The sequence below is a fragment of the Bacillus sp. HMSC036E02 genome (genome assembly GCF_001836235.1).
GTDB lineage: Bacteria > Bacillota > Bacilli > Bacillales > Bacillaceae_G > Bacillus_A > Bacillus_A cereus.
Genome location: NZ_KV827880.1, coordinates 76,338 through 134,008 on the forward strand (window position 1 = coordinate 76,338; position 57,671 = coordinate 134,008).

A 57,671-nucleotide genomic window follows, 5' to 3' on the forward strand; every position below is an offset into this window, starting at 1 on the left:
AATTATATCGGCGATTTTTTCAATATATCGACTTACCGACACATAACGACAAAATAAGAGCCCTCTAATCATATAGAGGGCTCTTATTTTATCTAGCTGCAGCGGCTAGAATAATCGGTGGCTTCGCTTCTTCCTTCGAGGCAAAAAGCGCCTCTACGTCTGAAGCTCCATCCCCCTCACATTCTGAGCGAGCCGCTTCCGCTTTTATTTTATCCAGTTACGTCTCCTAACCCCTTGCGTCTAAGAACATTCCCTGTCAAAAGGTAAAAAGCACCTTTTGCAAGAAAGAACCTTAGTCACCGGGTCTAAACAGTCGGCTTTACTTTTATTTCACCCAACCGAGCAGCATTTCCCGCACGAATTTGCTTGCTGCAACTGGTGTTTGATCACTATGGTCGTAGACAGGAGCTACTTCTACTAAGTCTGCTCCAACTACATTTATATTTGAATTTGCAATTGCCACGATGGAATCTAATAATTCTTTAGATGTGATACCTCCAGCTTCTAACGTTCCTGTTCCAGGAGCGTGAGCTGGGTCTAATACGTCAATGTCAATTGTGACATAAACTGGGCGTCCTGCCAGTTTCGGTAATACTTCTTTTAACGGTTCTAATACGTCAAATTTATATAAGTTCATACCTACTTCTTTTGCCCATTCGAATTCTTCCTTCATTCCAGAACGAATACCGAAAGAATATACGTTTTCCGGACCAATTAAATCGCACACCTTACGAATAGGTGTAGAGTGGGATAAAGGCTCCCCTTCATACGACTCACGTAAATCAGTATGAGCATCCATATGGATGATTGCTAAATCCGGATATTTTTTTGCCATTGCCTTAAAAATTGGCCAAGACACTAGGTGCTCACCACCGAGACCTAGTGGAAACTTATCGGCATCTAAAAGTTTTGATACATACTCTTCAATCATGTCTAAACTGCGTTGTGCGTTTCCGAATGGTAATGGGATATCACCCGCATCAAAATATTTTACCTCTTCTAGTTCACGATCTAAATACGGGCTATATTCTTCAAGACCGATTGATACTTCACGAATACGTGCAGGGCCAAAGCGAGATCCCGGACGGTAACTTACTGTCCAATCCATAGGCATCCCGTAAATAACTACCTTTGACTCTTCAAAACTTGGATGACTTTTAATAAATACTTTACCTGAATAAGCTTCATCAAAACGCATATTCTTTTCCTCCTTATGTGGAACTTAAGGTATCCCAACCTTTCATTATTTCTCAAATTTGGAGCGCATTGCTCCTCTTTCTCGATTTACCGGGTCTTCTGTTTCATAACAAGAAGACGATTTTCTTTACAGGAGTGTAAGTAGCTAGCATGTTCAAGTCTTCTGGACAAACACCTTAAATGAGCTACTCACACTTTATTTGTTCAAACGCGATTTTCTTACTTAATTAAATCGCCAACAAATTTTGGTAATGCGAACGCTGCGTTGTGTAATTCTTTTGTGTAGTATTTCGTTTCGATTTCGTGGAAACGCTCTTCACTTACTTGTAATGGATCATGTTTTTTAGATCCAATTGTGAACGTCCAAAGACCACTTGGGTAAGTTGGAATGTTCGCTGTGTATAAACGAGTAATAGGGAAGATCTCTTTTACGTCTTTAAACACAGTTGTAATTAATTCTGGTGTAAACCAAGGGTTGTCCGTTTGTGCAACGAAAATACCGTCTTCTTTTAACGCTTTAGAGATTCCAGCGTAGAAACCTTTCGTAAATAAGTTTACTGCTGGTCCTACTGGCTCAGTAGAATCTACCATAATTACGTCATATTCATTTTCGCTCTCTGCGATGTGTAGGAAGCCATCTCCTACTTTTACTTCTACACGCTCATTATCTAATGCGCCTGCAATTGATGGTAAGTATTGTTTAGAGTACTCAATTACCTTTCCATCGATTTCAACAAGAGTTGCTTTCTTTACACTTGGGTGTTTTAATACTTCACGAATAACACCGCCATCACCGCCGCCAACAACTAATACGTTTTCAGGGTTTGGATGTGTAAATAAAGGTACGTGCGCTACCATTTCATGATAAACGAACTCATCTTTTTCTGTTGTCATAACCATGCCATCTAAAATAAGCATGTTTCCGAACTCTTCCGTTTCAACCATATCTAATTTTTGGAATTCTGTTTGCTCCGTATGTAATGTGCGGTTAATACGCGCCGTAATCCCAAAATGTTTTGTTTGTTTTTCAGTGAACCATAGTTCCATCGTACAATCACGCCTTTCAATGCAAATTTATAATAGGGACATCATTAATGTCCCCTAACAAAAATAAAACAAAACATCCAAAAAGTATAGTTAAAAGTAAAAAAATAGCGAAAATATATTTTAGTCAGAGGGCTACAATATCTATGCATAAAAAAAGCCCTTTCTTAAGAAAGGGCTTTTTTCTCTACTTCTACCGGTTTTCGAATCGGAATTAAAAGCATTACGCAACCAACTAATACAACAATTCCACCGACTAAAAACGGACTTTGCGGTGAAACAGTATGACCGATGACCCCTGATAAGATTGGCGCAATTGCACCACCTAACCAACGAACGAAGTTATAAACACCTGATGTAACAGATCTTTCATAAGGTGAAATATCCATTACATAACTTGTAAATAATGCATTATTTAATCCAGATGCTAATCCTGATAGAACAATTAATACAATTTGTAACCACATAATTTTTACAAAGAATAGCGCAATTAAGAAAAGCGCAAATACGAGTAAACTTCCTTTCAACAATGTTTTCGGCTCATATTTACCTTCTAGCTTATGGGCTAAAATTGCAGAACCGTAAGCTAACGCTAATCCCCATCCGCAAAACACAAACCCTAATTGAATAGCAGATAAATGCATAATAAGTGGTGAATATGCTAACACAACGAAAAATCCGTAGTAGTATAACATTCCTGAAATCGCACCTTGCATAAACGGTTTATACTTAACTAAGTTAAGTAATTCTCCTACGCCTGCCGCTTTACGCTTCACTTTTCGCTCCGGTTCTTTTACAAAAAAGAAAACTAAAATAAATGCTAAGAAGATTAAAATACTCGTCGCAAAAAATGGGTAGCGCCAAGAATGTCCACCTAATATCCCGCCTAATAACGGTCCGCCTGCCATCCCTAAACCGATAGCTGCTTCATACAATCCTACTGCTTCATGAACTTCTTTACTTAATGCAATCAATAATGTCATCGCCGTTGCGAAGAACATCGCATTTCCTAATCCCCATCCTGCGCGGAAAAGAGATAATTGAGCAATCGTTTGCGATATACCGCATATAAACGCAAATATAGTCACGATCGCAAGACCAATCGTCATCATTCGTTTATCACCAAATCTCGATGCGAATATTCCAGCTGGTAACATCATAATTGCCATCGTTAAAATATATGCCGTAAATAACATCTCTACTTGCCAATGCGATGCACCAATTTGTTCAGCAATGCTTGGTAAAATTGGGTCGACTACCCCTATACCCGAAAAGGCAAGGAAGGTAGCCACCACTGTAATCAATCTCCCTAATTTTTGTTTGCTCTCCATTTTGATCATTCTCCTTTTGTGCTCTCTAAAAATGTCACTGCACGATGTAAGCTATCTTCAAGCTCTGCCTTTACACGCTGCATTTGCTCCATTTTCTCGTCTAACGTTTGCACTTGTTGTTCAAGCATCTCTTTAATTTCTTGAATCACTTCACGGTCACGAGGATTTTCACTACTTCTTCTTTGCTCCATTCTTTCTTTTAGCGATAAAAAATGCTGCATCTCTTGAAGCGTAATTCCTAACACTTCTTTCGCTTCCACAATTTTTTTAATTCTGGCGATATCCTCGTCTGTATACAGGCGAATGTTCCCCTCACTACGTTCAGGGGGATGAATTAAACCAATTTCCTCATAATAACGAAGTGTACGTTTTGTCAAACCAACTTGCTTTGTTACTTCATCAATTTTATACATGTTTATTCCTCCCTTCACTTGATTATTACATTTTACGTTAACGTTAACTTTTGTGCAACTGTTAGACTTTTGTAAATGTTTGTCATATTCAATTGTATTTTCCCTAAAGCAGTTTCATAATGAAAGAAAAGAGATAATAAGGAGAATTTCACATGAGTAAACCACTTATTTTCGCTCACCGCGGAGTAAAAGGAACACATCCCGAAAATACGATGATTGCCTTCCAAGAAGCAGAACGCATTGGCGCTCACGGAATTGAACTCGATGTCCACTTATCAAAAGATGGTGAACTTGTCGTAATTCACGATGAAACCGTCGATCGTACAACAAATGGCGTTGGACTTGTTTCGGAAAAAACGGTAGAGGAACTACAATCATTGGACGCTGGTAGCTATAAAGACCCTTCTTTCCATGAAGCAAAAATCCCAACGTTGCGTGAGGTTTTCATTTGGCTTTCTACAACGAACTTACAACTAAATATTGAATTAAAGACAGATGTTATTCATTACCCAAATATTGAGGAAAAAGCTGTTGCACTTGTGCGTGAATATCATCTTTCTAATCAAATTGTATTTTCATCATTTAACCATGACTCTGTTTCATTATTAGCAGAAATTGCTCCTGAAATCCCAAGAGCAATTTTATATGATACACCACTTGCTGATCCAATTGCCGAAGCAAAACATAGAGAAGCAAATGGATTACATCCAAACTTCCAGTTATTAACGAAAGAATTTGTGCAGTTAGCACAAGAGCAAGGGTATGTTTTCCGTCCGTATACAATTAATGAATACAAAGATTTACAAACTATGATTGATTATGGTGTAGATGTCATCATTACTGATTGGCCAGCACGTGCCTTTGAGCTCCTTTCTTAATGGAAGGGGCTTTTTTATTTTCGAAATTTCATTGTTTAAAATAAATGAAAACCCTCAATACTAATACAATAACGCTTGTATTAATGAGGGGCTGAAAAAAGATGGATCAAACTATGAATCCAAAACTTAAAAAATATAAACGTCTTTTCTTCACCGCAATGTTTTCTTGCGTCCTTTTCTTCGTTTTTTCTTTTTTTGTTATTATTATAGTTGCAAAAATTATGGGACCTCCTCCTGTTGCGGTCCCGCAAACAAGCGTCTTTTACGCAAATGATGACACTGTTATAGGACAAAGTAATGAAATGCAAAAACGTTACAATGTATCTCTTAATGAAATTTCACCTTATGTAAAAGAGGCGACACTATCTATTGAAGATCAACGATTCTACAAACATCATGGCTTTGATATGAAACGTATTGCTGGTGCCATTGTTGCCGATTTAAAAGCGATGGCAAAAGTCCAAGGTGCTAGTACGATTACACAACAGTATGCTCGTAACCTTTACTTAGATCATGATAAAACGTGGAAACGTAAACTATTAGAAGCAATGTACACAATTCGCCTTGAGGTGAATTATAATAAAAATCATATTTTAGAAGGATATTTAAATACAATTTATTACGGACATGGCGCTTATGGCATCGAAGCTGCATCCCGTCTATATTTCGATAAAACGGCAAAAGAGTTAACATTAGCAGAAGCTAGTATGCTCGCAGGTATCCCGAAAGGGCCAAGTGTCTATTCTCCCTTTTTGAAAGAGGATCGTGCGAAAGGACGACAAGCTCTCATATTAGATGAAATGGTAGAACAAGGATATATTACGAAGCAACAAGCAGCCTTAGCGAAGAAAGAGCCACTAACTTTTTCCTCATTAGATACGAAAAAAGTAGCAGAGGTCGCACCATATTTCCAAGATGCTGTACAAGCTTCGCTCCTTCGTGATGTTGGATTAGACGAACAAGCTTTACAACGGGGTGGCTTGCGAATTTATACAACGCTAGACCCTAAACTACAAGCTGTAGCAGAACAAGCTGTAAAAGATCACATACCTGACACAACAAACATACAAACTGCTCTCGTCTCTATGAATCCAAAGACAGGTGAAGTGGCTGCTCTTATTGGTGGAACTGATTATACTACGAGTCAATTTAACAGGGCTACACAAGCCATTCGTCAGCCTGGTTCTACATTTAAGCCATTTCTATATTATGCGGCATTAGAACGAGGATTCACGCCTGCTACGCGCTTAAAAAGCGAATATACTGTATTCACCTTAGGTGACGGCGTTTCAAAGTATAAACCGAAGAACTATAAAGATTATTATGCAGATGATTTCGTAACGATGGCACAAGCTCTCGCAGTCTCTGATAACATTTATGCTGTGAAAACGAATTTGTTTTTAGGCGATGACGCGCTTGCAAAAACAGCGAAACAATTTGGAATTAAAAGTGCATTAAAAGATGTGCCTTCTCTAGCTCTTGGTACATCACCAGTAAAACCAATTGAAATGGTTAACGCTTATAGCATGTTCGCAAATGGTGGAAAAGAAGTAAAACCTACTTTCATTCGCCGCATTATGGATCATGAAGGAAATATATTATACGATGCTCATTTAGAGAGTAAACAAGTTCTCGACAAGAGCAAAGCGTTTGTAATGGAAGAAATGATGACCGGTATGTTTAATAAGAAACTAAGCAGCTATGCTGCTGTAACTGGTCAATCGATGTTATCCAAACTATCAAGAACATATGCCGGCAAATCTGGTTCTACTGAAACGGATAGTTGGATGATCGGATTTACTCCGCAAATCGTAACTGGTGTGTGGGTCGGATATGATCAACCTAAATCTATTTCAAACGTAGCAGAACAAGGATATGCGAAGAAAATATGGACTGATACGATGGAGAAAGGGTTAGATGGACAACCAAAAAAAGAATTTAAACAACCAGGTGACGTCGTAGCGGTTAATATCAATCCAGAGAACGGTAAAATTGCTACAAAAAATTGTCCTATTTCTGTGAAAATGTATTTCGCTAAAGGTACCGAACCGACTGAATATTGTATGGATCACGTCGATGATAAAGAAGAATTTGAAAAAACGACTGAAGAAAAGAAAAAAACAAGTTGGTGGAAAAAATATCTTCCTTGGTAAAAAAAATAGCTGACGGGCATCCGTCAGCTATTTTTTATTCACTTAATAATGCACGGCGCAATTCTTCACTAGATTCGTTCCAAATCGCTTCATTATGTTCTTTCAAGAACGTACCAAGTACCTTTTTAGATGATTCATCCATATGGTCAACCATAATGTGACGCTTCAATGATTTATCCATTTTATTTACGTGCTCTGGAAGTGATTTATATCCGCGGCGAATTTCACGGTCTACTGTCATTTCACAAGCTGTTACACCTGCATAATACGCACCTGTCGCAGTTCTTTCAATCGTTACCCAAACAAGCCAAAATGGTTTTCCGTTTGGAACTTCATCTTTATTTGTTAAAAACTTAATACCTTTTTCTACTGTACTACGCGCGTGCATCGCACCAATATCAACGAATGCAGTTTTCTCTAGTACATCAACAAATACAGGTGAAATGTTTTCTAAGCTTAATGCCCCAACACCAAATCCACCATGTCCATCTGTTGAATCATTTTTCACGATATTAAAACCGATTTTTTTCTTTTTCTCTGTCATATGTAAAATCCTCCTCACTTAAAAATTATAAAAGGCCAAAAATAGGCGCAATGATGCTATCTAAAAATACAAATACATGCGGAATAACTACCTGGAAAATAGGTTGAATTGTGTAATTACTAAGCGGTGTAATAACGAGAATTAATAACGCAATTGCCCCGTATTTTTCATATTGTGTCATTTTCGCGCGAATATTTGCTGGCGCTAAATCTTCTACTACACGATACCCATCAAGTGGCGGGATCGGTAATAAGTTAAATACAAGTAAAACGATATTCAGCATAATAAAAATCTGGAAAAATTGAGCTAACGTATCTGCTACTGCAGATGGAATTGAGTATAATACACCAAATTTTAATAAGCTATACCAAATAATTAAACCAATTGCGCTTAAAATTAAGTTACTAATCGGCCCCGCAATTGAAACTAATATACCTGCAAGACGCGGTCTTTTAAAGTTATATGGGTTAACAGGAACCGGTCTTGCCCAACCGAATCCAAGAATTAATACTGCAATCAAACCTATAGGATCTAAGTGTGCCATCGGTGATAAAGTCAAACGACCTTGTCTCTTTGCTGTATCGTCTCCAAATTTATATGCTACATATGCATGTGCAAATTCATGAACTGATAATGCGATAATAATGGCCATTGCTACCAAAGGAATTTGGTGCAACGGGTATCTAAATAACTGATCCATGCTTCATCTCCTCTTCCATATGTCAAAAAAAGAAATTATTTGTTTTTTCGATTGTTCTTCCCCATAATCCGCTATAATAAGAGTGTAACTTACATAAAAGGAGCGATTGTACATGCCATACGTAACAGTGAAAATGCTAGAAGGACGCACAGAAGAACAAAAGAAAGCTCTTGCTGAGAAAGTAACAGCAGCAGTAAGCGAAACAACTGGTGCTCCTGAAGAAAACATCGTTGTTTTCATCGAAGAAATGTCTAAAAACCATTATGCAGTTGGCGGAAAACGCTTAAGCGACAAATAATTTCAAGTTTTTTCATAAGAAGCAGCCATTAGCTGCTTCTTATTTCTTTCCTTCTAACAACTCAATAATTCTCTCTTTATATTTTCCTTTTCTTCCATCTTCATAGATTAAATCATGCGGATAGAATAGCTTTTGATCCGTTCTTTTCTTACCTGTAATCGCCTCAACAATATCCGACTCACGTGAAAGCTCTCTAAGCTCTCCGTTTGGCATAAGAAGTAGGATTGGTAGACGCTCTTCTTCTTCTCCTGCACGATAAAAGTCATACGGTAAGTCTGATGTTGAATCAACTACTAAATAATACTCCGGATCAAGTCCAATCTTTTTAAATAAACTACTTAATTCCATCCAATTATCTAAACCGTGTTTATCTGTAAACTCTACATATTTAAATAGATTTCGATTCATAAAACGGCGGCATAAATCGCTTAAAATTGAATCTTCTTCTTCCTGCCATACTTGGAAGTAGTAATACATAACGTTCTCGTCTAACTTTAAATAATCCTCTACTGTTACTTCTTCTTCAAATAAAGAATAGAAATGAACAGGATGATTTTTAAATGTATAATACTTCTCGTGCAGTGATTTCGCACGGTGTAAAATCTTCGTTAAAATAACTTCTGCACTTCGCGTTACCGGGTGGAAATATACTTGCCAATACATTTGATAACGACTCATAATGTAATGCTCAACAGCATGCATACCACTATTTTTAATGACTACTTGATTCCCATACGGACGCATTACACGCAGTATACGTTCCATATCGAAGTTTCCGTACTTTACGCCTGTAAAATAAGCATCTCTTAATAAATAATCCATACGATCCGCATCAATTTGGCTCGAAATCATACTAATCGCTAATTTATTAGTAGATGTTTTTGCAATTACATCTGCTACCTTTTGTGGAAACTCCTTATCAACACGACTTAATACATCATTAATCTCCGTATCGCCTACGATAATCTTTTGCGTAAATTTCTCATGATCTAATGAAAATACTTTTTCAAACGAGTGAGAAAATGGGCCGTGACCGACATCATGAAGTAATGCCGCACATAAACATAACAATCTATCTTCAGCATTCCAATTTGGTCTGCCATCAAACACATCATCAATCATACGACGAATAATTTCGTATACACCTAACGAATGAGTAAAGCGACTATGCTCTGCACCGTGAAATGTAAAAAATGTCGTTCCAAGCTGCTTAATACGGCGCAAGCGTTGAAATTCTTTCGTTCCGATTAAATCCCAAATAACACGATCACGCACGTGCACATATTTATGTACTGGGTCTTTAAACACTTTTGTTTCGCTGAGTTTGTCGTTTAAATATACCACTTTCCGACATCCCCCTTTCTTTACTACATTCTTACTTTATATTATAAACGAAATGAGAAACAGAAAGAAATGAAAGACTGTATTAATTCCCTTTATAAAAAGAAAAAATCACCTTTACCGAAGTAAAAGTGATTTCCTTTATACATTATTTACCTAAAACGAATTCAGCAACTTCGTCTAAGATCATATCTTTCCCTAGTGGGAAGTAACCTTTGTTTAAGTCTTCATTTTTAATTGTAAATACGTGGTTATTTTTAACAGCGTTCATGTTTTTCCAAATTGATTCTTCTTGGAATTCTTTTAAGCGCTGAGAACCGTCACCAGTTGTAAATACGAATAAGTAATCTGGGTTGTAATCGATTAAAGCTTCTTTTTGTACTTGTACTAACGGTTTATCAGTTGGTGTACCTTTAACTGCTGGTAGTTTTAAATCATTAAAGATTACGCTACCGTAACCGTAATCACCATATATGCGGAAAGCATTTGGATATGCAGCCATTTTCATAAATGTTGCTTCACCAGTTTTAGCGACGATTTTGTCATGTAATTTGCTTGCTTTTTCATCATACTTTTTGAACCATTCTTTTGTTTCTTTTTCTTTACCGAAGATTTGACCTACTTCTTCGAATTTTGGACGCCATTGATCTAATGGAGTGTTTAACATAACTGTTGGTGCAATTTTAGATAATTGATCATAAATCTTTTCTTGACGATTATTTACAAGAATTAAATCTGGTTTTGCAGCAGCTACTGCTTCAATGTTAATTTTATCGCCCCAAGCAGAACCAACTGGTTTAACGTCTTTTAGTTTCTTTTCAATATGTGCATCAATTTTTTCTTGAGATGTATTAGCAGTAATAACCGGTTTCATACCGAAAATTAGTAATTCTTCCGTTGAACCACTAAGGTCAGCAATTTTCTTTGGGTTTGCAGGAATTTTAATTTCCCCTTTTGCATGTTTTACAGTGCGCTCTTCAGTCTTTGCATCTGCTTTCTTTTCTTCTTCTTTGTTAGAACAAGCTGCAAATAGTACAGAAGTCACAACTAGTACCATTGCTAATAGTGCCATTTTAAAATTCTTCATGTTCCCACTCCTTCTAGCTGTATTTATCTTATAAGTTACAATGAACTATAAGAAACAAATATAACAATTAATTAATATATATTTATTAATTGTTGTTAACAACCCATTCTAACGGGCGTTCAACTTCCCATTCATATATAAGAAGCTCAACGTCCATTAGAAGCCCCCCTCTTTACGAGGGGGTTCTACTTATGCTTTTTTACGCAATTGATTACTAATCATCGCTAAATCATATGTTAAACAAATTGGCTTACAGTTTACTGGACATGGAACGATTTGAGCTTCAATCTCAAATACGTTACGAAGTGTTTCACTTGTCATAACTTCATCTGGCGTTCCTTGTTTCATTAACTTACCTGCTTTTAATGCAATCATATGATCAGAGAAACGAGAAGCGTGGTTTAAGTCATGGATAACCATAACAATCGTTCTACCTTCTTCTTCATTTAACTTTTTCAATAAGTTTAATACTTCTAATTGATGAGCCATATCTAAGTACGTTGTTGGTTCATCCAATACAAGTAATTCTGTTCCTTGTGCAAGAGCCATTGCAATCCAAACACGTTGACGTTGACCACCTGATAGCGCTTCTGCTGGACGATTCGCAAATTCTTTCATTCCTGTCACTTCAAGTGCCCAGTTAATGTAGCGATAATCCTCTTCTTTCAACGTGCCAAACCCTTTTTGATGAGGGAATCTTCCATATGACACAAGCTCAAATACAGTAAGACCCGTTGGCACTTCTGCAGTTTGTGGTAAAATCGCCATTTTCTTTGCAATTTCTTTCGTTGGCTGTTTCTCAATTGCTTTTCCGTCAAGATAAACAGTACCTTGCTTTGCCTTCAAAATACGAGACGCCGTTTTTAATAATGTGGACTTCCCACAACCATTTGGTCCAATAATTGTTGTAATTTTCCCTTCCGGAATTTCAACTGTTAAACCATCAATAATTAAACCTTCATTATAGCCAACAGATACCGCATCCACCGCTAAAGTTGCCATACGAAAAGCCTCCCTTTATTTTGTCCTCATAAGTAAATAAATGAAATATGGTGCACCAATTACAGAAATAACAAGACCGACTGGTATTTCTGAAGTTGTTAATACACTTCTTGAAATTACGTCTGCGAATAAAAGTAAAAACGTTCCTATTAGCGCTGCTGTGGGCAACATAATTTGATGTTTACCACCAACAAGGCGCCTTGCTAAATGCGGGGCCATTAAACCAATAAAGCCAATTCCACCGGCAACAGCAACAGATGCACCTGCTAAACAAACTGCAATAAATAATAATTTACGTCTTTCTTTTTCTACGTTTACACCAAGGCCAACTGCTGTAGAATCGCCTAGGTTCATTACATTTAATATGTGTGCTTTACTTATAGCAAGCGGTAAGAAAATAACCATCCATGGAAGTACACTTAATACGAATTTCCAATCTGTACCCCATAGACTTCCCGCCAGCCAAATCGTAGCAAAACGAAAATCGTTAGATGTCATCTTCATAGAGAAAATTAAACTAACAGCTCCAAATCCAGCTGCAACGGCAATACCGACAAGTATTAATCGAGTCGATGAAACGCCGTCTTTCCATGCTAGTAAATAAATAATTACCGCTGCTAATATCGCTCCAACTAGTGCGAAGAATGGAAGAATGAATACAGATAAAAATGTACCAGTCCCTACTTTCCCGAAGAAGAAGTAGACGAATATAACAACTGTTAATCCCGCTCCAGCATTAATACCTATAATACCTGGATCAGCAAGCGGATTTCGTGATAAACCTTGCAAAATCGCACCTGACATAGCTAAAGCAGATCCGACTAGTATAGCAATTACCATACGCGGCATACGGAATTCAAATAAAATAACAGACTGATCTTCAGCCCCTAGTCCAACCAATGACTTTAATACGTCCATTGGCGGGATTTTAAAAGTTCCTGTATTTAAACTAATAAGAAATATAGAAACGATTAGTCCTACTAAAATCGTTAATATAGAAATGTTCTTTTTTGTTAAGACACTCGTCCTCACATCTTTCCTCTCCCTTCATTACGTGCTAAGTAGAGGAAGAATGGAACCCCAATTAGCGCTGTAATTGCTCCAATTGGCGTTTCAAATGGCGGGTTAATAACGCGAGATAACATATCTGCACATTCAATTAACAGCCCGCCTAAGACCGCAGAACATGGAATAACCCATCTATAGTCCGAGCCTACAAGAAAACGAGTCATATGCGGAATTACAAGACCAACAAATCCAACTGATCCTGCCATGGAAACTGCGGAACCCGTTAAAACAAGAACAAGTACTGTTCCGATAAATTTAATTAATGTCGTATTTTGACCAAGTCCAATTGCAATTTCTTCACCGAAGCTCAAAATTGTAATATATCTCGACATCATAATTGCGATAAAAAGACAAACAAGGCCAATTGGCACTAACATATTAATACTTTGCCATTTCACTCCAGCAACCCCGCCTGCATTCCACATGCTTACCTCTTGGGCAAGATTGAAATACAATGCGATTCCAGATGAAATTGCCCCTAATAAAGCACTAATAGCTGCACCTGCTAAAGCTAATTTCACAGGTGTTAATCCACCTGGTGAAGAAGACCCAATTCCATATACAATGCTTGCACCAAACGCAGCTCCAATAAAAGATGCGATAACAAACATTAAATAAGGTGAATTAGGAAAAAATGCATACATAATTGCAATTCCAAATACAGCCCCATCTGTAATCCCCATTAACGATGGTGAAGCAAGTGGATTTCGCGTCATACCTTGCATAATTGCTCCTGATACCGCTAAAAAGGCACCTGCAACTACGCCCCCTATTGCTCTAGGCATGCGAAGCTCTTGAATTACATTATGATGTGTAATAGATCCATCAAACTGAAATACAGCTTGCCATACAGTCTTTAAACTAATATCTGCAGCCCCAAAAGAAATAGAAACTGCCATGCTTAAAGCTAACAAAACTGTACCCGCTACTAAAATAATAGAAGCGATAAGCGGTCTGCTCTTAATCTCTTTAACATTCTCTTCTTGCTGTTCTATACTGCTTGCGCTCGCTTCCATCCCTCAACCATCCTAACTAACAACATATATTTATTGAAATGAAATTTATTCTCAAATAGTAATAAAAAAATTAGGTGAATTGTTATTTTCCTGATAATGATTATCAGAATCAGACACTTCTATTCTACCTATCGCTTTAAAAGACTGTCAACCATTATTTTGAAATATAAATTTATATAAATTGGAATTTTAATACAAAAGTTGTGTCTATCCTTTAGAAAACGTTCGTCCACATAAGAGTACTTTCGCAGAATAAATTATTCCTCTTATGGGCATAAAAAAGAAGAGTAATCTTTTCACTCTTCTTTTTCTTACTTATTTAACTTTGCTTCAATTTTTGCGATTAACTCATCTTCTGTTGGAGCCGCAACTGGACGGTTATTTACAAATGCGAATGATTTTTTACGACCAGGACCACAGTAAGACTGACATCCAACTTCAATCGTTGCACATGAATCTACTTTTTTTAACTTCGGAACTAACGTTTTAACGTTCGTTGCCTGACAGTCATCGCACACGCGAAACTCGTTTCCCATTATATAACACTTCCTCTATTTTAAACTTTTCTCAAGTACGTTTAAAAATAAACACTAAATGGTATTTTACCGCTCTTTGAAGCTCGTTGCAAGTTTCCCTACAAAGCCTATTCTCTACATAATGCTACATATTTTATATGCTCTCCTACAGAAGTACTCACCATTCATGGGAAAATTTTTACCTTTCATCGAAATCTACCATATTTTTAAAAGCTTTGTATAAAAGTTTATTTTTTTGCCCATTATAAAAATAGGAAGTTCATAAAAAGAAAGGGAGTTGAATCTATGAAAGTAAGACAAGATGCTTGGACAGATGAGGATGATTTATTACTTGCTGAAACGGTACTTCGTCATGTTAGAGAAGGAAGTACGCAATTAAATGCATTTGAGGAAGTAGGGGATCAGTTAAATCGTACATCTGCTGCTTGTGGTTTCCGCTGGAATGCTGTTGTTCGCTATAGCTATGAACAAGCTCTTCAACTAGCAAAAAAACATCGTAAAGATAAAATGCGTGCTGCAAGCGGTGAACAAGCGAAAAAACGTTTACTTTATACACCACCAGCTTCAGATTCGATAACTGATTATGAAGAATTAGTACAAGAAGAATCAATCGTACAATATAAAGAAGCTATTCCATATCAAGAATCTACTGCTCCTGCTGCAAGAAGCTCTATGACAATGCAAGATGTTATTTATTTTTTACAAACAGTCGGATCTTCAAATATAAAAGTGACAGCTCTTGAAAACGAGAATACGAGATTGAAACAAGAAATTAAAGCACAAATCCTTCGGAATGAGGAACTAGAAAAGAAACTAGAAAAATTAGAAAAGCAATCTCATACTGTACAAGAAGATTACGAAACACTTATGAACATTATGAACCGAGCTCGTAAATTGGCAGTCATGGATGACGAAGAACGTTCTCAAACATCTTTCCGAATGGACCGAAACGGTAATTTAGAAAAAATTGCAGAATAAAAAGGATGCATGTAATGCATCCTTTTTATTATTTCACCTATAAGCTCCCCCTTTATATGTGAGAAAACTCCATTCTTCATTTTTTGCTATAATAGAGATTGTCATTTTAAAGATAAGGGGTTAGTTATATGAGCAATTCCCGTTCCATTTTATCTCAGCCAGAGTGGCGCATTGTAGATCAATCTAGTTTGGGACCAACATTCCATGCACTTCAGTCATTCGCAATGGATGACACATTATGCACAAGCATTGGAAATGGCAAGTCAGCCGCAACAATGCGTTCTTGGGTTCATCACAATACAATTGTCCTTGGCATTCAAGATTCACGCCTTCCGCATTTAGAAGAAGGTATTTCTTTTTTAAAACAAAACAACTTCAATGTTATTGTCCGTAATTCTGGCGGGCTTGCGGTCGTGCTTGATGAAGGTGTTTTAAACGTATCACTTTTATTCCAAGAAACAGAAAAAGGTATCGATATTGACCTTGGATACGATACAATGTGGCATTTGATTAAGGAGATGTTAAAGGATTACGACGTTACTATCGAGGCAAAAGAAATTGTCGGCTCTTACTGTCCTGGTAGTTATGACTTAAGTATTCGCGATCAAAAATTCGCTGGTATTTCACAACGTCGTATTCGCGGAGGTGTCGCTGTCCAAATCTATCTCTGCGCTACCGGAAGTGGCTCTGAGCGTGCCGCACTCGTTCGTGATTTCTACAACCTAGCAATTCAAGGGGAAGAAACACGCTTTACGTACCCTGAAATTGTACCAAGTACGATGGCCTCACTCTCAGAATTACTTGGTGAAACCATTACAGTACAAGATTTAATGATGCGTCTTTTAAAAACATTGCAGCAATTCGCTCCAAAGTTAACACCATCTCAATTAACAATAGATGAGATTTCTTTATATGAGACGAATTTACAACGTATTATTGATCGTAATAATAAAGCACTTGGTTTAGAAAAATAAAGACCGTCGCTATAATAGCGACGGTCTTTATTTCAATTCATTATAGAATTAAAGTGCTTGAGCTGCTGTAATTAAAGCTAACTTGTACACTTCTTCTTCGTTACATCCACGAGATAGGTCATTTACAGGCATGTTTAAGCCTTGTAAGATTGGTCCTACTGCTTCGAAGTTACCTAAACGTTGAGCGATTTTGTAGCCGATATTACCAGCTTCTAAGCTTGGGAATACGAATACGTTAGCATCACCTTTAATTGTAGAACCTGGAGCTTTTTTCTCAGCTACAGATGGTACGAATGCAGCATCGAATTGGAATTCTCCATCTAAAGTTAACTCAGGAGCCATTTCTTTTGCAATGCGAGTTGCTTCTACAACTTTTTCTGTTTCTGGAGATTTCGCAGAACCTTTTGTAGAGAAGCTTAACATAGCAACGCGTGGATCAATGCCGAATAACTCAGCAGTTTTCGCACTTTCGATACCGATTTCAGCTAAATCTTGGCTGTTTGGTGCAATGTTAATTGCGCAATCAGCGAATACATATTTCTCTTCTTCACGTACCATGATGAATACGCCAGAAGTTTTTGTAACGCCTGGTTTTGTTTTAATAATTTGAAGTGCTGGACGAACTGTATCAGCTGTAGAGTGAGCTGCACCACTTACTAGACCGTGTGCTTTGCCCATGTATACAAGCATTGTACCGAAGTAGTTTTCGTCTTTAAGGATTTTGCGAGCGTCTTCTTCAGTTGCTTTACCTTTACGGCGTTCAACGAAAGATGCTACCATTGCATCCATTTCTTCGTATGTAGCTGGGTCGTAAATATCAACGCCTGCTAATGTTAAATTCATGCTAGCAGCTTTTGCGCTAATTTCTTCTCTATTACCAACTAAGATTGGTTTTACTAACTCTTCTTTTGCTAAACGCTCTGCAGCGCCTAAAATTCTTTCATCAGTTCCTTCAGGAAGTACGATAGAAATGCCTTTTCCTTGAACTTTTTCTTTTACTGTTGTAAATAAGTTGCTCACGAATAAACCCTCCTACATATGTTAAAAAAACTCTATCTTTAAGAATACTGCTTTTCTTCTATATTTTAAACTTATAGCTCCCAAAAAATAGATAAAATAAAAATGATTATATTTTCATAAAATTCAGCCGTTAAATTCACCTTGCTTAAACACTTAAATGTGACAATTTTATGCGCCAAGGTTTTATATAGATGATTTTAAAACTATATATGCTATAGTTAACGTGTAAAACTATCATTAACTGAGGTGAATAGAATGAGTGAAGCAACAACAACGTTAGATGGCTGGTATTGTTTACATGATTTACGTTCTATTGATTGGGCTGCATGGAAAACATTATCTAGCGACGAACGCGGACAAGCAGTGTCTGAATTTTTAAATGTCGTTGAAAAATGGAACGAAGTAGCTACTGCGAAAAAAGGTAGTCACGCAATGTATACAGTTGTTGGCCAAAAAGCTGATATTATGCTTATGATTTTACGTCCAACAATGGAAGAGTTAAATGAAATTGAGACAGAATTGAATAAAACAACTTTAGCTGAATATATGGTTCCTGCATATTCTTACGTATCTGTTGTTGAATTAAGCAACTATCTTCCAGCTGATGAGGATCCATACCAAAACCCGCAAATTTTAGCTCGCTTATATCCTGAATTGCCGAAAGCAAATCATATTTGCTTCTATCCAATGGATAAGCGTCGCCAAGGTGATGACAACTGGTACATGCTTCCTATGGAAGAGCGTAAAAAAATGATGTACAGTCATAGTAAAATTGGCCGTCAATACGCAGGTAAAGTACGCCAAGTGATTTCAGGATCTGTTGGATTCGACGATTTCGAATGGGGCGTAACATTATTCGCTGACGATGTTCTTCAATTTAAAAAACTTATATATGAAATGCGCTTCGATGAAGTAAGTGCTCGTTATGGTGAATTTGGAACATTCTTCGTTGGAAACATTTTACCAGACGAAAAAGTAGAGAAATTTTTACACATATAAATGGTGAAAAGGAACGAAATTCGTTCCTTTTTTTATTCTTCTCTATATTTATCCTCAAAAATCCCCTTTTTTCTGCACTTTTGAAGAAAAACCGACATTTTTTCAAATTTATTGTAAAATTGTAACCTTTTTATATGTAAAGATATGCTAAAATGATACGAGCTATATGCTAAATAACGATGCGAAGGTGATAATCTATATGAAAAAAATTTTGTCTATTTTACTATTGCTTGTATTGTCAATTTCTTCCTTAGGAGTAACAACATCCCATGCGGAAGAAAAAATACATATTGAGGCAGCCGCTGCACTTTTATTTGATGCAGATACAGGAAAAATACTTCACGAGCAAAATCCAGATGAATTGCTAGCTATTGCTAGTATGTCGAAATTAATTGTTGTTTACGCTGTTTTAGAAGCAATTAAAGAAGGAAAAATCACATGGGATACGAAAGTAAATATTTCTGATTACGCTTATGAAGTCTCTCGTAATAATGAATTCTCTAATGTACCGTTCGAAAAAGGACGTCAATATACTGTAAAAGAATTATATCATTCTATTGTTATATTCTCTGCAAATGGATCTAGTATCGCTTTAGCAGAACTTCTTGCAGGAAGTGAGAAAAACTTCTTAAATCTTGCAAATGAACATGCTAAAAAGCTAGGATTAAAGAAATATAAATTTGTAAACGCTACGGGCTTAAATAACGCTGACTTAAAAGGAAAACATCCTGAGGGTACTGATCCAAATGCAGAAAACTCTATGTCAGCTCGTGATATGGGTATGCTTTCAAAAGCAATGATTACAAAGTATCCAGAAATGCTAGAGGATACAAAACAAAGATTTAGAAACTTCCCAGACAATCACCCAAAACCAATTCGTATGGAAAACTGGAATTGGATGTTACCAGGAGCTGCTTTCGCTTATGAAGGTACTGATGGTTTAAAAACTGGAAGTTCTGATACAGCTGGATACGGATTTACTATTACTGCTAAACGTGGTGATGTACGTCTTATCTCGGTTATTATTAAAACAAAATCAATGGATGAACGTTTCACAGAATCTCGTGAATTAATCGAATACGGATTTAATAACTTTGAAAAACAAAAACTAAAAGTTAATAAGAACAATACAATCTCTGTAGTAAAAGGGAAAGAAGACCAAGTAACTGTTGCACCCGAAAAAGAAATAACAGTAATTGCGAAAAAGGGTAGCAAAGAACCTTATAAAATTGGGACTGAATTAGATAAATCTCTTGCTGAATATGGACATTTAGTTGCTCCTATTAAGAAAGATGCCAAAGTAGGCTCAATTACTTTAGAATCAACTGATAAATATGGTTTCTTAGACGGTAGTAAAAGTATGAAAGTTACTGCAAAAACGACAGAGGAAGTTGAAAAAGCAAATTGGTTTGTGTTAACAATGCGCTCTATTGGTGATTTCTTCTCAAACTTATGGTCTAAAGTTTTTTAATAAAAAAGCTGGCTCACGCTAGCTTTTTTTATTTTCCGCTCTCAATGTAAAACTTCGTTTGGTTGTCATATCTGAGCCCTTTTCCTCATACGTATGAACTAGTAATTGTTACACACTTCATCTAGAGATAAACCTCTTTCCAAAAGGTATTCCAAAAAGAGAGGTGACACATAATGGGAGTTATTGCTTATAACGAAGAAGATGTAAAGTTGTTAGCTAGACTGATGCGTGCTGAAGCCGAAGGAGAAGGACAACAAGGAATGTTAATGGTCGGAAACGTTGGGGTAAATCGTGTCCGCGGAAATTGTTTAGACTTTAAAAGCATTCGTAATTTACGTCAAATGGTTTATCAAAACCCCGGCGGTTTTGAAGCAACGCAAAAAGGATACTTTTATCAACGGGCACGTGAACAAGATATTGCCCTAGCGAGACGGACCATTCAAGGGCAACGTTTTTGGCCTGCTAACTTTGCCTTATGGTTCTTTAGACCTGAAGGGGCATGTCCACCAACTTGGTATAACCAACAAAACTCTGGTCGCTTTAAAAAGCACTGCTTCTTCCAGCCATCTGCTGGAGACTGCCCTAGCGTATATTAAGGAATAAAAATGAGGAGGGATTTTTGAATGGCACAGCAACAAAATCCGTACTATGGAACAGGTTTTTATCAACCATCTGGAACTTATGTACAACCGCAACAAATGACTCAACAACAGCAGCAAGCGATGCAACAACAAACAGCTCAAGCTGCGCAAGCTCAATATGCAATTTCTCAAGGCATGTTACCTCTAGAGCAATCCTATATTGAAAATATCCTTCGTTTAAACAAAGGTAAGCAAGCTACGGTTGTAATGACTTATGAACGTGGCAGTTCCCTTGGTACACAATCTTATACAGGTATTATTGAAGCAGCTGGCCGTGATCATATTGTTATTAGTGAACCGCAATCAGGAAAACGCTATTTACTACTAATGATCTACTTAGATTACGTAGAGTTTCCAGAAGAAATTACGTATTTACCTAGTCAACAAGCAACTTATACTCCAAGACCATAAAAAAAGCTGGCAAATGCCAGCTTTTGTTTTTTTATAATCCTTTTACAACTGCAGTCCCTACTAGAATCCACGCCACTATAAACGCTACACCACCAAGAGGTGTAATTGGACCAAAGAACTTAATGCCTGTCGTACTTAATGCATACAAACTACCTGAGAACATAATAATTCCAGCTACCATTAGCCAACCAGCAGTAGTTAAAAGTGATGATTGAACCTTATCCATCAATAAAGCAACTACGAATAGTCCACCTGCATGAAACATTTGATATGTAACGCCTGTTTTCCAAACTTCTAACATTTTTGCAGAAATTTTATTTTCTAAACCGTGTGCTCCAAAGGCCCCTAACGCAACAGATAGCCCCGCTGCAATACAACCTAGTAAAAAGAAAATTTTCATCTTAATTCCCCTTTTTTACCTTTATCATAAGCAATTTTTGCATATAAGCCAAACGATTTATCTTCTAAAAATCAAATAAAGAATTACCGTTTGCATCACTTTCTTTTATATATACTGGCTCCCCAGAAACAGGTGCAATTGGTTGCATAGTTGTTACTGGTTGTGATCCAATTACTTGCGATTGAATTTTCGGTTCTCTATATGTAGATGTTTCAACTTGTTCATCTAATAATAAGTCACATAAAGCACGCACAACTAATAAATGTTCTTTTGACTTTTGTCCTTCACTACTTTTTGCCTTCGCAATTTCATTCGCCATTTTATTTAAAATCTTGTCGCTAGATATTTGCATTCCTTATCACCTCGTACTTTGTAATTCTTTCTCGAATTGTCCCAATTTTTCTACTGAACCAAATACTATTATCATATCACGTTCTTTCAATTTTTCCTGCCCTGCCGGATTATGTATAATATTCCCATTTCTTGAAATCGCTAATATTGTTACATCAAACTGATTCCTTACATTACTCTCTAGTAACGATTTACCAACCAATATTGAATCTTTTCCAACTAGAATTTCTTCAATGACAAATGACTGTTCTACTCCATACAACACTGTATCAATATAATGAACGGTTAATGGATTTGCAATACCTTTTGCGATATGAATACCCGCCATACTAGATGGATTAATAACCTTATTTGCACCAGCACGCCTTAATTTCTCTTCAGTTTCTGGCTTTTCAGATCTCGCCACAATTTTAATCGTATCGTTTAACCCTCTTGCTGTTAATGTAATAAATACATTTTCGGCATCATTTGCAACAATAGCAACTAAACCAGCTGCTTTTAAAATTCCGGCATTATGTAATACTTGATCTTCCGTTGCATCTCCATGTACAAATAAAAGCTTTTCCTGCTCCAATATACTTTCATCTTTATCAACAACAACAAATGGAATATTCTTTTCTTGCAATTCATGTACAACTTGAAGCCCCACTCTACCGCAACCACATACTATAATATGATTTTTCAACTGCGCTATTTGTTTATCCATCTTCTTCCTCCGTACTGCATGAAATAAATTCCCTTCAATAATCATAGCTGCCACTACCCCAATTGCATACGTAACAATACCTACGCCAACAGGAATAATAAGAAGCGCAAATACTTTCCCCGCTTGCGTTACAGGAACGGCATCTCCGTATCCAACAGTCAATACAGTAATCATTGTCATCCAAAATGCTTGAAACAAACTAATCTCTTCAATCGTCATAAATCCTATCGTTCCTAGAATTACAACAAAAGTCATACATATAACTGCTATCCATAATTGCTTACGTGCATTCATACTGTGTTTCAACTCTTTTCTCTATCTACAATCTTTGCCAGTGGAAATAAAATACGTATATACTAGATACGGAATCTATGAAAGAGGTTGATATAATGAAGACATTTCTTTCCGCCTTACAATGGGCACTATTTATTTTAGCTGGAAGCCTTATTGTACCAATTAGTGTCGCAACTAGTTATGGTCTTAATGGCGCTGAAGCCATCGCATTTGTACAAAGAACATTATTTGTTCTAGGTTTTGCTGGTCTCTTGCAAGCTATATTTGGGCATAAACTTCCTATTCAAGAAGGTCCTGCTGGCCTTTGGTGGGGAATTTTCTCTCTTTACGCAAGTTTAGGCGTCGTACTATTTGGATCAAATAATGAGACACTTAAAGTTCTTCAATATGCTTTCTTATTAAGTGGTATTATTTGTATTATTCTTAGCGTTTTTGGACTTATTGATAAACTCGTTCGCTATTTTACACCGACAGTCATTGGAACGTATTTATTTCTTCTTGTCGCGCAGCTTAGTGGCTCCTTCTTAAAGGGAATGTTTGGCCTTGATGGAAAACATACAGAAGTACAACCTAACGTATTTATTCTTTCACTCATTGTTATTTTACTATCCTTTTTCATCATGAAGCTACCTATTATTGGACAATATTCCGTTCTTTTCAGTATCGTATGCGGCTGGATATTATTCGCATGCTTCGGATTATCTAATCCAATAACACCAGTGACAGACATAATCCGTTTTCCATCCTTATTTGTTTTCGGAATGCCTCGTGTTGAATGGAACATGGTAATTACGGTCATTTTCGTTACGCTCTTACTTCTAACAAATATGTTAGCAAGTATTCGCGTTGTACAAAAGGTTGTCTCTAAATATGAAGAAAACGCTGCATCAGATCGTTTTAAACAAGCTGGCATTATAACAGGAATCAACCAATTGCTAGGCGGCCTATTTTCAGCTATTGGGCCTGTCGCTATTTCTGGATCAGCAGGTTTTATTGCAACGACTAATATTTATAAACGTCTCCCGTTTATATTAGGGTCAAGCTTTATTATTGTCGTTAGTATATTTCCAAAGATTACTTCATTCTTTGCAGCAATCCCTGTTGCAGTTGGTTATGCCGCTATTTATCCTGTATTCGCAAGCATGATTGGCCTCGCCTTTCGAGAATACGAAACTGTCCAGGATAAAGAACGATTATTTAAAGTAGCCGGTCTTTCAATCTTTACAGGAGTCGGAGTTATGTTTGTTCCAGCAGGAGCATATTCCACACTTCCACCATTTCTAGCATCGTTTTTAAGTAATGGTCTCGTTCTTGGATCTGTAATGGCAATCTTGCTAGAAATACTATTTTCTCGTTCCACAGCAAAACAAATATCTTAAATTGGAAAACTTCCATTATTGCACTCTACCTTTAGAGTTGTTACGATAAAATCAAACTTTAATCATTGGGGTTTTATTCATCCCCAATGATTATTAACCAATATTATGAGCAACACACTCATAATAATTTATCTACTTCTTTTCAAAGAGGTTTGATGTCTTACTATTATTCCTCAATCTCTTCATGAACATGTATTTTGATTTCAATTAAAGAAAGGAATTTTCTATATGACTTATAAAATGATTGTTTTAGATTTAGATGATACTTTATTACGTGATGACCATACTATTTCACCTCGTACGAAAGAAGCGTTAATGACTGCACAAGAGCAAGGCGTAAAGGTTGTACTTGCTTCTGGACGTCCAACGTTCGGTATGCGCAATGTAGCGAAAGAACTTCGTTTAGAAGAATACGGCAGTTTCATTTTATCTTTTAATGGTGCAAAAATTATTAACTGTAAAACAAACGAAGAAATCTTTAGTAGTACACTATCTCCTGAAATCGTTCACAACCTATTTGAAATTAGTAAAACTGAAGATGTATGGATTCATACTTATATGGGCGATGATATCGTAACGGAAGAAAATAATCCTTATACTGAAATTGAGGGCGATATTACTGGTATGCCAATTGTTGTAGTAGATGACTTTAAAGCTGCAGTTAAAGAGCCCGTAGTAAAAGTATTAATGAATAAAGAAGCTGAACGCCTTGTTGAAGTTGAAAAGAAACTACAAAAACAGCTAGAAGGCCAATTAAGCGTGATGCGTTCGAAACCATTCTTCTTAGAATTTACTGAAGCTGGTGTTACAAAAGGAACGAGCTTAAACAAACTGATCCAAAAGCTTGGCATTAAGCGTGAAGAAGTTATCGCAATGGGCGATAGCTATAACGACCAAGCGATGATTGAATTTGCTGGTCTTGGCGTTGCAATGGGCAATGCACCTGATGATATTAAAGAAATTGCAAACTACGTAACAGATACAAATATGAACGATGGTGTTGCAAAAGTTGTAGAGAAATTCGTTTTAAAAACGGATGTACTTGTTTAATATTTTCATTCACAAAACCTATTTGAAGTCAAATACTTCAAATAGGTTTTTATTTAAATTCTCATGCTTTTGTGACTATATTTTGAACTTTGCACTATTCTCGTAGTGTAAACTTTCTTTTTGTATATAATGAAACAAAATAGACTATTTTATTTTGAAAAAGAATACAAATTTACTATATACAAGCATACGTTAAAGGAGGCTACTTTATGTTATCTACACCAATCGGACGATTAAGAGCAATTGGACTAGTTGAGGGTATTTCTTTCCTATTACTATTATTTGTAGCAATGCCATTGAAATATTTCGCAGGATTTGCAACAGCTGTTAAAATTACAGGCATGGCTCATGGTGTTCTATTTATTCTATTCATCTTTGCAGTAATTCAAGTAACAATCGTACACCGTAAATCAATTTTATGGGCACTTGGAGCATTTGTTTCATCAGTTATCCCATTTGGCACTTTTGTACTAGATGCAAAATTAAAGAACGAGCAACAATAATAATAAAAAGGTAGTTAACGACTGTTAACTACCTTTTCTATTTATAAATTTGGAATTTCCCAATCAATTTCTCTTTCGCCCATATTAGCTAAAATCGTATTTACTTTAGAATATGGCTTACTACCAAAGAAACCACGTCTTGCCGATAGTGGGCTTGGATGTACAGATTCGATAATATGATGATTTGGATTCGTAATTAACTTCTTCTTCGCCTGCGCATGGCGCCCCCACAATATGAAAATAACTGGCTTTTCACGTTCATTCAATAGTTCAATTACACGATCTGTGAAGTGCTCCCATCCTTTTCCCTTATGAGAATTTGCTTCGCCTTGACGAACTGTTAATACGGTATTTAGTAATAATACTCCTTGTTCCGCCCATTTTACTAAATAACCGTTATTCGGGATTTCATAACCATATTCATCTCGAAGTTCTTTATACATATTTAACAATGACGGTGGTGTTTTAACACCAGGTTGCACAGAAAAGCTTAAACCATGCGCTTGATTCGGTCCATGATATGGATCTTGTCCTAAAATAACAACCTTTGTATTTTCATAACTTGTATACTGAAGAGCGTTAAAAATATCTTCTACCTTCGGATAAACAACATGCGTGCTATATTCTTCTGTCAAAAAACTGGATAGAGTAAGATAATACTCTTTCTCGAATTCTGGTGCCAATAGTGGCTCCCAATCATTCTTTAAAACATTTTCCATACTGTCACTTCCTGTCTAATTAATTCACCATATCCTGTCTTGTAAATACTACGAACGAAATAACAAGAGAAACAACTGCCCAAACAGTTAAATTCATCAAAGAAAATCCCATCGATAAACCTTGTAATGCAGGTAATTTTCCTGATAAATAATCCGTTAATGATAAATTCACACTAAAAATATATTTGGCGCCTTCCCAAGATGTTGCGAACGAGCTTAAAATACCGCCTGCAATTAATGCAGCTAGCATAACACCCATACCAGCTGGTGTATTACGAATTAAAACAGAGACCATAAATGATATAGTTCCGACAACGATAGCAACAAACCATGCTAGTCCATACGCCATTAAGATGTATTGCCACTGCGGAATAAGATGCACAAAGTTCGTATTTAACGTTTCCTTATCAATAACAAATCCTGTTAAAACAGGTAAATTCCATCCCGAGTATCCAAATACAAGCCCTGATAATATGTAAGCAAACAAACCTACAAGAAACAGTATGAGCGAAATGAAAAATAACATCGTCACGTATTTACTAAGGAGTATTTTCCAGCGCCGAATTGGCCGCGTAAGTAACATCTTCATCGTCCCATCACTTCGTTCTCCTGAAACGATATCAATGGCGACAATCATTACGAGAAGCGGAATAAACAATGTAATTCCTTGTTCAATAAATGATCTGACAAAAGTCGGTGCACCCGGTGCCATCGGATTAATATCATGATCTAAATAATATTGTTGTTGCTCAACTCTTACCTTTAACCAATCACGCCATTCTTCTGGCAACCTAGAATTGTTCAACCGGTTCTGAGAATCAACAATTTGCTGTTGCAATGAAACCTTCCAATCGGTTGTACCGAGTCTTTTTTGTGTCGTTTCTATTTCACGATACTGCGCATACACAAAAAGCGGGATCAAGATTGCTAAAATAAGCATGACAACAAAAATACGTTTCTTACGGTAAATCTTTTCTGATTCATTTAAAACTAGATTCGCAAATTCACGCATGCTGCTCACCCCTTGTGAGTTCAATAAATAAATCTTCTAGCGTAAATACAAGCTCCTTAACGCTATGTACATCTATTTCATTTTCGACAAAGTGTTTATTCCAACTACTTATAGATGCAATATCCATGCGGCATAGTAATCGATCGCCTTCTACGCTCACTTCCCTTACTTCTTCGGCCGCTTCTAGCATATCTTTCGCCTTAGAAATTGGTGTAACAATCCATTCTACACGATCACTTGCTGTTTTAATTAATTCTTCAACCTTGGCAACTGTTATCATTTTTCCTTTATGAATAATAGCAACGCGATCACATATCATTTGCACTTCACTTAGCAAGTGACTTGAAATAAACACGCTCATATTTTCTTCTTTTACAAGCTTATGTATAAATTCCCTAAGTTCTCTAATCCCTGCTGGATCTAAACCATTCGTTGGCTCATCTAATATGAGCAATTTTGGATTCCCAAGGAGCGCCTGCGCAATTCCAAGGCGTTGTTTCATACCAAGTGAGTACGTTTTTACCTTGTCATGAATTCTTTCATCTAAATGAACCATTTCAGCAATTTCAATAATACGTTCATCTGATATATCACCTAACATACGAGCAAATTGCTTTAAATTTTCCCATCCCGTTAAATATGTATACAACTCTGGGTTTTCAACGATACTCCCAATTTGACGCATCGCTTCTCTGAAATTTTCCTTAATCGAATAACCACCGATAGAAATCTTACCTTCTGTCGCCTTAATCAATCCGACTAACATTCGAATGGTAGTCGTCTTTCCAGCACCATTTGGTCCTAAGAACCCGAACACTTCTCCTTGCTTTACATCAAAGGAAATATTCTCTACAAGAGTCTTCTTTCCAATTACCTTCTTCAAGTCTCGTACGGAAAGTATCGTCGTCATTTTACCCCTCCTTGTTCTAATTTTAATTTACTTACAACATTTTGAACTAAACGTTCTGCCATATACGTATAACCTACTTCGTTCGGATGAAAATGATCAGAGTATAATAAATCTTTCCCGCGGTTTTGGAATAAATCAAATGTCGGTGTAATATATACATTTTTATCGTTTAGCGCTAACTTCTCTAAAGATGCATTCCAGTCCACAACAATGTTTGAAGACCCTTTTAAATCTTCTACATCTTCAAAAGGATTGTATAAACCAAGCCAAAAAATCGGACTATCTGTATTTAATTTACGAATTTCTTCTATAATTTTCTTTGCTTCATTTTGAAACGTTTCTGTGTCAGGACGATACGTCTCTAAATCTATTTTCCCAAGTGATTCCCAGCCCGGGAACAAATCATTTCCACCAATCGTTAACACGATTACATCTGCTTGCTTAATTGAATATTGAGCGCCATTACTTTCAATTTGTTTTAATAAATCGGGCATTTTTGCACCACTAACTGCTAAATTTGTTAATGCAATTTTTTGCTTATAATCTTTTTGTAAATCCTCTTTCATTCGCCCAACATAGCCAATTCCTTCTTTATCACCAACGCCACGCGTTAATGAATCACCTAAACTAACGATTTGTAACGTTCCCGTTTTCTTTTTCTCTTTTGTCACTACATCGGTCTTTTTAATTAAATTTGAAGCTTTCGGATTTAATACATCATTTACACCTGAAACAAAGCCATATGCAAATAAACAGAAAGATGCAATTGTAATGAGTAGAATTACTTTTACTACTTTTGATCTCATATCAAAACCCCTTTTAGCCCTCATAGATTGTCCATAATTATACCAAACGAAATTTTGAAAAGCGATTTTCACACCTTCTCAATTACGTCGTTTCTCTATTTACTAACTCTGGTAATAACTCTATATGCTTCACATCTAATTTCTCTTCATTAATCTTTTCATATAATAATTCAAACGCTTTTACTCCAACGTTTTTACTAGAATGCGAAATCGTCGTTATACCCAATATATCTGCCACCTCTTGATCATCACACCCGATAATCGTAATATCCTCTGGAATACGAATTCCTTGTTTTTTTGCTTCTGTAACCATCCCCGCTGCAATATGGTTACAAGATACAAGGAACGCCGTCGGTTTTACTGACATATGAGCCCATTCTCTAATTACATTGCGTCCATCTTCCACTGTAAAACAACCCTCAAATTTCCAGGTCTCTAACGGTGTTACGATACTCTGTTGAAGCGAATCTTCATATGCCTTCTTTCGTCTTTGGCTATTAACACTATTACTTCTTCCAATACAATATCCAATATGTGTATGACCGGCATCTATTAAGCTTTTCATCCCAAGTGAAAATACTTTGTAGTAATCGATATGGACACTTGAAATGTATTTTGAATCTATTTCTTCACACATAACAATCGGGCCGAATTTTGTATATTCTTCAAGCTTCTCCTTACTATTTGCCCGAGAACAAATAATAACCCCATCAAGCTTTTTCATTTTTAACATATTTAAAATTTCTAGTTCTCTTTCTTCGCTATAATTCGTCTGGCAAAGCATCATATTATAATTATTCTTTGCTGTCTCTTTTGATATCCCCTCGATAATAGCGCTATAATATTGATCATTTACGTGTGGTAATAAAACGCCAATTACATTCGTTTTTCCTTTCACTAAATGAATTGCATTCACATTTTGCGTGTAATTTAATTCTTCTATAATCGCTAAAATTTCTTTTCGTTTCTGTTCATTTACGTACGGATGATTATTTAGTACACGTGAAACAGTTGAAACAGATACTCCAGCAAGTTCAGCAATCTTTCTTATATTTGTCATCTCATTTTCCCCTTCTCACAAAAATTCTCCCTTGACCTGGTAAGCTTTCCACAATATATCCTTTCCTAGCAAATACATTTAGAAAGGATATACAACTATGCTTCCATTCAAATTAGAATATATATTTTTCATTGGCGGTTTACTCATTCTTGCCATCGGTATTAATATGATGACGACAATTACTTCCTTTGGACTTAGCCCTTATGATTCCTTCTTTATTGCACTATATCAAAATTTTGGCATAAGTATTGGTTTTTGGATTTTTATGATTAACTTTGCTTTTACACTTATCGTACTCTTTTGGAATAAAAAACAAATTACAATCGGTACAATTGTAACGATGGTTCTTATTTCTCTTTTTGTTGATTGGATTGGTTCCATTACAACTATTATGGACGCTATCCGCTCTCTTCCAAAATATATAACACTTATTTGCGGAAATCTATTCGTTGGAGCTGGAATTGGTCTTTACGTCTCTACAAACCTTTGCGCAGCGCCTCAAGAAGCTTTCGTTTTAACGGTTGCTGAGAAGAAAAAATGGACGTTTAGAAGAACAGAGATTTCATTAGCCTTTTTATTTTTAACGTTAAGCTTTTTATTAGACGGACCTATCTATTTTGGAACAATCATCTTATCCTTTACAACAGGCTGGATTATCCAAGCATTTATTCAAGTTGGTACGCAGATTTTAAATAGAAAAGAGCCTATTAAGCAAGCTGCTTAATAGGCTCTTTCTGTTTTATGGTAAGGATACTACTTAGCATCCCCTTCAATTCGATAGTTCGCTTTCAAACAATCTATTTCTTCATACCCTTGCAACGTATGTAGAATATAATCATAATCAGCAAGAGACGCACGATGCGTTACAATTACAATTTCAGCCTTTCCTTTCTCTTCAAGCGGCATTTGAATAATTTTCTCAAAGCTAACTCCGCGCTCAGAGAACAATGAAGTAATTTTTGCAAATACACCAATTTCGTCTTTTACATGCAGTCTTAAAAACTTTTTCACGACAATTTCGTCTGGCTCTTTTAATACTTTTTGATATTGTGGGACTACAGCACTATTTCCTGTTACCCCTAATCTAATATTTTGCATTACAGCAACTAAATCCGAAACAACAGCTGTCGCTGTTGGTAAACTTCCTGCGCCTGGTCCATAAAACATCGTTTCCCCAACTGCTTCACCATACACATACACAGCGTTATATTCATTTTGTACTGCCGCAAGAGGATGTGTATTTGGAAGTAAAGTTGGTTCAACTGTAACCTCCAATTTTTCACCATCTCGTTTTGCAAGACCGATTAATTTAATTGTATAACCTAAGCTCTTACTATATTCAATATCTTCCTCTGTAATAGAGGTAATCCCTTTTACTTTCACGTCTCCAAGCTCTACATTTGTAGAGAAACCGAGAGTAGCTAAAATCGTCATTTTTCTTGCTGCATCTAAACCTTCTACATCTGATGTTGGATCTGCTTCTGCAAATCCAAGTTGTTGGGCTTCTTTTAACACGTCGTTATATGCTCTCCCTTCGTCTGACATTTTCGTCAAAATAAAATTTGTCGTTCCATTTACAATTCCCATTACTTTCGTAATAAGATCTGAGGAAAGTCCTTCTACGATACTGCGTAAAATTGGAATTCCCCCTGCCACACTCGCCTCATAGAATAAATCAGCCTTATTATCTTTTGCTGTCGCTAATAATTCAGCTCCATGTAATGCCATTAAGTCTTTATTTGCAGTTACAACATGCTTTCCGCTTTTTAAAGCTTGTAAAATATATGATTTTGCATCATCAATGCCACCCATCACTTCAATGACAACATCAATATTTGGATTATCTAAAATTTCATTTGCATCTTGTGTTAATAGAGTAGAAGGTACCTCTACCTCTCTCTCTTTCTCAATGTTTTGCACTAATACTTTCGTTACCTTCACTGGACAACCTACTTGGTGTATGAGTCGTTCTTGATGATCCGTAATAATACGAACCACACCACTGCCAACTGTCCCAAGACCTAATAACCCAACTTGAATTTCTTTCATAGTACTGTCCACCCCTCAAAAATTGTGTTTAGATGAAATTATATGAGTAAAAAATCTGAAAAACAATGTATTTTGAACATTCGGAAAAATGAAGGTTAATCTTTACAAGGAAAACGTTGCCACGTGTTACACAATCTTTCTTTACAATATATAAGGGGTTTCTTGATACACGTAATAATTCAACCAATTAGAAAACAATAAATTACCATGACTCCTCCACCTAACAAGCGGCTTTTCATCTGGATTATTATGTTTAAAATAGTTTTTTGGCACATCAATATTTAATCCCTTGTCACGATCTCGTTCGTATTCTTGTTTTAACGTCTCACAACTATATTCGCTATGTCCAAGGGCAAACACTTGCCTTCCTTCTGGCCCAATAACAAGGTGAACACCTGCTTCTTCAGAGTTTGCTAACAATGTTAAGTCTTTCACTCCTCTAATATCATTCTCTCGTACTTCTGTATGACGAGAATGCGGAGCAAAAAACAATTCATCAAATCCTTGTAACAATTTCACATGTTGTTCGCAAACTTCATGTTCAAATACACCGAACATTTTTTCCTTAAGGGGATACTTTGGAACACCATAATGATAGTACAAGCCAGCCTGTGCTCCCCAGCAAATATGGAGCGTAGATGTTACATTCGTTTTTGAATACTCCATAATATGTTTAAGCTCTTCCCAATAATCTACCTCTTCAAAAGCAAGGGTCTCCACTGGCGCTCCTGTAATAATGAGCCCATCAAACTTTTCATTTTCAATATCACGAAACGTTTTATAAAAGCTTGTTAAATGTTCTTGCGTTACATTACGAGATAGATGTGATTCCATATGAAGCAAATGAACATCTAATTGTAACGGTGTGTTTCCAATTAAGCGAAGTAATTGTGCCTCTGTGTCTTGCTTCGTTGGCATTAAATTTAATATAGCAATTTTCAAAGCGCGTATATCTTGTGTTTCCGCTCGCTCCTTGGTCATTACAAAAATATTTTCTTTTTGTAACACTTTGCGAGCCGGTAAATCTTTATCAATTATGATCGGCATGTGTTTTGCCCCCAACTAGAGCTGCTTCCAAATCTGCAATAATATCAGAAACATCTTCTATACCAACTGATAAACGAATTAAATCAGATGTAACACCAGCTAAACGCTGATCTTCAGCATTTAATTGTCTATGCGTCGTACTAGCAGGATGTATAACGCAAGTTCGTGCATCAGCTACGTGTGTTACAAGAGTTGCTAGTTTTACATTTGCGATAAATTCTTTTGCTGCTTCTAATCCGCCTTTAATACCGAAAGTTAAAACACCACTAGCACCTTTTTTCAAGTACTGTTGTGCCAATGAGTAATTTTCATTACTATCTAAGCCCGGATAATTCACCCATTCAATACGTTCATGATTAGCAAGCCACTTAGCAACTGCAAGAGCATTTTCACTATGACGTTCCATTCGTAAATGCAATGTTTCTAAGCCAATATTGCTAATATATGCATTGAATGGGCTCATACAATTTCCATAATCTCTTAATAGCTGAACACGTGCTTTCACAATATACGCTGCTGCACCAAAGTTTTGAACGTAACTTACACCGTGATAACTTGGATCTGGTTCAACAAGTTCAGGATACTTTCCATTTGTCCAATCAAAGTTTCCACCGTCAATTACAATACCGCCTAAGGAGCTCGCATGCCCATCGATATACTTCGTCGTAGAATGAACAATAATATTTGCCCCATGTTCAAACGCCTGGCATAAATAAGGAGTTGCTAATGTATTATCAACGATAAAAGGTACCTCTAATTCTTTAGCAGCAGCTGAAAATTCTTTAAAATTTAAAACATTCATCGCTGGATTTCCTAACGATTCTGCATAGATAAGTTTCGTCTTGTCATTAGCAAGCGCCGTAATTTCATCTGCCGTTAAATTTGGATTAAAGAACGTAACATCAATGCCCAGTTTACGCAAACTCACTCCAAATAAATTAAACGTTCCCCCGTAAACCGTTGAAGAACAAAGTAAATGATCCCCACTACTACAAATATTTAAAACTGCGAGCATAATAGCTGCTTGCCCAGAAGCCGTTGCAACAGCTCCTACACCGCCTTCTAAATCTGATAACTTCTGCTCAAATGCGGCTAGAGTAGGATTTCCAATACGTGTATAAATATATCCTTCTGCCTCTAAGTTAAATAGGGCTGCTAAATCATCTGAAGTATCGTATTTATATGTTGTACTTTGATAAAGTGGTAAAACACGTGGTTCACCATTTTTTGGCGTATAGCCACCTTGCACACATATTGTTCCTTTTCCCCATGATTCTCCCATCTCTCATTCTCCTTTCTTTTATACAAAATAAAAAACTGCCCCTTTCCTGAAAACAAGAAAGGAGCAGTTTGAAAACACGCTCTAAAGGCTCTTTCTTATCTCTCAGGATTACTACCTGCAGGATTTGGCACAATTCCGTTATACGGCTGTTGCCAAGGTTTCATCGGGCCTGTCCCTCCACCTTTTCTTGATAAGACTATGCAATTACCGTTGATTTTATAGCAATAATTTCCTAATGTCAAACAGTTTTTCTGAATGTTCTAAAATAAATGTTAACAGTTTCATATAAAGCAACAAAAGAAATATATTCTAGTCTATTTCAAAAAAGACCTTTAAAAACCTCAAATCAGTCTATAAAATTAAATAAGTAATTTAACCTATAAATTCAAATTCCCCTAAAGTTAGCCTATATGTTGAATAGGCCATCTTCTCAAAAAGATACTATATATATTCAATCCATTTTTCACTAGTATATTTCACTTTTTTACCTACAAAGATTTACATAACGGAGGTATAACATGACAAATAAAAAAGATATGCAGTACATACTTGCTCTATATGGCATTCTTCTAGGATCTATAGTAGGAGCTACAGTCTGGTTATTTTTAGTCACAATAAATATTGGAATCCACTTTATTTGGGGATACTTGCCTGAAGTTCTCTCTTTTCCCTCTTATTACACCCTTTGCGTAACAATAATTGGCGGGGTCCTTGTTGGTCTATCACAAAAACATTTCGGTACATACCCACGCCTTATGCCTGAAGTGATGGCTGAATATAAAAAAACTGGTCGAATCGAATATCGCTTTGTCCATCAGGCTACTTTAACAGCGATTATTGTTTTAATTTTCGGTGCTAGTCTTGGTCCAGAAGCCGCACTAGTTGGAATTATAGGCGGACTGTGCACATGGGTAGGGGATCGCTTTAAATTTGCCTTAAAGGGTATGAATGAGCTAACCGAGATCGGAATTGGAGCTACTTTAAGTGTCATTTTTAACGCACCATTATTCGGTTATTTAGCACCAAATGAAAATGAGGGGGAACAAATTGCTGCTTTTTCTAAAGGAAAAAAGGCGATTGTATACTTAGCTACTACTTTCGCAGGTTTTTCTGTTTATTTACTACTGAGTAAACTCGATAATCGTGGATCCTTTATTGTTGATTTCGGGGAAGGTGCACTTTCTTTCAATGAATGGATCGCATTTCTTCCACTTGCTAGTATCGGTGCTATAGTTGGTTTCTTTTATTTCAAGTTAGAATTCACATTAGAGAAGTTAATTCACCCTTTTAGGGAATACAAACTGACACTCGGAATTATCGGTGGTATTTTATTAGGAATTGCGGGAACTTTTCTTCCGTACACATTATTTTCAGGGGAACATCAATTAAAAGAATTAGTTGTTGAATGGAGCCATTTATCTTTTTGGATACTACTTCTTTCAGGGATTTTAAAGTTGTGCATTACTGCCGTTTGTTTGAACACAGGGTGGCGAGGTGGACATATCTTCCCAATTATATTTTCCGGGTCAAGTATCGGATACGCTGTAGCATCTATTCTTCCTATAGATCCAGTAGCATCTGTTGCCATCGTAACGACAGCAATTTCAAGCTATGCGTTACGAAAGCCAATAGCTATAACATTACTATTACTTATGTTTTTCCCGCTTAATTTACTATTGCCCATGCTTGGTGCAGCTGCTATCGGGAATGCCTTTCCGCTCCCAAAACATAACGAAAATAAAAATTAATAAAAATAGGCAGTGGGGATGAAAGCTCCACTGCCTATTTTTTTATTACACATGCTGCTTTAATAACGCTTCTAACTCCTCAAAATTATGCACTTCATATGTCGGTATAATCCCACTATCATTTAATTTCCTTTCTGGATTAAACCAACAGGTATCAATTCCCGCTACATATCCACCTTTCATATCAGCGCTTAATGAATCCCCAATAATCAGCCCTGCTTCAGGTGCAAAGTTAGGAATCCGTTCAAAAACATAATCAAAATACTCTTTCATCGGTTTTTGAAAACCTGTATCTTCCGAAACAAAAACATCTTTAAATAATGAATGTAAACCTGCATTACGCAAACGTTTATCTTGCGTCTTAGAAACACCATTTGTCACTATATACAATTCATACTCTCCTTGAATTTGATTTATAAATTCAAACGCACCTTGCATGAGTTGATTTCCTTCTTCTAAGTAGTTACGATAATTATTTTCCAATAATATTCCATCTACTTCTTCTCCATACTCTTTAAACAACAGAGAAAATCTTGTATTTACAACTTCATTGCGTGATAGTTCTCCTTTTTCAAAAGCATCCCAAAGACCTTTATTTATTTTTTTATAACGAGCCTCTATCTCGTCTGTTAAAGGGATTCCCTTCTCTTCAAAAAGCACCCGTAAAGCCACTTTTTCAGCCTTTTGGAAATCTAGTAATGTATCATCTACATCAAATAACAATGTTTTATATTTTTTCATAAATTCATCACACTCTCTTTTCTACAAAAACAAATTTACATAAATCGTATCATTCCTTCTTGTAAAGATAATAGGAGATATCTCATACTATACATAGGGGTGAAAATATGAAAATCAGCAAAAATGAGGAAGAAATTTATCAATACATGCGAATCCATCAATTCCATACCCTATTTTCATTTCATGTCTTGCCATATGTAGAGCTGCATTCTTTTCAAACGAAAGAGATGATATGTAGCGAAGGAAATGCTCTCCCTTATCTCTATTACTTAATTTCTGGGAAAGCAAAAATATATATGAGTCATAAAAACGGGAAGGTTTCATTAATTAATTTTATTCAAGCACCATCTTTTATCGGGGAATTAGGATTAATAGGAGTAGAAAATATTACTAAGTCCGTTGAAGTACTAGAAGATTGTGTGTGTTTGGCACTTCCTCTTAAAGATTGTCAGCAACTTTTATTACAAGATGCAACGTTTTTACAGCACTTATGTAAATTTATTGGAGAAAAGACAATTACTCGCACTGAAAATCACGCAAAAAACTATAGTTATCCTTTTGAAAATCGATTAGCTGCTTTTATTTTATTAACAGAGCAAAATAATTGTTATATAGAAAAGCATACCGAGGCCTCGGAATATTTAAATGTCAGCTACCGTCATCTTTTATATATATTAAATCAGTTTTGCCAACAAAATTATTTAAGAAAAGAAGGCCGAACATATTATATACAAGATCGAAATACATTAGAAAAACTTGCTGATGAACTAAAAATATAAAAAAACAGCATTAACGTTTACATGTTAATGCTGTTTTTTCGAGTGACGATTATACTTTTAATTAAAATTTACTTGCTACTTTAGCTGCTTCTTCAAGACCTGCAGCAATGATTTCTTCTGCTTTATCTGGGAATTGGTTATGCCCTTCAATAACTACTGTTTCCATGTTTGTTGCGCCGAAGAAGCCCATCATACTTGCTACATATTTAACAGCCATTTCTACCTCAGCTGCTGGACCTTCTGAATATACGCCGCCTCTTGCATTTAATAATGCAATCTTCTTATCTCCGATTAGGCCAACTGGACCCTCTGGCGTATATTTGAACGTTTTACCAGCACGGTTTAAATAATCAATATATGTGTGCAATACTGCTGGAATCGTTAAGTTCCATAATGGGAAGCCGAAAACAACTTTATCAGCTTCTAGGAATTGATTTAAATACTTATCAGCAACTGCTACTGCTTTTGCCTCTTCTTCTGTTAAATCAAATCCTTTACCTACCTTGAATGTACCATTAATCATATCTACGCCTACATATGGTAATTCTTCTTTATATAAATCAAGTTCTACTACTGTATCATTTGGGTGTGCTTCTTTATAGTTTGCTAAAAATGCCTCATATAATTTTACACTAACTGCTTGTTCCGCTGGACGGTTATTTGCTTTAACGAATAAAACTGTTGCCATTATTTATTCCTCCTAGTACTCACTCTTATGTTGTTATATGCTTTCAAAAAAGGTATCCCTTGTAATTGTTGTTTTGTTGCTTACAAACATATTTTATCTTTATATAATGACAATTTCGTCCTCACATAGACGTATTTTTCCATAAAAAAAGTCCACCTTCTAAAGGCGAACTTGGTCTTACGACTTTCGTCTTATACAATTCCATTTTTCACTGCATATAATGCCGCTTGCGTACGATCAGATAAATTCAACTTACTCAAAATGCTACTTACATGCGCCTTAACTGTCTTTTCTGTAATAACTAAAACAGATGCAATTTCCTTATTGCTCATCCCTTTTGCTAATAGCTGCAATACTTCATTTTCTCTCGCTGTTAGCACATCCACTTGAATAGAAGGTTCTTCTTCCTTTTCTTCTACAGGTAATGTTTGAGAGAGAAGAGCATTTGCTATATCCGGATGTAATTGAATATTACCTTTATATGCGCTTCGAATAGCCTCAACAAGCTGATCTGGTTCTACATCTTTTAAAATATACCCACTTGCTCCAGCCCTTAATGCAGGTAACACATGCGCCTGATCAGAAAAGCTAGTTAATACAATTACTTTCACATTTGGATACTCTTTTTTAATATATGCCGTCGCCTCAACACCATCCATTTCAGGCATGTATAAATCCATTAATATAACATCGGGAGTTGTTTCTCCTACTTTCACTAACGCTTCTTTCCCATTATTCGCTTCTCCAACTAACTCTAAATCTTCCTGTGTACTTAAGAAAAATGCTAATCCTTTTAAAACGACTGTATGATCATCAACTAACAATACTTTTATTTTCACAAACTTCCCTCATTTTCACATCATAATGGTACGTTTACTTTTACGCTCGTTCGTTTATTACTACTTACAATTTTAATTGTTCCACCAACTAATTCTACTCTTTCACGCATCGTAGTCATACCTAGTGATTTCTTTTCTTTTATATTCTTTTCCACAAATCCCTTTCCTTGATCAACTATTTCTAATGATACATTTTTCTCATTCACTGTAAAATAAATCGTCGCTTCTTTTACACCTGCATGCTTACTTACATTGTTCAGTGCTTCTTGGCCTATGCGCCACAAAGCTTCTTCTACTACACGAGGTAAATCACGAACACCCGTAACTTGCTCCCTAATTTTCAGTCCCAAATTTTCACCGTACTGCTTTAGAGCTGGCAATAATCCTTTTTCTAATCCCGCCGGACGAAGCTGCCAAATTAATGTCCTCATTTCTTTCAAAGCTCCTTGCGCAAGTTCACGCATCTCATGCAAAGATTGATCTACCTTTTCATTTTTACCTTTTAAAACTGCCTCGGCGCCTTTTGTCATGAAGGTTAATGAAAATAATTTTTGCGAAACAGAATCATGTAAATCTCTTGCTAACCGATTTCTTTCTTCCATTCGTACAAGTTCACGGCGCTGCTCGTTTAACCTCAAATTCTCTATTATTAACGAAACATGGTTCGATAATGCTTGAATTACGTCTATTGTATTAGCATCAAACTCTCCATTATTCAAGCTAACACATAAAACACCAAATATATGGTTTTGAATATGTATTGGTGTAGCAATAACAGCTCGATTTAGATGTACATTATGTCCTATTTGATGTTTTATTAGAACTGGTTCATCTTGTTCTAACGCCCTCTTGGCCGCCTCTTTTACATCCTCTTGTAACTCTTCCTGAACGTAAGACGCTCGCAGAGATAATTCTTTTTCCTCCCTAATAAAAAGCGCTACTTGATTCCATTGAAATACTTCACCTACGTGATTTACCACTTTTTCAGGTAGTACATTAAACTTATGAATCGTTTTTAAATCTTGAATGAAACGCTCTAATTTCACATAATAATGTGCTCTTCTCTTTTCATTTTCATATAATTTTGTTCGCTTTAAAGCCGTACCAATTTGGAAAGCAACCGATTGGAGTAATACTAATTCTTCTTCTGAAAAATGTGTTTTACCCGGACTTGCAACATTTAACACCCCAAATTTTTCTCCCCCAGCTTTTAAAGGAACCGTAGCATGATGAAGAATGCCCTCCGTATCTCCCCAATTATATTCAATTGCATTATTAATTCTTTTACATTCAATAATATTAACGGCTCTCTCTAATTTTCCATCTACAAAACCTCGTAAACACCAACATTCACCTTCGCACATCGGGCGTTTATTTTCATATGTCAGTGCCTCTGGTAATTGATAGTCAATTAACTTCGTATACTTCCCATTTTCATCCGCAAGAAAAATCCATCCTGTCGTTAAACCTGTTACACTTAGTAATTTCTCTAGGACAGCTTGCAATACATGATATGTATCATTTGATGTATTTAATGTTTCTGCAATTTCCTTTAATATAACTAATTCATTTGTACGATTATCTCGAAACATACTCAGTCTCCTGCATACAAGATTTTAAATAGCTCTTAAAATAAATCATCTACTTTTCACTTTGTACTTATTCGTAACATTGATATAATGGTGAGAACATAGTTTTCATTATATCACTCGAGGGGGCTTTCATAATGACATTAAATAAAGCACTTACTATCGCTGGTTCTGACACAAGTGGCGGTGCTGGTATACAAGCAGATTTAAAAACATTCCAAGAACTGGGCGTATACGGAATGACATCTCTTACAACAATCGTAACGATGGATCCACATAACGGTTGGGCACATAACGTATTTCCAATCCCAGCTTCTACATTAAAACCACAATTAGAAACAACAATTGAAGGTGTTGGCGTAGACGCTTTAAAAACAGGTATGCTTGGATCAGTAGAAATTATTGAAATGGTTGCAGAAACAATCGAAAAGCACAATTTCAATAATGTAGTAGTTGACCCTGTTATGGTATGTAAAGGTGCTGATGAAGCATTACATCCTGAAACGAATGACTGCTTACGTGACGTTCTTGTTCCAAAGGCATTAGTTGTAACACCAAACTTATTTGAAGCTTACCAATTAAGTGGCGTAAAGATTAATTCTCTTGAAGACATGAAAGAAGCAGCGAAAAAGATCCATGCTTTAGGTGCGAAATACGTCCTAATTAAAGGCGGTAGCAAACTTGGTACGGAAACTGCAATCGACGTCCTATATGATGGAGAAACATTCGACCTTCTAGAATCAGAAAAAATTGATACGACAAATACACACGGCGCAGGTTGCACATATTCTGCTGCAATTACAGCAGAACTTGCAAAAGGAAAACCTGTGAAAGAAGCAGTAAAAACTGCTAAAGAATTCATCACAGCTGCTATTCGTTACTCATTCAAAATTAACGAATACGTAGGTCCAACTCACCATGGTGCATATCGTAAATTTGTTGTATCAAAAGAACTTGTCTAATATATAAATAAAAAACACTCACAAAGTTCATACATTGCCTCTGTGAGTGTTTTTTATAAGCTTTATGTCTTCTGGTCATCTTATCTTTAAGATACAGAGCTGACCTTATTTCTACCATTTCGTTTCGAGTAGTATAACGCATCATCCGCCGCTTGAATAAATTGCTCCGTTGATTCTTCATATTCTGAAACCCCCACCGAAACTGTAATTTTTATTTTCGTTTCATCTAACAATTGAAATGAGTGACTTTCAACAGCTGTACGAATTTGCTCGCCCATAAGAATTCCGTAAGCTAATCCCTTATTCGGTATCAAAAGCGCAAACTCCTCTCCACCCTTTCGAAAAGCCAAATCTGGAAATTGTGAAGTTTCTCGTAAAATACACCCTACTTGTTTTAGCACTTCGTCCCCTGCAGGATGCCCGTACGTATCATTTACATACTTAAAGTGGTCAATATCTATAAGTAGTAAACAAAACGAATCATTTTTCATGTTCTTATTACTAATATGACGATTCATCTCTAAATCAAACTGTCTTACGTTTCCTAAACCTGTCAATGCATCTATCGTTGCGTATTGTTTCATCTTTTGAAATAACTCATTGGATTGTAAAACATAATTTGCACTTATGAATGTTATGTAACCTGTAATAATACTAGAAATTAAATATAATCCCACTATGTGGATTTCTTTAATTAACCATATATATAACGCTGGGATTAGAATAGATAAAATATATGTGTGTAACCATACCCACTTTCCCCCTAAAGAAAGCTTCATGCGCGAAATAAAGATACTCCCTATTCCTATCGCAATGATTGTATAAAAAGCCACTTGAGAAGCTAATGAATAATCCATAAACAACAGCCTAGTTACTAAAATCATACCAATTGTTATGGTACTCGCTATCGGTCCTCCAATAATAACAGCTAGAATAACAGCTAAATAGCGTAAATCCAATAGAATGGTACCAACACGAACACTGAAATACATCAATACTATACCTAGTATCCCAGTAAAAATGCCTACTACACATTTCTGCCCAAAAGAGAATCCTTCTTTTAACGGCTTATCCCTTAAAAGCTGGCCCCCAATAAAAATAAAGGAAAGAATAATTGTTGTATTTACAAATAAGTCCCTTAACATAAAATAATCTCCCTACTTTTCCATCTATCCCCTTCCTCACTTTATTGTATACGAAATACCTTTAATTCCCAAAGGTTTTGTTTATTTTTGCTGTTCCACGTGAAACAGCAAAAAAATAAAAAGGGCGAAAACTCGCCCTTTTTCATTAACAACAGCGTGATATTTTTCCACCCTTTGCATTAAATCTTGCTTCTTGTGCCTCAGCAAAAAATTGCTTTTGACATACAACCTCTTCTTCAGGATGATGCTTTTTCATATGCTCCACATATACTTCATAACTTGGTACTCCAACGAGCAAACTAATAAAGCGTTTTCTTTCACCCCATACTTGCCACAACTTTTTAAGCATAGTTCCTCGACTCACTTTCATCTCTAGGAATATATGGTGCCTCTTTTAACGGCATTGGCTTATTTCTTAATACTTGGATCCAAATTCGAAGTGCTGAAATTAACACAGCGATTACAACTATCATAAAAATTCCGCAAAGCGCTGCATCGATATAATCATTGAAAATAATTTGCTTCATTTGAGCGACATTTTTAGCTGGCGCTAACACTTTTCCCTCATCTAATGCTCCCTGAAATACCTTTGCATGCGATAGAAATCCAATTTTAGGATTTTCATGAAATAGCTTTTGATATCCCGCCGTCATCGTTACAATCAGCAACCCGATAGTTGGAATAAGTGTTACCCAAACGTACGCCTTTTTTCCCATTTTAAACAAAATTGTCGTTCCAAGTAATAATGCAATACCTGCTAGCATTTGATTTGCAATACCGAAAAGTGGCCATAATGTATTAATTCCACCGAGCGGATCTATTACCCCTTGGTATAAGAAATATCCCCACCCTAATACACATAATGTTGTAGCGATTACATTCGCTAATGTAGAATCCGTTTTCCCAAATGGCTTATATACATGCCCTAAAATATCTTGAATCATAAATCGGCCGACACGCGTTCCGGCATCAATTGTTGTTAAAATGAATAGAGCTTCAAAGAGAATCGCAAAATGATACCAAAATGCCATCATGGCCGTTCCACCTATTACTTGTGAGAAAATATATGCCATACCTATCGCTAATGTTGGCGCACCACCTGTACGTGATAAAATTGTTTGCTCTCCAACATTTACAGCGAGATCTTTTAGTTCATTTGGTGTAATAGCAAATCCCCATGAGGAAATAACTTGAGCTGCCTGCGAAACATCTGTACCGATAAGTGCTGCGGGGCTATTAATTGCAAAATACGTTCCCGGTGTTAATACACAAGCCGCAATCATCGCCATCGCTGCTACAAACGACTCCATTAACATTGCTCCATAACCGATTGGCTGTGCGTGTCCCTCTTGCTCGATCATCTTCGGCGTCGTACCTGATGAAACGAGAGCATGGAATCCAGACACTGCACCACAAGCAATAGTAATAAATAAGAACGGGAATAAGTTTCCAGAAAACACAGGACCAGTTCCATCAATAAATTTCGAAACTGCTGGCATTTGTAAATCTGGTGCTACAATTAAGATACCGATTGCTAACCCTACAATTGTTCCGACTTTTAAAAATGTACTTAAATAATCACGTGGTGCTAAAAGCATCCAAACTGGTAATGCCGATGCGATAAATCCATATACAATAAGCATAATAGCAATTGTTTCACCACTAAATGTGAACATACTTGCAAGTGTTGGATTTTCTGCTACATACTGTCCTCCAACAAGAGATAAAATAAGTAGGATAATACCAATTACTGATCCTTCTCCAACACGACCAGGCCTAATATAGCGCATATAAACTCCCATTAAAATAGCGATAGGAATCGTTGCTGCTATCGTAAACATTCCCCAAGGACTTCCGATTAGTGCCTTTACTACGACTAACGCTAATACTGCTAATAAAATAATCATAATTCCTAAAATACCTATCATTGCAATTAGTCCTGTAACAGGTCCAATCTCATCTTTAATCATTTCTCCTAACGATTTACCATTACGTCTCATCGAAGCAAATAAAATGACAAAATCTTGGACAGCCCCCGCAACAACTACCCCAACAATAATCCAAATGGTTCCTGGTAAATATCCCATTTGTGCTGCTAAAATCGGTCCTACTAAAGGTCCCGCCCCAGCAATCGCTGCAAAGTGATGGCCAAACAATACCCACTTATTTGTTGGAACATAGTCTTTCCCATCGTTTAATGTATGGGCTGGTGTTTGCCGATTATCATCTAAATTAAAAACCTTTCTCGCTATAAATCTACTATAAAAGCGGTAAGCAACTGCATATACACATACGGCAGCTACTAAGAGCCATACAGCATTAATGGTTTCACCTTGTGATAAAGCTATTACCCCAAAAGCACCTGCTCCTACTGCTGTAATAACGCCCCAAAGTAAAATCGATTTCAATGTCTTCACATACAATTCCCCCAATACTATTTCTTAGTGGAGATTGTACTAAATTTTCTGAATATTTAACTTGAATCCTCCCTATCATGAAGGATTTTCAGTTTATCATGTTAAAATACTCTCATTACCTACTATAATTCAATGTTATTTCGAAGGCGTTTTACATAATTACGACTGACTGGAATCGGTTGCTCATCATACCTATCTAAATACAAATTATACGTGCCATTATAATAAGGTTTCAGTTCTTTTACATATGACATATTAATTAAATAGCTTTTATGTACACGTAAAAAATCATATGCATTTAGCTTATTTTCTAATTCCTGAAGTGTATATGTTGAAATATACTGATTATTCGTTGTGTAAATTGAAACAGTTTTATTTTCTTTATTTTTACTTACATATACGATATCTTCTGGAAGAATATATCGTATACCCTCTTGACTTTCTATCGGTAGTTTCCGCAAATAACTCTTTGCTTTCTCACCTTGTTCTTTACCTATTTTATATAAAAGAAATTGTAAATCTTCTTCACGAAATGGTCGCAATAAATAATAAAATGCTTGGAAACGAAAAGCTGTAATAGATTCTTCTATGTTTTCACCTACAAAAATAAATTTTGTATAGCAATTTATTTCTCGTAATAAACTTGCATATTCAAAACCAGTACCATCTAGTAATTTGGAACTTAAAAAAACAAAGTCTGGTATATGTTTTTTCATCATAAATAAAGATTCTGTTCCTGTCTTTGCTTCAAAACATTCTACATTTCTCATATTTTCAGTGAAATTTTCAGCTAACTCTCTTCTCTCTTCTGCCTCTTCCATGATCAGTAAAATTTTCATTTCTTCAACCACCTAATTCTTTGTCCATATGTCCTGTTGTATACATTCGCTTTTATAAGAAATAATCCCTTTTTCTTACTATACCATTATTTATCTAAAAAAACAGAAAAAAGGAAACCACTTCGGTTTCCTCTCCCCTTTTATCCCGCACTAACTGCCTATAAAGAGCCGAGTAGTGTAGGATAATAAACGGTCAGGGATACGTTTAAATTTTCACTTTATACTAATTCTCGTTGCTTCGTTTCCTGTCCAAGTATTATTACAGCGAATACACCAATTAAAATTGATCCACAGAAAATCGTAAATATTAATGATAGTGAAGCTTCTGAAGCAACTAAATATCCCACTAATAGTGGCCCAAGAATACCACCAATACGACCAAATGCTGCTGCCATTCCTGCACCTGTACCACGAATAACCGTTGGATACTGCTCAGGTGTATAGGCGTATAATGCTCCCCAAGCACCTAAGTTAAAGAAGGATAGTAACATACCTGCCACGATTAATACTGTTAATGAATCCGCAACCCCAAACAAATAAGCACTGCAAGCTGTCCCGATTAAATACGTAACCAAAACAAATTTACGACCGAGACGTTCAATAAACCAAGCAGCTGTGAAATATCCTGGAAGTTGAGCTAATGTCATAATAAGTACGTATTGGAAACTTTTTATTAAACTAAATCCTTTTAGCACCATTACACTCGGTAACCAAAGGAACATTCCATAATAGGAAAAGACAACACAAAACCATAGAATCCATAGCATAATTGTTGCTTTACGATATTCCCCAGACCAAACTGATTTTATATTTTCAATAACAGATGGCCTTTTTTCAACTTTTTGGAACCTTGGGGAATCCGGTAAATTCCATCTTAAATATAAAGCATATAATGCTGGAACTGCACTCAATACCATCGCAACTTCCCAACCATATTTAGGAATAACAAAATACGAGATAAGAGCTGCAATTAGCCATCCACCTGCCCAAAAACTTTCTAATAACACAACAATTTTCCCACGCTCATGCGCTTCAACACTCTCTGATACTAGTGTAGAGGCAACCGGAAGCTCTCCGCCAAGCCCCATACCAATTAAAAAGCGTAAAACGAGAAACATCGCAAGTGTCGTCGTTAATGCAGTTAAACCACTACCGATAGAAAATAATAATAATGTAATAATAAAGACTGATTTTCGCCCTATTTTATCTGATAGTATCCCAAAAATAAGCGCTCCTACTGCCATACCGATTGAGTTAATACTGCCTATCCAGCCCATTTCTTGCGTACTTAATCCCCAATCCTTTTGCAAGGCTACCATTACAAATGAAAGCATTCCAACATCCATTGCATCAAATAGCCATCCAAGCCCAGCTATACCAAGTAGTTTGCGCTTCGAAATTTCTTTTACCTTGCCCACTAGAAGTCCTCCTCACACAGGTGTCTTTACACATCATTTTACATGTGTGAATTGTATAAGTAAAATACTTTTGTGTAAAAAATTCTCCTTCATCATTCCCAAAAAGTAAAACGTCTATCCCGATTGGTGAGAGCTAATAATCAGTGGGGATGCCTCACTGATTAAAGTTTCAATTTATTAAAAATGAACAAATAAAAAAAGCAGCGATATTTCGCTACTTTTTCGAACGCATTACTTCTTTTAAAAATTCCGCTAATACTAACTGACGACGCCAGCGTGTTGGATTACTGCATAATCTATAAAACCACTCTAAATGAATCGCTTGAATCCATTTTGGTGCACGTTTTACCTCTCCAGCCCATACGTCTAAACTTCCACCCACTCCAACAGCCATTTTCGTTTCTAAACGATGCTTATTGTTTTGGATAAAGTTCTCTTGTCTCGGGAAACCAAGTGCAACAAGTAATAAATCTGGTTTTGCTTCTTGAATGCGAGAAATAATATTCTCTTCGTCTTCTTGTTTAAAATAACCATCTTGTATACCGGCGATGGATACAGCTGAATATGTCTTTGTTAAATGATCTGCTGCAGCTTGTACAACATGCGGCTTTGCACCTAATAAGAAAACAGATACCGGCTTACTATCTTCTGATAACTTCGCAAGTAAATTACACATTAAATCAAAACCTGCTACACGTTCTTTTAAAGGTGTACCAAGCATCCCGCTTGCCTTTACAACCCCAATACCATCAGGTGTAATTAAATCTGTATTCAATAATGTTTGATAGAACTTTTCATCCTTTTTTGCGCACATAACAATTTCAGGGTTTGCTGTTACTACCTGAAACGTATGAGTTCGCTCCGCTTCTAGTTGTTCTTTTAAATATTGGACCGTTTCATCCATTGTCATTGTAGAAAAAGGAACGCCTAGAATATCAACTGTTTGTACTGCCATAGTTAACTATCCTCTCTATCATTACAAGTTTTTCGCTATTAATTGCTTATATGTTTCCTTTGTATCTTCATATAGTTTTTGAAGTGAGAAGTTCATAGTAGCATGCTCATAAATATGTTTACCCATTGCTGCTAACTCTCCAGTTTTCCACTTATCATACGCTTCTTCTAAAGCTAATGCTAATGCCTTTCCATCACCTGTCGGCACAATCCATCCGTAAGTTTCATCTACGATTAATGGTTCAATTTCTCCAGCCCTAGTCACAATTGATGGTACGCGTTGATTTGCCGCTTCTAATAGAACTAGTGGGAACCCTTCACTATGGGAAGTTAATAAATTTACATGTGACGACGCAAATAATTGTTTTACATCTTGACGATGTCCTAAAAACTCTACTTTATCGTTAATCCCTTTTTCAGTAGCTAATGACTTTAGATTTTCTTCTAATGGGCCATCGCCAACTAATAATACTTTAATTTTCTCTAATTTTGTTTGTTGTAACGCATCGAATAAAACTTCATGTCCTTTGACAGGATGTAATCGTGCTACTTGGATTGCCGTAAATACATCTTCATCAATATTGAACATTTCTTTTTTATTATAGTCTTCTGCTTTTTCCTTATCGTATTCAATTCCATTATAAATAACATGCATCTTTTCATTTGAAATACCTAATGCTGCCAGGCTTTTTTTCAATCTATTTGTTACAACGAAAAATAAGTCTATATTTTTTAAGGCTTTCAAATTTAATTTCGTAAAAATCCAACCTTTTAAGCCCTGTTTAGTAAAGTCTTGAAATGGATCACTATGAATAGTCGTTACCCATTTTGCCTTTATTCTCTTTTTCATTAAAGAAACATAGAAATTAGCCCTAGGGCCATGTGTATGAACTACATCGAATTTTTCTTTATTAATAAATTCACTTATATTCTTTAAAATGGATAAATCATAGCGCGATTTTTGTGAAAACACATGGACTTTTATCCCTAACTCCCTTGCTTCCTTCGCAACAATTCCATCTTCAAATACTGCTAATTCTACTTCACCAGTTGGAAACTGATCGAGAAGTGAAATAATATGTGTTTTCCCTCCCCCATCTTCTGCTCCTGCATTCATATGCAATATTCTCATATTTTTTCCTCCTTTAAATCCTCGCTACGTTTCCATCTATTTTTATTTTACTGTACTAAAAAATAAAAGCTAACAAAAGTTAGCTTTTATTTTTATCATTCAATTTCTAGGTCTACTATTAGATAAGCTAACACCACTACAAAGTAAATCCCAACTCCTGGTGCTGTTAAAATATGTCCTGCAATATAAGCAATACCTAACGCTAACAATAAGCTTGCTGAAATCATTCCATATTTTATATTAAATATGTCCTTAAATCTCGTAGCAAATGCTAGTAGAATTCTTAGCCCGTAATAAATAAATGGAATCATTAGTAATACAAAGCCAATAATCCCGAAATCATAAAACCAATCATGGAAGTCCATTTCAATTAGTTTTGGATCTGGCTGCTTTTGTTCATTGTATTTAAAGTTACCTGCATAACCCATTCCTAATAACTTTTGTGACATTGGTGCTTCTTTAAAGAACTGCTTATGTCTTTCTTCATATACTTGACGTCCACTGAAAATAAGATTTTCTTGATTTTCTTTCTTTTGCTCTTTCTCAAGCTCTTTCTTAACTTCCTCTTCTATCTTCGCCTTTTCTTCTGGCTTTTCAACTTTATGGTGATTTTCTTCTTTTTCTTTAAGTTCTTGCTCTTTTTTCAGCTTCTCTTTAATTTCTTTTTCTTTTTGACCTTGCTGCGCCACATTTTGCTCTGATAAATAATTATTGTGAATACCCATATTTTGTGCTAATGGCGTTTGTTTAAACGTTCCAACTACACCAGCTAATAGGACAATAGCAATTACTGCATTAAGTGCAAGGGATTTTTTGTTCGGATTTTTTCTATTAAATAATAATTGTAGTACAATGATTCCGATTGCTGCCGCTAACGTAGCACCAATTGAGCCCATTCCTACTTTTGTACCAACTTGAATTAGCGAATAAATCATTAAAAGTGATGGAATCCAATATAAAATGTGTTTCCAGCTCTTTGTTTTTTGAATAGAATATAGTACTACAATAGGGAAAATAATAGCTAAGATTGAACCTAGTTCATTCCCTGCATAGAACCAACCTCGAGAACCAACCTTCATCCATTCATAACTACCAAAATCAGTAGATGTTGAAATAGAAATAACCATAATTGCGTTAATGATTAATGTAGAATATACAATACTATTTCGAACCTTATCACTAATATTAACTGTCTTTTTCAATGATTTTAAAGCTAAAATGTATGATCCCAGCATGATATATATATATAATGCTTTCGCAACGAATTTAACTTCTTCACTAAGTACAATAGGATCCTTAACTAGTTTGTTATTAATAAATCCTACTCCTAAAACTCCGGCTAATAATATAAGATAAATTAAAAACTTTCTATTTTCCTTCTCTTTTGCCTGAATTAAAATGTAAATGCCACCAACAGCCATAATAAGGAATCTTACTAAAATTCCAACGGTAGCATTTGACTTTAATAAAGTGATGCTAAGAGACGTTAATAAATCTAAAACAGGCTGTAAAATAATAAAAAAGAGCAAAAAACGCTCAAATCTAACCCTAGCTTGATTTGCTAACATTCCAAGACCTCCATACAAAATCTTAACATTATCTTTTAATCATAATTTTTATCTTCAAAACACACCTAGCAATTATAACATAACTCATATTTAAATTGAGAACTTATTTTTATGCCGAAACTAACCAAATCTAGCGTAAGTAGTACTAGAAAACATTATCCTTTAGCTATCCTTCCCTATCTCTATAAAAACTATCTAACACTCTTCTACTTATTATCAGCATTATAGTAACATTTGTTAATTCATTTATAAATATATAAAATTTAATAACTACACGCAATCACCCACTCGGCTATCCTACAACTAAAGATTAACCTTGCTCCGTTTTCTTCTAAACATTTTCAAACGCTTTCTTTATGTATTTTATCCGTTTTTCTACATGTAGCGAAAAGTAATTGTTATTTCCAATACTTTAGTGTATATTTTTTCTCTGGAACATCTTTAAGAGGAAGGGATTAAGGCCATGTTATTAATCGATATATTTACGTTTCTTGGCATTATCGCCGCTGCCATTTCTGGTACATTAGTTGGTTTAAAAAAAGATTTAGATTTATTTGGTGTCCTTTGTTTAGCTGTAGCTACTGCGCTCGGCGGCGGTATTATTCGTGATATCATGATTGGTAACCTGCCCCCTGTCGCATTTGTAAAACCCATTTACTTTTTCGTAAGTGTATTATCAGCATTATTTACTTGTATGTTTTTTGAGCGCATCAATAAACTTCAAGTCGTTATTATGCTTTCTGATGCTGTTGGCTTAGGCGTTTTTACAGCTATTGGTGCAAATGCGGCAATGTCACATCATGTTGACGCCTCATTTCTAGTTGTTTCAATGGGAGTCATTACAGGTATTGGAGGCGGTATTTTGCGTGACATTTGTGCTCAAGATATCCCTTACGTATTCCGAAAAGAAATTTACGCAATCGCTTCTATCTTAGGAGCAATTAGCTTCCTAATCACACACGCTATGGGGGCGCACGTATTAGCTTTCTATGTTTGTTTATTAGTAACATTCGTTATTCGTGTCGTCACTGTAATATATAATGTGCATTTCCCCGTTTTCTTTAAAACACATGCTAAAATTAATAAAGGCCATTAAGAGAATTCTAGATAGAATTCTCTTAATTTATATACTATTCAACGAACTAATATAGAGTAATTATATATAAGCATATATAATTACTCTATATTAGTTTTAAAATTGAAAACGTTTTATATACAGGGGGAAGAATGATGCTTGGGGTTTTCAAAAAAAATATTAATAAAACACATGCCAGTATAATCGAATTAAGTAAGGGCCAACAAATAACTTTTAATGTACCTACTAATTCTGAATTAAAAATTCAAATGGATATGCTACATATTTCAAAAGAAGATTTACAAGTTGTAAAAGTACTACAGCCTTTTATTTATGCAGAAATTGATTGGATTACTGAAAAATTCTATGCCAACATTACAAAACAACCTAATTTAATTACTATTATTGAGCGTTACAGCTCTATTCCAAAACTAAAACAAACTTTAAAAACACATATTAAAGAATTATTCAGCGGCCATATGCATGAAGATTTTATTGAACAGCGTGTTAGGATTGCCAAAAGGCATGTACAAATTGGTTTACATCGAAAATGGTATACTGCTGCTTATCAAGAATTATTCCGCTCTATCATGAAGATTTTGCAAACAAAAATAACGACAATCGATGATTTTTCATATTCTATAAATGTCATAAATAAATTATTCACTCTTGAACAAGAACTTGTTCTTGCAGCTTATGAATCTGAATATGAAAGAATGCAAAAAGAGCTTGAGAAAGAAAAAGAATTAACTGCTATGACAATTACGCATATCGCAACAGAACTAGCTGCTGTATCTGAAAAAACAAGCTCTTCTATTCAAAAACTAACCGCCAAATCTGAAACTATTGTAGAGATTGCTAAAACAGGTACATCATTAGCTACAACATCTGAAGAAAAAGCAAATAAAGGGAAAGAACAATTAAACCAGCAGAATAAACGAATGGGATCTATTCAAATGAATATGGAAACGATTATTACAGATACTCATGAACTTCTCAATATTTCTAACAAAATTAATGAAATCATAGATATTGTTAAATCGATTGCGGAGCAAACAAATTTACTCGCACTAAACGCTGCTATCGAGTCTGCACGTGCTGGAGAATTTGGGAAGGGGTTTTCTGTTGTTGCTGGTGAAATTCGAAAATTATCAGAGCAAACGAAAGAATCTATATTTAACGTTACAAAGCTCGTCGAAAAAACAAATGAACAAATTACTCGTGTCTCGTCTTCCGTGAAACAAATTAGCTCTCTCGTATCGGAAGGAACGGATAGTATGTCGGCAACAGATCGATACTTCCAAGAAATTGTAAAAGATATGTCTAACTCAAAAGAACAGAATAAGAAAATTGAACACGAACTACAAGCTATTTCACAAGTAATGAAAGGAATTCAAGATGATTCCTCACAAATGGCTCTAACAGCCGATAATTTGCAACTAGAACTAAATCGATAAGATGAAATTTAGTAGTCAGGCATACTTTCCATCTGCACTGACTACTAAATTTCACCTTCCATCAAAAAAAGAATCCAGAATGGATTCTTTTTATTTTCTGAAAAATATTTTTTGACAATACACATAACTCATATAAACACCAAAGCTCTGCAAAATAAACAATGCCGGCATAATTACATTGTAATATGCCATATCTACTTGGAAGAGCTTTAGCAATACGTAGCCACTAATTAAAAATAAGAACAACATATATCCCTCATTTTGTTGTTTCTTAATAAGGAAGTGTAATAGAGCTATAGTCATAAACAATGTTACGGCTATATAAATCAGTTTTTCACATTTGAAAAGAATAGAATTTATCCCCTCATCCGAAAACTGATTTATCATCGGTTCTAAAAGTTTAAATCTTTCTCCCTCAATCTCTTTTAACTTTTGATCAATATGCTCTGTTACACTTTGATTTTTTGATATTTTTTCCTCATGTTTCGTTTTTCCAATTAAGACAGATTGAACATATGTCTCATTCGCAATCGTATATTGTGATAATCCCATTGTCTTAATTCCATAATTCACACCAAAATGAGCGCTATAAAATAGAATAAGTATCCCTATCATCTTTAGTAACACTTTTTTTTTCGTTGCTGATTGAAATACTTCAATTAATAATACATATACCGTGATAAAAATAGGAAGAAATAATCCCATTGGGAAAATCATATTACTAAATGCAAATAAAATCGCTGAAAACACCCACATATAAGGATGATCTAATCCTTTATATAAAAGTATGTAACAAGCAAAATAAAATAAAAATATTGCAAGTGACTCAGGAGTTAATACGGAACTCATGAATATATTTGGAATATACAGAGCATAAAAGATAGAAGCAATACGACCGCATTCTTCTCCAAAAACCATTCCCGCAATACGATAAATAAATAATGCTGTTCCTGTGCAAAATAGCACATTAAATAGTTGTAAAGCGAATAATGAATCACCAAATATACGAATAATTACCGACTCATATATAATAAAAGGTAAATGAGTTACAGTCCCTATATTATTACCAATTGCAATCTGCTTTGCAGACTCATACATCACTTTCATATCACCAATTATTGGAGCATCTACAAATAACAGCATACTAAGCCTCACAACTATAGATATACTTATAAGAAAAATAAGAAATTGTTTATCTGTAAAACGATATTGTAGAATTGATGCCACTAACAAAATGAGTATGACGAAAATTGCTAATATGATTGTTACACTTGTTGTACTTCCTCCAAAAAATTGCTTACTTGTCTCAAATGCTGCCCAACAACTATAAACCAAAAATGCGAGCATCGCACCGATTGTAATTTTATTGAAGAAAGATGAAAAATTTGTTTGTATATGATTCATATGTCCATTGCACCTCTATTTCCATTCATAACAAAACGATTCTATCATGAATGGGTACACGGCTGATAGGGAATTTCTATGACAAATACATAGTCATTACTTTTTACTTGCAATGTAAGCGAATCCTCTTTTACACTACATTTTAGATAAAATAAATTTTCTTTCAGTTACATGAATACAAATACAGAAGTTTAAATAATCCTCTTTTGGAATACACTTTACTTCATTAAATATCTAATATGAGTAATCTGCTTACACATATTATTCTGATTGAAAACAGACTATAGGGGCTGAATATATGGAAAAGAAATTCATGCGAGAATCTAAAGCAATTAAGACAACACGTGTTTTTCCTAACGATTTAAATAATCACCAAACACTTTTTGGAGGGAAATTATTAGCAGAAATTGATAGTATTGCTTCAATTGCGGCTGCAAGACATAGTCGTAAACATTGCGTAACAGCATCTATTGATTCAGTTGATTTTTTAACTCCAATTCACCAAGCTGATTCTGTTTGTTATGAAGCATTTGTATGTTATACAGGGAAATCTTCAATGGAAGTTTTCGTAAAAGTAATCGCAGAAAACTTATTAGCAGGCGAGCGTAGAATTGCCGCTACTTGCTTCATTACATTTGTAGCAATAAAAGATGGAAAACCTTCGTCCGTACCACAAGTACTCCCTGAAACTCAGGAAGAACATTGGTTACACACAACCGGTTTAGAACGCGCGGAAAACCGAAAAAAAGGACGTTTAAAAAGTAAAGAGATGGCTGAAGTTTTAACTTTAAGTAAGCCTTGGAATATTTAACATAATCTTCTCATCATACATGCACAGGTCCTTCCTTGCATGTATTTTTTATTATAAAAAATACTATCGCTTGCTTCATCAATGCGGAATGGATAGCGCTTCATTAAAAGATATATAAATAATAGTATTGGATATAAAGCAAATTGTAGGCGTAAGTACAATGCTAAAAAGTAGAAAATGTTTCGTTTTATGAGTATCAGCTAATTTTAAACTCCAATATAATAATCTCAATGAAAAAGAATAGAAACTGTCCTTCTGTTAAAGTTAAATTTTCCAAAACAATCTCTGGAGGATATACAGCTAATAAGAAAGTACCTATTAATCCTGCAGCGGGATTCAATAAATAAGTACCAATCTTATAAGTTAGTAAAATAATAAGTACCCCTAATAGGATAATAATTAATTTAGCTACAAAAAGGCCTTTATTGCCATTTACAAAAAAGTAAAATACAGTAACTAAAAACACTGGAAAACCTGGCATAATATGAATAGGTGGTTTATCCAGCTCATGATATATTAACATTCCTGTTTCCAATAAAATAGTTGCCGTTTTTTGATAACCTATATCATCGCTAGCTAGAGTCAAATCTGCACCATGTGTTTGTAAAGTTGCAAAACGAAGCGCAAATCGCCTTAACATTTCATATTTCCCCTTAAAATACATAATTTCCAAATTGCATTTCTATATTTTTACAAGAAAATATATTCTATAATAAATACTTTTTATACAAAGTACAATAATAGAAAGTTGATTTACAAAGTTTATATGCGTTAAACTGATACAGATGTTCTTGTAATCTTCTTCCTTTCAAAAGGCTTGTATATATGGTGCAAGACATAAAAAATTTGAGGAGATAAAAATTCTATGATGGAACAAAAACAACTTGTTTCTGTTGTCATACCTCTGTATAACACAGAAAAATATATTGAAGAAACAATGCAGTCAATACTGGATCAAACATATAAAAACATTGAAATTGTAATTGTAGATGATGGAAGTAAAGATCAATCACCTTCTATCGTAAAAAATCTTGCAGAAAAATATCCGGGGCAAGTAAAATACGTTCACCAAAAAAACCAAGGCGTTTCAGTAGCTCGTAATACAGGGATTGAAAATGCTAGCGGGGAATACGTCGCTTTCCTTGATAGTGATGACTTATGGCATCCAACTAAAATTGAGAAACAAATCGAGAGTATGCATAAAAACAACATGGATGCGTGCTATTGTGGTTATATGAATTTCTACGAAGAAACAGGCGAAAAGGTTGAGCATACAACAAACTTTATTAAAGGTGATATGGCAAAAGCATTCTTAACACACCAAGTTGTTGCTCAAACAAGTACTTGGATTTTCAAACGCTCTATCGCAATGAATCATAATATCCGTTTTACACCAGGATGTAGCTGGGGAGAAGACTTGGAGTTTTTATTTAAA

Annotated in this window: 57 protein-coding genes, 2 pseudogenes and 1 riboswitch (1 of these 60 only partly in view); of the genes and pseudogenes, 21 read left to right on the forward strand and 38 right to left on the reverse strand. The window is 35.6% G+C overall.

The genetic code is table 11. The annotated features are described in order from the left end of the window. Positions 1 to 325 precede the first annotated feature (325 nt). The 4 genes from speB to HMPREF2590_RS26510 form a co-directional block, all read right to left on the reverse strand. The gene (gene speB / locus HMPREF2590_RS26495; protein ID WP_001209831.1) at positions 326 to 1,198 is read right to left on the reverse strand and encodes an agmatinase; all 873 of its coding nucleotides are present in this window, start codon (positions 1,196 to 1,198) and stop codon (positions 326 to 328) included. A gap of 218 nt (positions 1,199 to 1,416) precedes the next feature. Continuing rightward, positions 1,417 to 2,244 (reverse strand): polyamine aminopropyltransferase, encoded by an 828-nt coding sequence (speE, locus tag HMPREF2590_RS26500; RefSeq protein ID WP_000424698.1) that lies wholly within the window; start codon positions 2,242 to 2,244, stop codon positions 1,417 to 1,419. Between the two features lie 164 nt (positions 2,245 to 2,408). After that, a complete protein-coding gene (locus tag HMPREF2590_RS26505) occupies positions 2,409 to 3,572 on the reverse strand; it encodes an MFS transporter (protein WP_000444244.1) in 1,164 nt (387 codons plus the stop codon). A 5-nt stretch (positions 3,573 to 3,577) separates the two neighbouring features. Continuing rightward, on the reverse strand, positions 3,578 to 3,985 hold the full coding sequence (locus HMPREF2590_RS26510; protein ID WP_004412988.1) for a MerR family transcriptional regulator: 408 nt from the start codon (positions 3,983 to 3,985) through the stop codon (positions 3,578 to 3,580). 152 nt (positions 3,986 to 4,137) lie between these two features. Here HMPREF2590_RS26510 and HMPREF2590_RS26515 point away from each other — a divergent pair, with 152 nt between their 5' ends. Then, positions 4,138 to 4,863, forward strand: a complete 726-nt coding sequence (locus tag HMPREF2590_RS26515) for a glycerophosphodiester phosphodiesterase (protein ID WP_000042786.1) — start codon at positions 4,138 to 4,140, stop codon at positions 4,861 to 4,863. 101 nt (positions 4,864 to 4,964) lie between these two features. Continuing rightward, positions 4,965 to 7,016, forward strand: coding sequence for a transglycosylase domain-containing protein (locus tag HMPREF2590_RS26520; RefSeq protein WP_050822183.1), 2,052 nt, complete (start codon positions 4,965 to 4,967; stop codon positions 7,014 to 7,016). A 34-nt stretch (positions 7,017 to 7,050) separates the two neighbouring features. Here HMPREF2590_RS26520 and HMPREF2590_RS26525 read toward each other — a convergent pair whose 3' ends face one another. Then, complete coding sequence (locus tag HMPREF2590_RS26525; RefSeq protein WP_000136678.1) at positions 7,051 to 7,560, reverse strand: YwhD family protein; 510 nt, start codon at positions 7,558 to 7,560, stop codon at positions 7,051 to 7,053. A gap of 25 nt (positions 7,561 to 7,585) precedes the next feature. After that, positions 7,586 to 8,260 (reverse strand): site-2 protease family protein, encoded by a 675-nt coding sequence (locus HMPREF2590_RS26530; protein ID WP_000372451.1) that lies wholly within the window; start codon positions 8,258 to 8,260, stop codon positions 7,586 to 7,588. Positions 8,261 to 8,372: 112 nt separating this feature from the next. Between HMPREF2590_RS26530 and HMPREF2590_RS26535 the strand changes: the two genes are divergently transcribed. Then, positions 8,373 to 8,558: a 2-hydroxymuconate tautomerase gene (locus tag HMPREF2590_RS26535; RefSeq protein ID WP_001147171.1), complete on the forward strand. Its 186-nt coding sequence runs from the start codon at positions 8,373 to 8,375 to the stop codon at positions 8,556 to 8,558. A gap of 39 nt (positions 8,559 to 8,597) precedes the next feature. Here HMPREF2590_RS26535 and HMPREF2590_RS26540 read toward each other — a convergent pair whose 3' ends face one another. The 6 genes from HMPREF2590_RS26540 to HMPREF2590_RS26565 all read right to left on the reverse strand — a co-directional run bounded on the left by HMPREF2590_RS26540 (position 8,598) and on the right by HMPREF2590_RS26565 (position 14,608). After that, positions 8,598 to 9,902 carry an HD domain-containing protein gene (locus tag HMPREF2590_RS26540; RefSeq protein ID WP_000262731.1) on the reverse strand — a complete coding sequence of 435 codons (1,305 nt, stop codon included), beginning with the start codon at positions 9,900 to 9,902 and terminating at the stop codon, positions 8,598 to 8,600. 145 nt (positions 9,903 to 10,047) lie between these two features. Continuing rightward, positions 10,048 to 10,986, reverse strand: a complete 939-nt coding sequence (locus tag HMPREF2590_RS26545) for an ABC transporter substrate-binding protein (protein ID WP_047387299.1) — start codon at positions 10,984 to 10,986, stop codon at positions 10,048 to 10,050. A 189-nt stretch (positions 10,987 to 11,175) separates the two neighbouring features. Continuing rightward, complete coding sequence (locus tag HMPREF2590_RS26550; protein WP_000212068.1) at positions 11,176 to 11,988, reverse strand: ABC transporter ATP-binding protein; 813 nt, start codon at positions 11,986 to 11,988, stop codon at positions 11,176 to 11,178. Between the two features lie 15 nt (positions 11,989 to 12,003). Then, on the reverse strand, positions 12,004 to 13,020 hold the full coding sequence (locus tag HMPREF2590_RS26555) for a FecCD family ABC transporter permease (RefSeq protein WP_001260757.1): 1,017 nt from the start codon (positions 13,018 to 13,020) through the stop codon (positions 12,004 to 12,006). After that, complete coding sequence (locus HMPREF2590_RS26560; protein WP_000388296.1) at positions 13,017 to 14,072, reverse strand: FecCD family ABC transporter permease; 1,056 nt, start codon at positions 14,070 to 14,072, stop codon at positions 13,017 to 13,019. Before HMPREF2590_RS26560 ends, HMPREF2590_RS26555 begins: the two co-directional genes overlap by 4 nt. Before the next feature lie 311 nt (positions 14,073 to 14,383). Continuing rightward, the gene (locus HMPREF2590_RS26565) at positions 14,384 to 14,608 is read right to left on the reverse strand and encodes a YuzB family protein (RefSeq protein ID WP_000526078.1); all 225 of its coding nucleotides are present in this window, start codon (positions 14,606 to 14,608) and stop codon (positions 14,384 to 14,386) included. 285 nt (positions 14,609 to 14,893) lie between these two features. On the opposite strand from HMPREF2590_RS26565, the gene HMPREF2590_RS26570 reads away from it, so the two are divergent. Continuing rightward, the gene (locus HMPREF2590_RS26570) at positions 14,894 to 15,586 is read left to right on the forward strand and encodes an RsfA family transcriptional regulator (protein ID WP_000868358.1); all 693 of its coding nucleotides are present in this window, start codon (positions 14,894 to 14,896) and stop codon (positions 15,584 to 15,586) included. A 128-nt stretch (positions 15,587 to 15,714) separates the two neighbouring features. Continuing rightward, complete coding sequence (gene lipL / locus HMPREF2590_RS26575; protein WP_000071950.1) at positions 15,715 to 16,560, forward strand: octanoyl-[GcvH]:protein N-octanoyltransferase; 846 nt, start codon at positions 15,715 to 15,717, stop codon at positions 16,558 to 16,560. Positions 16,561 to 16,608: 48 nt separating this feature from the next. Here the strand turns inward: lipL and pta are convergent, their stop codons facing one another. After that, positions 16,609 to 17,580 (reverse strand): phosphate acetyltransferase, encoded by a 972-nt coding sequence (gene pta / locus HMPREF2590_RS26580; RefSeq protein ID WP_000067225.1) that lies wholly within the window; start codon positions 17,578 to 17,580, stop codon positions 16,609 to 16,611. 255 nt (positions 17,581 to 17,835) lie between these two features. Between pta and hemQ the strand changes: the two genes are divergently transcribed. The 4 genes from hemQ (at position 17,836) to gerQ (ending at position 21,102) form a co-directional block, all read left to right on the forward strand. Then, entirely contained in the window at positions 17,836 to 18,579 is a 744-nt protein-coding gene (gene hemQ / locus HMPREF2590_RS26585; RefSeq protein WP_001287595.1) for a hydrogen peroxide-dependent heme synthase, read from the forward strand. A 199-nt stretch (positions 18,580 to 18,778) separates the two neighbouring features. Beyond that, positions 18,779 to 20,050: a serine hydrolase gene (locus HMPREF2590_RS26590; protein ID WP_050822185.1), complete on the forward strand. Its 1,272-nt coding sequence runs from the start codon at positions 18,779 to 18,781 to the stop codon at positions 20,048 to 20,050. Positions 20,051 to 20,223: 173 nt separating this feature from the next. After that, positions 20,224 to 20,646: a cell wall hydrolase CwlJ gene (cwlJ, locus tag HMPREF2590_RS26595; RefSeq protein ID WP_000538167.1), complete on the forward strand. Its 423-nt coding sequence runs from the start codon at positions 20,224 to 20,226 to the stop codon at positions 20,644 to 20,646. A gap of 27 nt (positions 20,647 to 20,673) precedes the next feature. Beyond that, positions 20,674 to 21,102: a spore coat protein GerQ gene (gene gerQ / locus HMPREF2590_RS26600; RefSeq protein WP_000068652.1), complete on the forward strand. Its 429-nt coding sequence runs from the start codon at positions 20,674 to 20,676 to the stop codon at positions 21,100 to 21,102. A gap of 31 nt (positions 21,103 to 21,133) precedes the next feature. On the opposite strand, the gene HMPREF2590_RS26605 is transcribed toward gerQ, so the two are convergent. The 3 genes from HMPREF2590_RS26605 to HMPREF2590_RS26615 form a co-directional block, all read right to left on the reverse strand. Continuing rightward, the gene (locus HMPREF2590_RS26605) at positions 21,134 to 21,502 is read right to left on the reverse strand and encodes a DUF423 domain-containing protein (RefSeq protein ID WP_000688315.1); all 369 of its coding nucleotides are present in this window, start codon (positions 21,500 to 21,502) and stop codon (positions 21,134 to 21,136) included. Between the two features lie 64 nt (positions 21,503 to 21,566). Continuing rightward, positions 21,567 to 21,854 carry a YwdI family protein gene (locus tag HMPREF2590_RS26610; RefSeq protein WP_001167349.1) on the reverse strand — a complete coding sequence of 96 codons (288 nt, stop codon included), beginning with the start codon at positions 21,852 to 21,854 and terminating at the stop codon, positions 21,567 to 21,569. Positions 21,855 to 21,860: 6 nt separating this feature from the next. After that, on the reverse strand, positions 21,861 to 22,853 hold the full coding sequence (locus HMPREF2590_RS26615; protein ID WP_000993982.1) for a potassium channel family protein: 993 nt from the start codon (positions 22,851 to 22,853) through the stop codon (positions 21,861 to 21,863). A gap of 95 nt (positions 22,854 to 22,948) precedes the next feature. Here HMPREF2590_RS26615 and HMPREF2590_RS26620 point away from each other — a divergent pair, with 95 nt between their 5' ends. From HMPREF2590_RS26620 to HMPREF2590_RS26630, 3 genes are all read left to right on the forward strand, one after another. Then, a complete protein-coding gene (locus HMPREF2590_RS26620) occupies positions 22,949 to 24,232 on the forward strand; it encodes a purine/pyrimidine permease (RefSeq protein WP_000847044.1) in 1,284 nt (427 codons plus the stop codon). Between the two features lie 228 nt (positions 24,233 to 24,460). Further along, positions 24,461 to 25,282: a Cof-type HAD-IIB family hydrolase gene (locus HMPREF2590_RS26625; protein ID WP_000221382.1), complete on the forward strand. Its 822-nt coding sequence runs from the start codon at positions 24,461 to 24,463 to the stop codon at positions 25,280 to 25,282. Positions 25,283 to 25,491: 209 nt separating this feature from the next. Continuing rightward, positions 25,492 to 25,785 carry a DUF3817 domain-containing protein gene (locus HMPREF2590_RS26630; RefSeq protein ID WP_000953396.1) on the forward strand — a complete coding sequence of 98 codons (294 nt, stop codon included), beginning with the start codon at positions 25,492 to 25,494 and terminating at the stop codon, positions 25,783 to 25,785. Between the two features lie 41 nt (positions 25,786 to 25,826). On the opposite strand, the gene HMPREF2590_RS26635 is transcribed toward HMPREF2590_RS26630, so the two are convergent. The 5 genes from HMPREF2590_RS26635 to HMPREF2590_RS26655 are packed head-to-tail and all read right to left on the reverse strand — an operon-like array spanning position 25,827 to position 30,292. Continuing rightward, positions 25,827 to 26,504, reverse strand: coding sequence for a uracil-DNA glycosylase (locus HMPREF2590_RS26635; protein WP_000432520.1), 678 nt, complete (start codon positions 26,502 to 26,504; stop codon positions 25,827 to 25,829). A gap of 19 nt (positions 26,505 to 26,523) precedes the next feature. Then, positions 26,524 to 27,516, reverse strand: a complete 993-nt coding sequence (locus HMPREF2590_RS26640; protein WP_001206497.1) for an ABC transporter permease subunit — start codon at positions 27,514 to 27,516, stop codon at positions 26,524 to 26,526. Beyond that, entirely contained in the window at positions 27,509 to 28,426 is a 918-nt protein-coding gene (locus HMPREF2590_RS26645; protein WP_000207709.1) for an ABC transporter ATP-binding protein, read from the reverse strand. The genes HMPREF2590_RS26640 and HMPREF2590_RS26645 overlap by 8 nt, the downstream gene beginning before the upstream one ends. Next, positions 28,423 to 29,304 (reverse strand): SGNH/GDSL hydrolase family protein, encoded by an 882-nt coding sequence (locus HMPREF2590_RS26650; RefSeq protein WP_002097903.1) that lies wholly within the window; start codon positions 29,302 to 29,304, stop codon positions 28,423 to 28,425. Before HMPREF2590_RS26650 ends, HMPREF2590_RS26645 begins: the two co-directional genes overlap by 4 nt. Before the next feature lie 10 nt (positions 29,305 to 29,314). Next, on the reverse strand, positions 29,315 to 30,292 hold the full coding sequence (locus HMPREF2590_RS26655) for a LacI family DNA-binding transcriptional regulator (protein ID WP_000181969.1): 978 nt from the start codon (positions 30,290 to 30,292) through the stop codon (positions 29,315 to 29,317). A 97-nt stretch (positions 30,293 to 30,389) separates the two neighbouring features. Here HMPREF2590_RS26655 and HMPREF2590_RS26660 point away from each other — a divergent pair, with 97 nt between their 5' ends. Continuing rightward, positions 30,390 to 31,016 (forward strand): YczE/YyaS/YitT family protein, encoded by a 627-nt coding sequence (locus tag HMPREF2590_RS26660; RefSeq protein ID WP_000936551.1) that lies wholly within the window; start codon positions 30,390 to 30,392, stop codon positions 31,014 to 31,016. A gap of 29 nt (positions 31,017 to 31,045) precedes the next feature. Here the strand turns inward: HMPREF2590_RS26660 and HMPREF2590_RS26665 are convergent, their stop codons facing one another. The 3 genes from HMPREF2590_RS26665 to HMPREF2590_RS26675 all read right to left on the reverse strand — a co-directional run bounded on the left by HMPREF2590_RS26665 (position 31,046) and on the right by HMPREF2590_RS26675 (position 34,670). After that, the gene (locus tag HMPREF2590_RS26665; protein ID WP_000659109.1) at positions 31,046 to 32,341 is read right to left on the reverse strand and encodes a homoserine dehydrogenase; all 1,296 of its coding nucleotides are present in this window, start codon (positions 32,339 to 32,341) and stop codon (positions 31,046 to 31,048) included. Positions 32,342 to 32,482: 141 nt separating this feature from the next. Beyond that, positions 32,483 to 33,388 carry a homoserine O-acetyltransferase MetA gene (gene metA, locus HMPREF2590_RS26670; protein ID WP_001121538.1) on the reverse strand — a complete coding sequence of 302 codons (906 nt, stop codon included), beginning with the start codon at positions 33,386 to 33,388 and terminating at the stop codon, positions 32,483 to 32,485. Further along, the gene (locus HMPREF2590_RS26675; protein WP_000504780.1) at positions 33,372 to 34,670 is read right to left on the reverse strand and encodes a bifunctional O-acetylhomoserine aminocarboxypropyltransferase/cysteine synthase; all 1,299 of its coding nucleotides are present in this window, start codon (positions 34,668 to 34,670) and stop codon (positions 33,372 to 33,374) included. Before HMPREF2590_RS26675 ends, metA begins: the two co-directional genes overlap by 17 nt. Positions 34,671 to 34,762: 92 nt before the next feature. Beyond that, positions 34,763 to 34,867: riboswitch (SAM riboswitch) on the reverse strand. 321 nt (positions 34,868 to 35,188) lie between these two features. Between HMPREF2590_RS26675 and HMPREF2590_RS26680 the strand changes: the two genes are divergently transcribed. Beyond that, positions 35,189 to 36,418 (forward strand): chloride channel protein, encoded by a 1,230-nt coding sequence (locus HMPREF2590_RS26680; RefSeq protein WP_000182464.1) that lies wholly within the window; start codon positions 35,189 to 35,191, stop codon positions 36,416 to 36,418. A gap of 45 nt (positions 36,419 to 36,463) precedes the next feature. On the opposite strand, the gene HMPREF2590_RS26685 is transcribed toward HMPREF2590_RS26680, so the two are convergent. Beyond that, complete coding sequence (locus HMPREF2590_RS26685) at positions 36,464 to 37,159, reverse strand: YjjG family noncanonical pyrimidine nucleotidase (protein WP_000760192.1); 696 nt, start codon at positions 37,157 to 37,159, stop codon at positions 36,464 to 36,466. Between the two features lie 107 nt (positions 37,160 to 37,266). On the opposite strand from HMPREF2590_RS26685, the gene HMPREF2590_RS26690 reads away from it, so the two are divergent. Further along, on the forward strand, positions 37,267 to 37,938 hold the full coding sequence (locus tag HMPREF2590_RS26690; RefSeq protein WP_000703318.1) for a transcriptional regulator YeiL: 672 nt from the start codon (positions 37,267 to 37,269) through the stop codon (positions 37,936 to 37,938). Positions 37,939 to 37,999: 61 nt separating this feature from the next. On the opposite strand, the gene HMPREF2590_RS26695 is transcribed toward HMPREF2590_RS26690, so the two are convergent. From HMPREF2590_RS26695 to HMPREF2590_RS26705, 3 genes are all read right to left on the reverse strand, one after another. Further along, positions 38,000 to 38,626 carry an FMN-dependent NADH-azoreductase gene (locus HMPREF2590_RS26695; protein WP_000246735.1) on the reverse strand — a complete coding sequence of 209 codons (627 nt, stop codon included), beginning with the start codon at positions 38,624 to 38,626 and terminating at the stop codon, positions 38,000 to 38,002. A gap of 191 nt (positions 38,627 to 38,817) precedes the next feature. Beyond that, entirely contained in the window at positions 38,818 to 39,465 is a 648-nt protein-coding gene (locus tag HMPREF2590_RS26700; protein ID WP_000695812.1) for a response regulator, read from the reverse strand. A 20-nt stretch (positions 39,466 to 39,485) separates the two neighbouring features. Next, the gene (locus tag HMPREF2590_RS26705) at positions 39,486 to 41,057 is read right to left on the reverse strand and encodes a GAF domain-containing sensor histidine kinase (RefSeq protein WP_000488144.1); all 1,572 of its coding nucleotides are present in this window, start codon (positions 41,055 to 41,057) and stop codon (positions 39,486 to 39,488) included. A 134-nt stretch (positions 41,058 to 41,191) separates the two neighbouring features. On the opposite strand from HMPREF2590_RS26705, the gene pdxK reads away from it, so the two are divergent. Further along, positions 41,192 to 42,016: a pyridoxine/pyridoxal/pyridoxamine kinase gene (gene pdxK, locus HMPREF2590_RS26710; RefSeq protein WP_000174264.1), complete on the forward strand. Its 825-nt coding sequence runs from the start codon at positions 41,192 to 41,194 to the stop codon at positions 42,014 to 42,016. 86 nt (positions 42,017 to 42,102) lie between these two features. Here the strand turns inward: pdxK and HMPREF2590_RS26715 are convergent, their stop codons facing one another. The 8 genes from HMPREF2590_RS26715 to HMPREF2590_RS26750 all read right to left on the reverse strand — a co-directional run bounded on the left by HMPREF2590_RS26715 (position 42,103) and on the right by HMPREF2590_RS26750 (position 51,489). Beyond that, complete coding sequence (locus HMPREF2590_RS26715; protein ID WP_000942899.1) at positions 42,103 to 43,161, reverse strand: GGDEF domain-containing protein; 1,059 nt, start codon at positions 43,159 to 43,161, stop codon at positions 42,103 to 42,105. A gap of 145 nt (positions 43,162 to 43,306) precedes the next feature. Then, positions 43,307 to 43,510: a YbdD/YjiX family protein gene (locus HMPREF2590_RS26720; RefSeq protein ID WP_000914504.1), complete on the reverse strand. Its 204-nt coding sequence runs from the start codon at positions 43,508 to 43,510 to the stop codon at positions 43,307 to 43,309. Then, complete coding sequence (cstA, locus tag HMPREF2590_RS26725) at positions 43,503 to 45,578, reverse strand: carbon starvation protein CstA (RefSeq protein WP_000854310.1); 2,076 nt, start codon at positions 45,576 to 45,578, stop codon at positions 43,503 to 43,505. The genes HMPREF2590_RS26720 and cstA overlap by 8 nt, the downstream gene beginning before the upstream one ends. A gap of 122 nt (positions 45,579 to 45,700) precedes the next feature. Further along, complete coding sequence (locus HMPREF2590_RS26730) at positions 45,701 to 46,417, reverse strand: LytR/AlgR family response regulator transcription factor (protein ID WP_000698256.1); 717 nt, start codon at positions 46,415 to 46,417, stop codon at positions 45,701 to 45,703. 218 nt (positions 46,418 to 46,635) lie between these two features. Further along, complete coding sequence (locus tag HMPREF2590_RS26735; protein WP_000521077.1) at positions 46,636 to 47,835, reverse strand: MFS transporter; 1,200 nt, start codon at positions 47,833 to 47,835, stop codon at positions 46,636 to 46,638. 214 nt (positions 47,836 to 48,049) lie between these two features. Further along, the gene (locus HMPREF2590_RS26740; protein WP_000290748.1) at positions 48,050 to 48,790 is read right to left on the reverse strand and encodes a WecB/TagA/CpsF family glycosyltransferase; all 741 of its coding nucleotides are present in this window, start codon (positions 48,788 to 48,790) and stop codon (positions 48,050 to 48,052) included. A 21-nt stretch (positions 48,791 to 48,811) separates the two neighbouring features. Beyond that, positions 48,812 to 49,921: a glycosyltransferase family 4 protein gene (locus HMPREF2590_RS26745; protein ID WP_001221225.1), complete on the reverse strand. Its 1,110-nt coding sequence runs from the start codon at positions 49,919 to 49,921 to the stop codon at positions 48,812 to 48,814. Positions 49,922 to 50,016: 95 nt separating this feature from the next. Continuing rightward, the gene (locus HMPREF2590_RS26750) at positions 50,017 to 51,489 is read right to left on the reverse strand and encodes an O-antigen ligase family protein (protein ID WP_000880769.1); all 1,473 of its coding nucleotides are present in this window, start codon (positions 51,487 to 51,489) and stop codon (positions 50,017 to 50,019) included. Between the two features lie 463 nt (positions 51,490 to 51,952). On the opposite strand from HMPREF2590_RS26750, the gene HMPREF2590_RS26755 reads away from it, so the two are divergent. The 3 genes and pseudogenes from HMPREF2590_RS26755 to HMPREF2590_RS31320 all read left to right on the forward strand — a co-directional run bounded on the left by HMPREF2590_RS26755 (position 51,953) and on the right by HMPREF2590_RS31320 (position 54,021). Further along, complete coding sequence (locus HMPREF2590_RS26755; RefSeq protein ID WP_000924371.1) at positions 51,953 to 52,585, forward strand: trimeric intracellular cation channel family protein; 633 nt, start codon at positions 51,953 to 51,955, stop codon at positions 52,583 to 52,585. Positions 52,586 to 52,719: 134 nt separating this feature from the next. Further along, a pseudogene (locus tag HMPREF2590_RS31315) lies at positions 52,720 to 53,265 on the forward strand (protoglobin family protein); the annotation flags it as partial. A 54-nt stretch (positions 53,266 to 53,319) separates the two neighbouring features. Next, positions 53,320 to 54,021 carry a methyl-accepting chemotaxis protein gene (locus tag HMPREF2590_RS31320; protein ID WP_370658441.1) on the forward strand — a complete coding sequence of 234 codons (702 nt, stop codon included), beginning with the start codon at positions 53,320 to 53,322 and terminating at the stop codon, positions 54,019 to 54,021. Between the two features lie 90 nt (positions 54,022 to 54,111). Here the strand turns inward: HMPREF2590_RS31320 and HMPREF2590_RS26765 are convergent, their stop codons facing one another. After that, on the reverse strand, positions 54,112 to 55,425 hold the full coding sequence (locus HMPREF2590_RS26765; protein ID WP_001015649.1) for an ArnT family glycosyltransferase: 1,314 nt from the start codon (positions 55,423 to 55,425) through the stop codon (positions 54,112 to 54,114). 298 nt (positions 55,426 to 55,723) lie between these two features. On the opposite strand from HMPREF2590_RS26765, the gene HMPREF2590_RS26770 reads away from it, so the two are divergent. Continuing rightward, positions 55,724 to 56,236 carry an acyl-CoA thioesterase gene (locus HMPREF2590_RS26770; RefSeq protein ID WP_000412126.1) on the forward strand — a complete coding sequence of 171 codons (513 nt, stop codon included), beginning with the start codon at positions 55,724 to 55,726 and terminating at the stop codon, positions 56,234 to 56,236. 61 nt (positions 56,237 to 56,297) lie between these two features. Here HMPREF2590_RS26770 and HMPREF2590_RS26775 read toward each other — a convergent pair. Then, a pseudogene (locus HMPREF2590_RS26775) lies at positions 56,298 to 56,900 on the reverse strand (4-amino-4-deoxy-L-arabinose transferase); the annotation flags it as partial. A gap of 201 nt (positions 56,901 to 57,101) precedes the next feature. On the opposite strand from HMPREF2590_RS26775, the gene HMPREF2590_RS26780 reads away from it, so the two are divergent. Beyond that, positions 57,102 to 57,671 carry the 5' portion of a glycosyltransferase family 2 protein gene (locus tag HMPREF2590_RS26780; RefSeq protein ID WP_000970526.1) on the forward strand. The gene runs 411 nt beyond the window's last position, so the window shows 570 of its 981 coding nt (coding positions 1-570); its start codon is at positions 57,102 to 57,104; its stop codon lies beyond the right edge, outside the window.

What these genes read in the sequence shown, in the direction of transcription:
- speB (WP_001209831.1), bottom strand. Translation starts at nt 1,198, where the DNA reads ATGCGTTTTGATGAAGCTTATTCAGGTAAAGTATTTATTAAAAGTCAT.
- speE (WP_000424698.1), bottom strand. Translation starts at nt 2,244, where the DNA reads ATGGAACTATGGTTCACTGAAAAACAAACAAAACATTTTGGGATTACG.
- HMPREF2590_RS26505 (WP_000444244.1), bottom strand. Translation starts at nt 3,572, where the DNA reads ATGGAGAGCAAACAAAAATTAGGGAGATTGATTACAGTGGTGGCTACC.
- HMPREF2590_RS26510 (WP_004412988.1), bottom strand. Translation starts at nt 3,985, where the DNA reads ATGTATAAAATTGATGAAGTAACAAAGCAAGTTGGTTTGACAAAACGT.
- HMPREF2590_RS26515 (WP_000042786.1), top strand. Translation starts at nt 4,138, where the DNA reads ATGAGTAAACCACTTATTTTCGCTCACCGCGGAGTAAAAGGAACACAT.
- HMPREF2590_RS26520 (WP_050822183.1), top strand. Translation starts at nt 4,965, where the DNA reads ATGGATCAAACTATGAATCCAAAACTTAAAAAATATAAACGTCTTTTC.
- HMPREF2590_RS26525 (WP_000136678.1), bottom strand. Translation starts at nt 7,560, where the DNA reads ATGACAGAGAAAAAGAAAAAAATCGGTTTTAATATCGTGAAAAATGAT.
- HMPREF2590_RS26530 (WP_000372451.1), bottom strand. Translation starts at nt 8,260, where the DNA reads ATGGATCAGTTATTTAGATACCCGTTGCACCAAATTCCTTTGGTAGCA.
- HMPREF2590_RS26535 (WP_001147171.1), top strand. Translation starts at nt 8,373, where the DNA reads ATGCCATACGTAACAGTGAAAATGCTAGAAGGACGCACAGAAGAACAA.
- HMPREF2590_RS26545 (WP_047387299.1), bottom strand. Translation starts at nt 10,986, where the DNA reads ATGAAGAATTTTAAAATGGCACTATTAGCAATGGTACTAGTTGTGACT.
- HMPREF2590_RS26550 (WP_000212068.1), bottom strand. Translation starts at nt 11,988, where the DNA reads ATGGCAACTTTAGCGGTGGATGCGGTATCTGTTGGCTATAATGAAGGT.
- HMPREF2590_RS26560 (WP_000388296.1), bottom strand. Translation starts at nt 14,072, where the DNA reads ATGGAAGCGAGCGCAAGCAGTATAGAACAGCAAGAAGAGAATGTTAAA.
- HMPREF2590_RS26565 (WP_000526078.1), bottom strand. Translation starts at nt 14,608, where the DNA reads ATGGGAAACGAGTTTCGCGTGTGCGATGACTGTCAGGCAACGAACGTT.
- HMPREF2590_RS26570 (WP_000868358.1), top strand. Translation starts at nt 14,894, where the DNA reads ATGAAAGTAAGACAAGATGCTTGGACAGATGAGGATGATTTATTACTT.
- lipL (WP_000071950.1), top strand. Translation starts at nt 15,715, where the DNA reads ATGAGCAATTCCCGTTCCATTTTATCTCAGCCAGAGTGGCGCATTGTA.
- hemQ (WP_001287595.1), top strand. Translation starts at nt 17,836, where the DNA reads ATGAGTGAAGCAACAACAACGTTAGATGGCTGGTATTGTTTACATGAT.
- HMPREF2590_RS26590 (WP_050822185.1), top strand. Translation starts at nt 18,779, where the DNA reads ATGAAAAAAATTTTGTCTATTTTACTATTGCTTGTATTGTCAATTTCT.
- cwlJ (WP_000538167.1), top strand. Translation starts at nt 20,224, where the DNA reads ATGGGAGTTATTGCTTATAACGAAGAAGATGTAAAGTTGTTAGCTAGA.
- gerQ (WP_000068652.1), top strand. Translation starts at nt 20,674, where the DNA reads ATGGCACAGCAACAAAATCCGTACTATGGAACAGGTTTTTATCAACCA.
- HMPREF2590_RS26605 (WP_000688315.1), bottom strand. Translation starts at nt 21,502, where the DNA reads ATGAAAATTTTCTTTTTACTAGGTTGTATTGCAGCGGGGCTATCTGTT.
- HMPREF2590_RS26610 (WP_001167349.1), bottom strand. Translation starts at nt 21,854, where the DNA reads ATGCAAATATCTAGCGACAAGATTTTAAATAAAATGGCGAATGAAATT.
- HMPREF2590_RS26615 (WP_000993982.1), bottom strand. Translation starts at nt 22,853, where the DNA reads ATGAATGCACGTAAGCAATTATGGATAGCAGTTATATGTATGACTTTT.
- HMPREF2590_RS26620 (WP_000847044.1), top strand. Translation starts at nt 22,949, where the DNA reads ATGAAGACATTTCTTTCCGCCTTACAATGGGCACTATTTATTTTAGCT.
- HMPREF2590_RS26625 (WP_000221382.1), top strand. Translation starts at nt 24,461, where the DNA reads ATGACTTATAAAATGATTGTTTTAGATTTAGATGATACTTTATTACGT.
- HMPREF2590_RS26630 (WP_000953396.1), top strand. Translation starts at nt 25,492, where the DNA reads ATGTTATCTACACCAATCGGACGATTAAGAGCAATTGGACTAGTTGAG.
- HMPREF2590_RS26635 (WP_000432520.1), bottom strand. Translation starts at nt 26,504, where the DNA reads ATGGAAAATGTTTTAAAGAATGATTGGGAGCCACTATTGGCACCAGAA.
- HMPREF2590_RS26640 (WP_001206497.1), bottom strand. Translation starts at nt 27,516, where the DNA reads ATGCGTGAATTTGCGAATCTAGTTTTAAATGAATCAGAAAAGATTTAC.
- HMPREF2590_RS26645 (WP_000207709.1), bottom strand. Translation starts at nt 28,426, where the DNA reads ATGACGACGATACTTTCCGTACGAGACTTGAAGAAGGTAATTGGAAAG.
- HMPREF2590_RS26655 (WP_000181969.1), bottom strand. Translation starts at nt 30,292, where the DNA reads ATGACAAATATAAGAAAGATTGCTGAACTTGCTGGAGTATCTGTTTCA.
- HMPREF2590_RS26660 (WP_000936551.1), top strand. Translation starts at nt 30,390, where the DNA reads ATGCTTCCATTCAAATTAGAATATATATTTTTCATTGGCGGTTTACTC.
- HMPREF2590_RS26665 (WP_000659109.1), bottom strand. Translation starts at nt 32,341, where the DNA reads ATGAAAGAAATTCAAGTTGGGTTATTAGGTCTTGGGACAGTTGGCAGT.
- metA (WP_001121538.1), bottom strand. Translation starts at nt 33,388, where the DNA reads ATGCCGATCATAATTGATAAAGATTTACCGGCTCGCAAAGTGTTACAA.
- HMPREF2590_RS26675 (WP_000504780.1), bottom strand. Translation starts at nt 34,670, where the DNA reads ATGGGAGAATCATGGGGAAAAGGAACAATATGTGTGCAAGGTGGCTAT.
- HMPREF2590_RS26680 (WP_000182464.1), top strand. Translation starts at nt 35,189, where the DNA reads ATGACAAATAAAAAAGATATGCAGTACATACTTGCTCTATATGGCATT.
- HMPREF2590_RS26685 (WP_000760192.1), bottom strand. Translation starts at nt 37,159, where the DNA reads ATGAAAAAATATAAAACATTGTTATTTGATGTAGATGATACATTACTA.
- HMPREF2590_RS26690 (WP_000703318.1), top strand. Translation starts at nt 37,267, where the DNA reads ATGAAAATCAGCAAAAATGAGGAAGAAATTTATCAATACATGCGAATC.
- HMPREF2590_RS26695 (WP_000246735.1), bottom strand. Translation starts at nt 38,626, where the DNA reads ATGGCAACAGTTTTATTCGTTAAAGCAAATAACCGTCCAGCGGAACAA.
- HMPREF2590_RS26705 (WP_000488144.1), bottom strand. Translation starts at nt 41,057, where the DNA reads ATGTTTCGAGATAATCGTACAAATGAATTAGTTATATTAAAGGAAATT.
- pdxK (WP_000174264.1), top strand. Translation starts at nt 41,192, where the DNA reads ATGACATTAAATAAAGCACTTACTATCGCTGGTTCTGACACAAGTGGC.
- HMPREF2590_RS26715 (WP_000942899.1), bottom strand. Translation starts at nt 43,161, where the DNA reads ATGTTAAGGGACTTATTTGTAAATACAACAATTATTCTTTCCTTTATT.
- HMPREF2590_RS26720 (WP_000914504.1), bottom strand. Translation starts at nt 43,510, where the DNA reads ATGCTTAAAAAGTTGTGGCAAGTATGGGGTGAAAGAAAACGCTTTATT.
- HMPREF2590_RS26730 (WP_000698256.1), bottom strand. Translation starts at nt 46,417, where the DNA reads ATGAAAATTTTACTGATCATGGAAGAGGCAGAAGAGAGAAGAGAGTTA.
- HMPREF2590_RS26740 (WP_000290748.1), bottom strand. Translation starts at nt 48,790, where the DNA reads ATGGCAGTACAAACAGTTGATATTCTAGGCGTTCCTTTTTCTACAATG.
- HMPREF2590_RS26745 (WP_001221225.1), bottom strand. Translation starts at nt 49,921, where the DNA reads ATGAGAATATTGCATATGAATGCAGGAGCAGAAGATGGGGGAGGGAAA.
- HMPREF2590_RS26750 (WP_000880769.1), bottom strand. Translation starts at nt 51,489, where the DNA reads ATGTTAGCAAATCAAGCTAGGGTTAGATTTGAGCGTTTTTTGCTCTTT.
- HMPREF2590_RS26755 (WP_000924371.1), top strand. Translation starts at nt 51,953, where the DNA reads ATGTTATTAATCGATATATTTACGTTTCTTGGCATTATCGCCGCTGCC.
- HMPREF2590_RS31320 (WP_370658441.1), top strand. Translation starts at nt 53,320, where the DNA reads ATGACAATTACGCATATCGCAACAGAACTAGCTGCTGTATCTGAAAAA.
- HMPREF2590_RS26765 (WP_001015649.1), bottom strand. Translation starts at nt 55,425, where the DNA reads ATGAATCATATACAAACAAATTTTTCATCTTTCTTCAATAAAATTACA.
- HMPREF2590_RS26770 (WP_000412126.1), top strand. Translation starts at nt 55,724, where the DNA reads ATGGAAAAGAAATTCATGCGAGAATCTAAAGCAATTAAGACAACACGT.